The following is a 57307-nucleotide window of genomic DNA, read 5'->3' as shown; positions in this document are numbered from 1 at the left end:
CCCTGGGGTTCAGTTTCTTCGTGCAGGGCGTGACCTTCGCCCTCCTCGTGACGCGGATCCCCGCCATCCAGGACCGGTACGGGATATCCGACGGGCTGCTGCCCGCCTTCCTCGCCGCCGTGCCGATCCTCGCCGGGGCCTCCAGCGTCGCCACCGAGCACCTCGTGAAGCGGGTCGGGGCGGCCACCGTACTGCGGTGGGCGCAGCCGCTCGTCCTGCTCGCCCTGCTGGGTGTCGGTGCCGGTACGCAGATGTGGCACGCGGCGCTGGCACTGGGGGCGTTCGGGCTGTCCGTCGGGGCGCTCGACGCCTCGATGAACATGCTCGGGGTGAGCCTGCAGCGGGCGTACGGGCGTAGCATCATGCTCGGCTTCCACGCCGCGTACAGCCTGGGCGGGATCGTCGGCGCGTCCGCGGCGTGGGCCGGGGCGCACTGGCACCTGTCGCTGTTCACCTCGTACCTGCCGGCCGTGGTCGTGCTGCTGCCGCTCGCGTTCTACGGGTCCCGGTCCTACGTCGACCGGCAGGACGCCGAGGACCGGGCCGCCGCCGAGAAGGGGCTCGGGGCCGGGGGGTTCCGGCTGCTGCTGCCGCTGTGCCTGGTGATGGCGTGCGCGTACATCGGGGATTCGACCGTCTCGAACTGGAGCGCCAAGTACCTCCAGGACGTGCTGGGGAGCTCGGAGCAGCTGGCGACGGTTCCGTACAACGTGTACATGGTGACCACGCTGATCGGGCGGGCCGTCGGGGACCTGGGCGTGCGGCGCTTCGGGGCGGTGGCCGTCGTGCGGATCGGGACGGTGGTCGCGGCCGGCGGGTTCGCGGTGGTGGCGGCCGCGCCCGGGGCGTGGACGGGGATGCTCGGGTTCACTCTGCTGGGGATCGGGCTGTGCGTGATCGTGCCGCAGACCTTCGCGGCGGCGGGCCGGCTCTTCCCGGGTGCTTCCGACACCGCCATCGCGCGGCTGAACATCTTCAACTACGTGGGCTTCCTGATCGGATCGCCGCTCGTCGGCGGGATCGGGGACGCCTGGAGCTATCGGGGCGCGATGCTCGTGCCGATGGTGCTGGTCCTCGTGACACTCTTCCAAGCCCGCTCGTTCGGCGCGGAGGGCGCCCGATACGGTGTCGGGCATGAGCGGCGAGCCGGTGACCGGGCTGTTGATGTGGGACGAGGCGGTAACGAGGTATGACTTCGGACCGAGCCATCCGATGGACCCGGTGCGCCTGGCGCTGACCATGGGCCTGGTGCGCGCCTTCGGGCTGGACCGGGAGATGGAGGTGCGGGCGGCCCGCGCGGCCGGTGACTCGACGCTGCGGCTGGTCCACCGGGAGGACTACGTGGCCGCGGTGCGCGAGGTGTCCGCGGATCCGGGGGCGGCCGACGGATCGTACGGGCTGGGGACGATGGACGATCCGGCCTTCCACGGGATGCACGAGGCCTCGGCGCTGATCGCCGGGCAGTCGGTGGCGGCGGCGGAGGCGGTCTGGCACGGGGAGGCCGAGCACGCGGTGAACTTCGCGGGCGGGCTGCACCACGCGATGCCGGGCGGGGCGGCCGGGTTCTGCGTCTACAACGACGCGGCGCTGGCGATCGCGAGGCTGCTGGAGCTGGGGGCCGAGCGGGTCGCGTACGTGGATGTGGACGTGCACCACGGGGACGGGGTCCAGACGGTGTTCTGGGACGACCCGCGCGTGCTGACGATCTCGCTGCACGAGCATCCGCGCACGCTGTTCCCGCAGACCGGCTGGCCGGAGGAGACGGGCGGCCCCGCCGCGGAGGGTTCCGCGGTGAACGTGGCGCTGCCCGCCGGGACCGGGGACGAGGGGTGGCTGCGGGCCTTCCACGCCACGGTGCCGGAGTTGCTGGAGGAGTTCCGGCCGCAGGTGCTGGTGACCCAGCACGGGGCGGACACGCACTTCGAGGATCCGCTGGCGCATCTGGCGGTGTCGCTGGACGCACAGCGGTCGGTGCAGGAGGCCTGTCACCGGCTCGCGCACGAGTACGCGGGCGGCAGGTGGCTGGCCCTGGGCGGCGGCGGGTACGCGGTCGTGGACGTCGTGCCGCGGTCGTGGACGCATCTCGTGGGGATCGCGGCGCACCGTCCGGTCGATCCGCAGGCGGCGGTGCCGCAGGCGTGGCGGGACGAGGTGTACGCGCGGACGCGGCAGCCGGGGCCGGCCCGGATGACGGACGGGCGGACGGTGGCGTGGCGGGACTGGGAGGCGGGCTACGATCCGGCCGACCGGATCGATCAGGCCGTTCTGGCGACGCGGCGCGCGGTGTTCCCGTTGCGCGGTCTGCTCACCTGAGGCCTGCGCGGGGCGAAGCATCGTTACGCCAACGGTGGGGCTGTTCCCGGGAATTGATGATCGGCCCGGTGGTGTGCGGCAGCATCGGAGGGTGTTGAGCACCGGCGCGCTGCGTGCGCATCTGCTGGCCGCCCGGTTGGCCGGGCCCGTCGCCACGTCGCGGGAGGAGAGTCTGCGCAGCTACCGGTTGTTCGCGGCCCGGGATCCGCGGGTGCTGCTGGGGCTGGTTCCGGAGTGGGGCTGGGGCGAGGGTGACCTGCTGAGGCTGATGGCGGGCAAGTGCGGGGTCTCGGCGGATCCGGCGCACGTCAGAGGGCCGGACGTGATCGATCCGGAGCTGACGCTGGCGGGTCTGGAGGCGTTCGCGGAGCGGCTGCGGGAGGCGGCCGGGGCGCGGTCGCCCGTGTTGTTCGGGACGGGTCATCCGCACCGTCTCCTGGGGTTCTACGCCAGTTTGGCTCGGGCCCTGTCGGCGGTGGGATGTGTTGTGCTCACTCCGGCGCAGGGGGCCCGTGTCGACATGGCGACCCGGTTCGGCGTACGCAGGCACAGCATCGATTACGTACGGGGAGTCGCGTTGGTGCGGGAACCCGGCGCGCGGCCGCCGGGGAGTGCCACCGGCGTGCACACCCATTCACCTCTGCCGGTTCGGATCGCGCTGGGGGCTCTCGCGGAGGCCGGCGGGCCCTTGCCGGAATTGGTGGTGGGGGACCACGGGTGGGTCTGCGGCGCAGGTCAGCTGGGTGTGGAGGCGATCGGGCTGGCGGATACGGACGACCCGGCGCTGTTCGTCGGCGAGGCGGAGGGGCGGGTGGCGGTGGCCGTTCCGCTTGATGACGCGGTGCACGCGGACTACTACAGACCGCTGATTCGCTATGTACTCGATCGGGCGAGACTGCCGGGTGCGCAGGAGTGGCCGTAGCTCCTCTTCCCCACTCGTATCACACGCCCCTACTCTGGGGAGTGAGCGTGCGACGACGAGGAGTAACCGGAGGGGAAGCCGGTGCCCGTCATGCGCGGAAGGTCAAGGTGTGGCATGGCTGCTGGCGAGAGGCCTCTCAGCGAGGTCGTGTTCCTGACCGTGGCAGAGGTTGCCTCGGTGATGCGAGTGTCGAAGATGACCGTGTACCGCTTGGTGCATAACGGTCATCTGCCCGCAATCCGGGTGGGCCGGTCCTTCCGGGTCCCCGAAAACGCGGTTCACGAGTACCTCCGAGAGTCCTATGTGGGGGTGGAGTCGGCCTGAGATTGACCTGCGGTGTCCCTCGGATTACGGGCTCGGAGCTTGGGCGGGTAGGCTAGGCCGACGTAGGTCGTGTGGGCCCAGACGCCCCGCACCGATCTCCGCTAGCGCGGAGATGTTCCGAGAAGTGAGCGAGGGTAGTCGTGGGCTCTGTTATCAAGAAGCGGCGCAAGCGGATGGCTAAGAAGAAGCACCGCAAGCTGCTCAAGCGCACCCGCGTCCAGCGCCGTAACAAGAAGTAAACGGCAGCTGTACGTGTTCTCCGCAGCCCCTCCACCAGACTTTGGTGGAGGGGCTGCGGTGTAGCCGGGGGACGACGAGGAAGGCGCGGAGCTCGTGGGGAAGGTCGTGCTCGTTACCGGGGCTGCCCGGCAGCTGGGGGGCCGCTTCGTGCGGCGCATCCAGCGTGATCCCGAGGTTGCTCGGGTCATCGCGGTCGACGCGGTGGCGCCGCCGCACCGGCTCGGATCGGCGGAGTTCATCCGTACGGACATCAGGCAGTCGTCCATCGCCCGGGTGCTCGCCGAGCACGCCGTGGACACGGTGGTCCATCTCGCCGTGACCGGCGGCGGCGCGGGCGCGGGCGGCACGGGCAGTGCCGTCAAGGAAACCAACGTCATCGGCACGATGCAGCTGCTCGGGGCCTGCCAGAAGTCGCCGACGGTACGGCGGCTCGTGGTGAAGTCCAGTACCGGCGTGTACGGGGGCGCCTCGCGGGATCCGGCCGTTTTCACGGAGACCACGCAGCCCAAGTCGCTGCCGGCGGGAGGCTTCGCCAAGGACGCCGTCGAGGTCGAGTCGTATGTACGGGGCTTCGCGCGCAGGCGGCCGGACGTGGCGGTGTGCGTGCTGCGCTTCGCGAACATCCTGGGGCCGTACGCGGACTCCGCGCTCGCCGAGTACTTCTCGATGCCGGTGATGCCGACGGTGCTGGGGTACGACCCGCGGCTCCAGTTCGTGCACGAGGACGATGTCCTGGACGTGCTGCGGCTGGCGGCGGGGGAGCCCGGGCGCGGGACGCTGAACAGCGGGACCTTCAACATCGCGGGGGACGGGGTGCTGCTCCTGTCGCAGTGCGCGCGCCGGCTGGGGCGGCCGACGGTGCCGCTGCTGCTGCCCGCGGTGACGTGGGTGGGGTCGGCGCTGCGGGCGGTGGGCGTCACCGATTTCTCGCCGGAGCAGATCAGACTGCTGACGCACGGGCGGGTCGTGGAGACTTCGCAGATGCGGGAGGTGCTGGGATTCAAGCCCATGTACACGACCGTGGAGACGTTCGCCGATTTCGCGCGCAGTCGCGGGAAGGGGCTGCTGCCGCCGGAGCAGGCGGGGCAGGTCGTGGACCGGGTTGCCGCCGCGCTGAAGGTGGACAGCTCGAACGTCGGGGTTGCCGGAGCCGAAGAGGGAGCGCAGCGATAGTGGCGGATGCCAAGGTCATTCCGTTCGACGAGGACCGGCCGCGCCGGCGGGTCGCCGGGAGCCGCAGGGTACGGGCGGTGCCCGCTCCGGATCCGGTGGCGGAGGCCGTGGAGGCGGCCGTGGCGGAGCCCGCCGCGGTGGAGTCCGGCGGGGCGGCCTGGGACCGGCGGATCGCCGGCGGGCTGGCGTTCCTGCGGCGCCGGGTCACTGGGGACTACGAGGTCGACGAGTTCGGCTACGACAAGGAGCTGACGGACCAGGTCCTGATGTCCTTGATGCGGCCGCTGTTCGACAAGTACTTCCGGGTCGAGGTCAAGGGCATCGAGAACATCCCGGCCGAGGGCGGTGCGCTGATCGTGGCGAACCACTCGGGGACGCTGCCGCTGGACGGGCTGATGATGCAGGTGGCGGTCCACGACCACCACCCGGCGCAGCGGCACCTGCGGCTGCTGGCGGCGGACCTGGTGTTCATGCTGCCGGTGGTGAACGAGCTGGCGCGCAAGGCCGGGCACACGCTGGCGTGCTCGGAGGACGCGCAGCGGCTGCTGGAAGCCGGCGAGCTGGTCGGGGTGATGCCGGAGGGCTTCAAGGGGATAGGGAAGCCGTTCGGAGACCGGTACAAGCTCCAGCGGTTCGGGCGCGGCGGGTTCGTGTCGACGGCGCTGCGCGCGGGAACGCCGATCGTGCCCTGCTCGATCGTGGGGGCGGAGGAGATCTACCCGATGGTCGGCAACGCGAAGACCGTGGCGAGGCTGTTGGGGATCCCGTACTTCCCGATCACGCCGACGTTCCCTTGGCTGGGGCCGCTGGGGGCGGTGCCGCTGCCGACGAAGTGGACGATCCAGTTCGGCGAGCCGATCGCGACGGACGGGTACCCGCCGGAGGCGGCGGAGGACCCGATGCTGATGTTCAACCTGACGGACGAGGTCCGCGAGCAGATCCAGCACACGCTGTACAAGCTGCTGGTCCAGCGGCGGTCCGTGTTCTTCTGACGGAACGGGCGGTCCATGGTCGGGCGGGCCGGGCCCGGGCCCGGGCCTCGACGGACGGAGTCCGGCGCAGCCGGGCGAAGCCTGTGAGGCCCCTGGGGCCGAGCAGTGCGAGGTCGGCGTCGTGGAGGGGCTCCAGCACACGCTGTACAAGCTGCTGGTCCAGCGGCGGTCCGTGTTCTTCCGACTTTTGCGATACGGCGCAGGCCCTCACCCCGGTCGGGGTGAGGGCCTGCGCCGTGTGCGGTGTTACTCGGTGTCCTCCGCCTGGATGCCCAGGCCCGGGAGGAGGCCCGGGAGCAGGGGCGGGAGGGTGATCTCCGGTGCCACGCGCTCCGGGGAGGACGAGGCCGCCGGGGTGTTCTGGCCCGTGGGCGGGTGGAGGAGGTCCCCCGTGCCGCCCAGGAGGCCGCCTGGGGCGGGTGAGGGCTTGCCGCCGGCGGTCGCCGGCGGGGTCGGGCTGGCCGAGGGCGAGCCCGCCGCCGGTGCGCTCTGGTGCTGCCCGGCCGGAGTGCTCGGTTTGGCCGGGGCGCCCGTGCCGCCGCGGGTCTGCTCCGGGGGCTTCGGGAGCATGCTCTGCAGCGGCGCCACGTCATCGTCTATGGCCTGGAAGACCGACTCGACTTCCCCGCCCACGTCGTTGAGCTGCGCGGGGAGCTTCTCCCGGAGCCGGCCCCACGCGTCGCGGTGGGAGCGGGAGAAGGACGACAGGGTCTGGATCGGGCCGAGCGAGCCGTCCCGTTCGTAGGCCGCCTGGAGCAGTCGGTGGCCTTCGGCCGCGTCGTGCTTCATGCCGTCCAGAGCCCGGCGGATCGCGCCGAGCGATTCGTGGTCCAGTGCGCCCGACCGGCCGCGCTCCATCAGCCTGCGGGCTTCCGACAGGCGGTTGGAGGCCTGGTCGAGGTAGAGCTCGCCCCGGTCCGCGTCCTCGTCGGCCATCCCGAGCTTCAGGTCCTCCATACCCCGTTTGACGGGGTAGAGGGAGTCACCGGGCAGGGCGTCCGTGCTGGCAGCGGCCACGCCGCTGAAGGCCCCCGCGGCCACACCCACGGTGAGGCCGCCCGCTGCGATGCCCTTGGACCAGCGGGAGCGGGGCCGCAATTTCCGGAGCGAGGTCGCCCGGTGGGCGCCACGGCCTGTCCGCTGTTCGGGCATCCGAGGGTCCGAGGCGGCACGGCCCCCGGCCCTCTCTTCCATCACCATGGCCTCCATGGCAGCCACGAGCTGGGCTCGTTGCACCACTTTGACCTCGGGTTCCAGCACCGGGCGCGGCATACGTTCGCCGAGCGCACTCGCCAGGGTCAACAACCGGTCGTGGTCGGCAGGTTCGGCAGGTGCCTCGGACTGCTCGGCCGCCGGGTCCGGTTCCGAAAGGTCGGATGGGGTCCGATCCTCCAGGGCCTGGGCGAAGGCGTTCGCCCGCCGGTGCGGAGTCACGTTCGCGATCACTGGCGGCACCTCCTCTCGTCATGACGATCGACTCCCCAAGGTGTCCGGAAGGTTGCCTTCCTTGAGCACATCCACACTTTCGAGTGAGCGGCTTCGGGCAGGGCGTGTCCACAGGGAGCCTGCATTCCGCACAACGAGCGGCGCGGCACTTGGGTTACGGACGAAGGATGATCGGACCACAGCGTCATCGAGGGGTCACCGGTTGTGTGGATTGTCAGGAGGGTCGGAAGGTGTGGGGGATCCGGGCGGTGCGCGGGTGTGGCGGTGCGCGGCGCGGAGGTCAGCGGGCGTCGTCCGGCAGCAGGCGGGCCAGGGTGCGAACCGCCCGGTACTGGAGCGTCTTGATCGCGCCCTCGTTCTTCCCCATCACCCGGGCGGTCTCGGCGACCGACAGGCCTTGGAGGAACCGCAGGGTCACGCACTCCTGCTGCTGGGGATTGAGCTTGCGCACGGCTTCCAGCAGGGCGGCGTTGGAGAGGGACTCCAGGACGGAGTCCTCGGGGGATCGTTCCACCTCGTTCGCGTCCAGCATCTCGCCCGTGGTCACTTCCAGGCGGAAGCGACTGGACTTGAAGTGGTCCGCGACCAGGTTGCGGGCGATCGTCACGAGCCAGGCGCCGAAGTCGCGGCCCTGCCAGGTGAAGGTGGAGATGCGGCGCAGCGCGCGCAGGAAGGTCTCACTGGTGAGGTCCTCCGCGGTCGCCTTGCCGCCGACGCGGTAGTAGATGTAGCGGTACACCGTGTCGCTGTACTGGTCGTACAGCCGGCCGAAGGCCTCGGCCTCGCCGGCCTGGGCGCGTTCGACCAGGTCCATCATGCGGGCCTGGTCGCTGTCCGCGGTGGGGCGGCGGGCGGCGGGCGCGCTCGTTCCGCTTGCGGCGGCGCCGGCACCTCCTCCCGCGCGACCGCGTCTGCCCACCGTCGCTCCGCCGTCGGTCAGGGCATAGCAGGGACCGGCCGGGCCGAGGCCGGCAGGGACCGCGGCGGCGAAGGCGGGGACGGCGTACGCGGTGGGGACGAAGCCACGCAGGTGGTCTAGGACCGTTGCGCGCAGCGTAGCCAGGCCCGAGGCGTCAACCCCGACAGGTGGGTACACGGGACTCCCAGAGGCAGAGCTTCCATCACGTGCAGTGCGGGACCGTTCACCCGTCGTGGCGACAGATGGCCGGTGGCATGCGTTTGAGGAGAATAACGCTTCGTACAGGCAGCGCTACACCCAGTTGCTCAAATCACCGATTCCGACACTTCTGTTGCGTGTCGAAGGCATATTCAGTCGCAATTGGTGATCGCTTCTTGATCGGTTGGGCGCGCGGAATGGACGCTTCCACGCTGGCTCGCGACCGAGTCGGGCATGCGGGAGTGCCGCGCCGGGCGCGGGGGTAGAGGTGGGGGAATGCCTGCCGCGCAGCGATCCCGAGGCACACGAGAAGCCGCCCGGCGGACGTCCGGACGGCTTCGGTGCAGGCGGCGGCCGGGTGGCGGGCCCGCGAGGGCGTGCCGCGGGCTACTTGCGGCGGCGGTGCAGGGCGATCGCGGCGGCCGCGCCGCCCGCGATCGCGCCGACCCCGGCGGCCGCCGGGACGCCGACCTTCACGGCCTTGCGGCCGGTCCGATAGTCGCGCAGCCGCCAGTCGTGTGCCCGGGCATGCTTGCGCAGTTTTGTGTCGGGATTGATCGCGTACGGATGTCCGACCAGTGACAGCATCGGAATGTCGTTGTGCGAATCGGAGTACGCGGCGCAGCGTTCGAGGTCGAGTCCCTCGGCGGCGGCCAGGGCGCGGACCGCCTCGGCCTTCGCGGGCCCGTGCAGCGGCTCGCCGACGAGCCGGCCGGTGTAGATGCCGTCGACGGACTCCGCGACCGTGCCGAGGGCCCCGGTCAGGCCGAGGCGGCGGGCGATGATCGTGGCGGTCTCCACGGGCGCGGCCGTGACGAGCCACACCTTCTGGCCGGCGTCGAGGTGGGCCTGGGCCAGGGCGCGGGTGCCCGGCCAGATCCGCTCCGCCATGTACTCGTCGTAGATCTCCTCGCCGATCGCCATGAGTTCGGAGACCTTGTGGCCCTTGACGATGGAGAGGGCGCTGTCGCGGGCGTCCTGCATGTGTTCGGGGTCCTCGACCCCGGCGAGCCGGAACCAGGCCTGCTGCCACGCGAAACGGGCGAGTTCGCGGCGGTGGAAGAACTCGCGCTTGTAGAGGCCGCGGCCGAAGTGGAAGATCGCGGCGCCCTGCATGACGGTGTTGTCGAGGTCGAAGAAGGCGGCGGCGAGGTCGTCGCCGGCGACGGGGAACTCGGGCTCGGCCGGTTCCGCTTCCTCGGCGGCCTCCGCTGCCGCGGCCTCGGCGGCTTCCTCGGAGTCGGCCGGTGGTCCGGCGTCCGCGTCGATGACGTCGAGGGTCTGCGCGGTCTTGCGGGCGGCCTCGGCCGAGGCCTCGCCTGCCAGCACGCTCCGCGCGGTTGCGGAGCGCCTACGGGGGGTGAGCCATCCCAGAGCGGCCATGACGCGAGCATAGCCATTGTGTTCGGGAGTTCCCGAACCCGCGGGATGCCGGGGGCGTGAACTCTTCGGTGCCGTGGTGTTACACGGCGGCGCGGGAGAATGGGGGGCATGAGCCCTTTGCTGCGCCGTAAGGAAAAGAAGCGTCCCGGCGAGCGGTTGGTCACGCTCGTCGGGAAGCCGGGGTGCCATCTGTGCGACGACGCCCAGGAGGTGGTCGAGAAGGTCTGCGCGGAAGTCGGAGCGCAGTGGGAGAAGAAGGACATCTCGCACGACGAGGAGCTCTACCGGCTGTACTGGGAGCAGATCCCGGTGGTGCTGGTGGACGGCGAACAGCACACCTTCTGGAGGGTGAACCCGGACCGGCTGCGCCGCGCATTGGAGGGCTGAGCCTCCGGCCGGTTACCATCATGGGCGATTTATGGGGTCTCGGGGGCGTATCGATGAGGAGTGTGTACCGTTTTGCCCCCCTCGGGATTTGAACGGGTTCGGCGTGTTGTGGGTTCCCGCCCCGCGCACCCGGGTCGCGTGACCCCGGTCACTTTGCTCGGACAAAGCGGACACAATCTTTGTGCACGCGTTCACAAAGACATAGCCTGCATTCGACGGGGCGGTCTTGGGACAAGTGACCGCCTGCAGCCCCGCTCATCCCGCAGGAGCATCGTGGCAACTGGCCGAACTCACCGACCGGCGACCCGCAGCCGAGGTATTCCCGAGGCCACTGTCGCCCGGCTTCCGCTGTACTTGCGCGCACTCACCGCGCTCTCCGAGCGATCGGTGCCCACGGTGTCCTCCGAGGAGCTCGCGGCGGCGGCCGGAGTCAACTCCGCCAAGCTCCGCAAGGACTTCTCCTACCTGGGCTCGTACGGGACGCGCGGCGTCGGCTACGACGTCGAGTACCTCGTCTACCAGATCTCCCGCGAACTGGGCCTGACCCAGGACTGGCCGGTCGTGATCGTCGGCATCGGCAACCTCGGCGCGGCCCTGGCCAACTACGGCGGCTTCTCCGCGCGCGGCTTCCGCGTCGCGGCGCTGATCGACGCCGACCCCGCCATGGCCGGCAAGCCGGTCGCGGGCATGCCGGTGCAGCACACCGACGACCTCGAGAAGATCATCGAGGAGAACGGTGTCTCCATCGGCGTCATCGCGACCCCGGCGGGCGCGGCCCAGCAGGTGAGCGAGCGGCTGATCGCCGCCGGTGTCACCTCCATCCTGAACTTCGCGCCGACCGTGCTGTCGGTGCCGGACGGCGTGGACGTGCGCAAGGTCGACCTGTCGATCGAGCTGCAGATCCTGGCCTTCCACGAGCAGCGCAAGGCGGGCGAGGAGGCGGCGGCCAGCGCCGGTGCCTCCGCCGCTGCCGCCTCCGTACCCGGCGACGAGGGCGTCGCCGGGGTCCCGGGCGCCGGTTCCGGTGCGGCCCCCGCCGCGGCCGTCGAGCCGCCGGCCGGGCGGGCCGCCGCCGTCGCACGCAAGAACGGCCCCGAGGGCGACGTTCCGGCGGTGATGCCGGCATGAGTCTGCTCGTCGTAGGGCTGAGTCACCGCAGCGCGCCGGTGAGCGTGCTGGAGCGTGCCTCGCTGTCCGCCGATGCCAAGGTCAAGCTGCTGCACGACACGCTCGCCGCGGAGCCGGCGACGGAGGCGGCGGTGCTCGCCACCTGCAACCGGATCGAGCTGTACGCGGACGTCGACAAGTTCCACGCCGGTGTCGCCGAGCTGTCGACGCTGCTCGCGCAGCACAGCGGGGTGGCGCTCGAGGAGCTCACTCCGTACCTGTACGTGCACTACGAGGACCGGGCGGTGCACCACCTGTTCTCGGTGGCGTGCGGGCTGGACTCGATGGTGGTCGGCGAGGGCCAGATCCTCGGGCAGATCAAGGACACGCTGGCGCTGGGGCAGGAGCTGCACACCGCCGGGCGCCTGATCAACGACCTCTTCCAGCAGGCGCTGCGGGTCGGCAAGCGGGCGCACTCCGAGACCGGGATCGACCGGGCCGGGCAGTCGCTGGTGACGTTCGGGCTGGAGCAGCTGGCCGTACACCTGTCGGTGGACGTGTGGGCCAAGGGCAAGCGGGCGCTGGTGATCGGTGCCGGGTCGATGTCCTCGCTGGCGGCGGCGACGCTGGCGCGGGTGGGCGTCGCCGAGGTCGTGGTGGCGAACCGGACCGCCGAGCGGGCGGAGCGGTTGGTCGAGATTCTGGTTGCCTCAGGCACTGGGGTGGTGGCCAGGGCCGTTCCGATGGCCTCGGTGGTCGACGAGCTGACACGTGTTGACGTGGTCGTCTCGTGTACCGGTGCCACCGGCCTGGTGCTGACCGGCGAGGACGTGGCCGCGGCCGTGGCGGTGGGCCCCGCGGGGCTCGTCCCCTCCCCGGCCCTTCCCGGCTCCCGGGGCTCCGCCCCGGACTCGGCGCCTCAAACCCCGGCGGGGCTGGACGCGGACGTCGTGGCGCGGCTCGCCGCCGCCGCGGCGGCCGGGGTGCGGCTCGCCGACGGCGGGGTCGCCCGGACCATCGTGCCCGGGGCCGGCGAGCGGGACGGGTGTCCCGTCGAGGTGCTCGCCGGGGACGGCCGGGCCGCGCTCACCGGGGTCGACGCCAACTCCCTCGAACTGCACGGCACATGGGCCGACCAGGGCGAGGCCGCCGCGCAGCGCCAGCCCCGCAGGGGCGCCCGCAGCCAGGTCGACGTGGCGCCCGTACGGCTGGCCCTGCTGGACCTGGCCATGCCGCGCGACATCGACGCCGCCGTGCACCGGATCCCGGGCGTGCGGCTCGTCGACATCGAGTCGCTCGCCGAGGCTTCGGCCGACGCGCCGATGGCCGCCGACGTGGACGCCGTACGCGGCATAGTCGCCGAAGAGGTGGCCGCCTTCGGCGCCGCGCAGCGGGCCGCGCACATCACGCCGACCGTCGTCGCCCTGCGGGCGATGGCCGCCGAGGTCGTGGCCATGGAAGTGGCGCGGCTCGACGGACGGCTCCCGGACTTGGACGAACGCCAGCGGGCCGAGGTCACCCAGACCGTGCGCCGCGTCGTCGACAAGCTCCTCCACGCGCCGACGGTGCGCGTCAAGCAGCTCGCCAGCGAGCCCGGGGGCGCCGGGTACGCGGAAGCGCTGCGCGAACTCTTCGATCTCGACCCGCAGACGGTGGCCTCCGTCAGCCGGGCGGATGCGGCAGACAAGAACGACGACTCAGGACGGGCATCATGAATCCACGTCTCGACCAGCCTCTCCGGCTGGGCACGCGGCGCAGCAAGCTGGCCATGTCCCAGTCCGGCCATGTCGCCGACGCGGTGCGGGCGATCACCGGCCGGCCCGTCGAGCTCGTGGAGATCACGACGTACGGTGACGTGTCCCGTGAGCACCTCGCGCAGATCGGCGGCACCGGCGTGTTCGTCACGGCGCTGCGCGACGCGCTGCTGCGCGGTGAGGTCGACTTCGCCGTCCACTCGCTGAAGGACCTGCCGACCGCGCAGCCCGAGGAGCTCGTGATCGCGGCGATGCCGCTGCGCGAGGACCCGCGCGACGCGCTCGTCGCCCGTGACGGGCTGACCTTCGAGCAGCTGCCCGACGGCGCCCGCATCGGTACCGGTTCGCCGCGCCGCACGGCGCAGCTGAACCACTACGCGCGCGCCCTCGGCAAGCGCATCGAGACGGTCGCCATCCGCGGGAACGTGGACACGCGGATCGGGTTCGTGCGCGACGGCGAGCTGGATGCCGTCGTCCTCGCCGCCGCCGGGCTGAACCGGATCGGCCGCGGTGCCGAGGCGACCGACCTGCTGTCCGTGGACAGCGTGCTGCCGGCTCCGGGCCAGGGTGCCCTGGCCGTGGAGTGCCTCGCGTCCGACGCGGAGCTCATCGCTTCGCTCGCCGAGCTCGACGACCCGCACACCCGGGCCGCCGTGACCGCCGAGCGTTCCCTGCTCGCCGCCCTGGAGGCCGGCTGCAGCGCGCCCGTGGGCGCGCTCGCCGATCTTCTGGCCGACGGCCAGGTTGTCAATGAAATGCGCCTGCGCGGCGTCGTCGGAACCCTCGACGGCTCGACGCTCGTGCAGCTGTCCACCACCGGTCCCGTGCCCCAGTCGTACGACGAGGCCATGGCGCTCGGCCGCGAACTCGCGGACGAGATGCTGGCCAAGGGCGCGGCCGGTCTGATGGGGGAGCGATCGCTTTGAACCCCTCACGTCCGACCACCTCCGCTTTTCCGGTCGCCGCCGCGCACGGGCACGTCACCTTCCTCGGTGCCGGCCCCGGTGACCCGGGTCTGCTGACGCTCCGCGCCGTCGAGGCGCTCGCGGCCGCGGATGTACTGATCGCGGAGCCCGAGGTGCTCGAGGTCGTACGCGCGCATGCGCGCGCGGGAGTGGACACGCCGCAGCTGACGATTGCTGACGAAGTGTCAACAGCCGCCGGTGTCCCGGTGATCCGAGATGCCGCCAATCTTGTCATGGAGGCCGCGCGCTCCGGCAGGCGGGTCGTCCGTGCCGTCACCGGCGACCCCGGGCTCGACGGCAACGCGGCCGAGGAGATGCTCGCCTGCGCGACCGGCGGCATCCCCTTCGAGGTGGTGCCCGGTGTCGCGACCGCGGTCGGTGTGCCCGCGTACGCGGGGGTGCCGCTGCGCGGGGGCCAGGGTGCCGACGTGCGGTTCGTGGACGCGCGCAGCGCCTCCGCGCGCTGCTGGAGCGAGGTGGGCGCCAGCGACGGCGTCCTCGTCGTCTCGGCGACGCTGGAGACCGTCTCGAGTGCGGCCGCCGAGCTGGTGTCCGCGGGGCGCAAGCCCGACACCCCGCTCACGGTGACCGTCGCCGGTACGACGACGCGCCAGCGGACCTGGAACGCCACGCTCGGGACCATCGCCCAGGTGTTCAAGCAGGGCAAGGTGCTCCCGTCGCCCGAGGGCGCCCGGCCCGTCATAGCCGTGGTCGGTGAGCACGGCGCCGCCGCGCGCCGCGAGGAGCTGGCCTGGTTCGAGTCGAAGCCGCTGTTCGGCTGGCGGGTCCTCGTGCCGCGCACGAAGGAGCAGGCCGCTTCGCTCTCCGACCAGCTGCGTTCCTACGGTGCGGTGCCGCACGAGGTACCGACCATCGCCGTCGAGCCGCCGCGCACCCCGCAGCAGATGGAGCGGGCCGTGAAGGGGCTCGTCACCGGACGCTACGAGTGGATCGCCTTCACCAGCGTGAACGCGGTGAAGGCCGTGCGGGAGAAGTTCGAGGAGTACGGGCTCGACGCCCGGGCCTTCGCGGGCATCAAGGTCGCCGCCGTGGGCGAGCAGACCGCCGCCGCGCTGGTCGAGTTCGGCGTCAAGCCGGACCTGGTGCCGAGCGGCGAGCAGTCCGCGGCCGGGCTGCTGGAGGACTGGCCGCCGTACGACCCGGTCTTCGACCCGATCGACCGCGTCTTCCTGCCGCGGGCCGACATCGCGACCGAGACGCTGGTCGCGGGCCTGATAGAGCTCGGGTGGGAGGTCGACGACGTCACCGCCTACCGGACCGTGCGCGCGTCGCCGCCGCCGGCGGACACCCGCGAGGCGATCAAGGGCGGCGGCTTCGACGCCGTTCTCTTCACGTCGTCTAGCACGGTGCGCAATCTGGTGGGCATCGCCGGGAAGCCGCACAACGTCACCGTCATCGCCTGCATCGGGCCGGCCACGGCCAAGACGGCCGAGGAGCACGGCCTGCGGGTCGACGTCCTGTCGCCGGAGCCGAGCGTCGGCAAGCTGGCGGAGGCCCTGGCCGAGTACGGCGCGGCGCGCCGCGAGGCCGCCAAGGAGGCCGGCGAGTCGGTGTCCCGGCCGAGCGAGCGCAGGCCGGGGGCGCGGCGCCGCCGCACCACCTGACCGCGGGAAGAAGTCGATCAGGGCCCGGACGCGCCGCGTCCGGGCCCTGACCCGTGCCGGGGAGCCCGGCGGGTACGGCCTACGCTGGATCCCGACTGTTCTCGAAGCTCGAAGAGGCGACTGAGTATGAGCGCGTACGGATCCTTCCCCGGCTCGCGGCCCCGCCGGCTGCGCACCACCCCGGCGATGCGGCGGATGGTCGCGGAGAACCGGCTGCACCCCTCGGACCTGATCCTCCCGGCCTTCGTGCGGGAGGGCATCAGCGAGCCCCTGGCCATCTCGGCGATGCCGGGCGTGGTCCAGCACACCCGCGACACGCTGCGCAAGGCCGCGGTGGAGGCGGTGGAGGCGGGGGTCGCGGGGATCATGCTCTTCGGGGTCCCGGCCGACGAGAACAAGGACGCCCTGGGCACGGCGGGCACCGAGCCGGACGGGATCCTGCAGCTCGCGATCCGCGACGTGAGGGCGGAGGTCGGCGACGACCTCGTCATCATGTCCGACCTGTGCCTGGACGAGTACACCGACCACGGGCACTGCGGGGTCCTGGACGAGCACGGGCGCGTCGACAACGACGCCACGCTGGAGCGGTACGCGGAGATGGCGCAGGTCCAGGCCGACGCGGGCGTCCACGTGGTGGGCCCGAGCGGGATGATGGACGGCCAGGTCGGCGTGATCCGCGACGCGCTCGACGAGACGGGGCACGAGGACGTCTCGATCCTCGCGTACACGGCGAAGTACACCTCCGCCTTCTACGGTCCCTTCCGCGAGGCCGTCGCCTCCTCGCTGCAGGGCGACCGCAAGACGTACCAGCAGGACCCGGCGAACGCGCGGGAGTCGCTGCGGGAGCTGGCGCTCGACCTGGAGGAGGGGGCGGACATGGTGATGGTCAAGCCGGCCGGCCCGTACCTGGACGTCCTGTACCGGGTCGCGCAGGCGGTGGACGTACCCGTCGCCGCGTACCAGATCAGCGGCGAGTTCGCGATGATCGAGGCGGCGGCGGAGAAGGGCTGGATCGAGCGTGACCGGGCCATCCTGGAGACCCTGCTGGGCATCAAGCGGGCGGGTGCGGACACGATCCTGACGTACTGGGCGACCGAGGTCGCGGGCTGGCTGCGCGAGGCGCGCTGAGGACCGGGACCGGGGCCGGGGCGCGACCCCGGTCCCGGTCCGGGACCCGGCTTCGACCACTGCTCTAGCCGCGGCGGTTCACCGACGCGAGGAGGGCCTGGGCCGAGGCGAGGCCGGCGGCGTCGCGCCCGTTTCCGGTGAGGCTGTACGTGATCTCGGCGAGCAGGAGCGAGAGCCGGCCGTCGTTCACCCGGGCCAGCGGTTCGGAGCCCTCCCACACGGCGTCCCGCACGGCGTGCTCGGTGATGCAGCCGACCGGATGTGCGGCGGTCAGCAGCCGGTTGGCGATGCTGCGTTCGAGGTCGGTGGGGGCCCAGTCGCCCGTGTCGAGGTCCTTGGCGAGTTCGAGGGTGCGCTCACGGAGGGTGGCCGGCGTCATGAGGTGCTCCTTGTGGGGTGGGCGGCTGCTCGGACGGGGTCGATGCGGATCGCCCTGCCGGGGGCGGGGAGGTCCCGGAGGATCAGCGAGTGGGCCCGGATCCGGTTGCCGGAGGCGATGGTGACCGGGCCGAGCACGGAGGCGCCGACGCCGATGAGGACGTCGTCGCCGATGACGGGGTGGCGGCGCAGGCCCGGCTCGCCCGCCCGGGACCAGCCGCGCGATCCGAGGGTCACCCCGTGGTAGAGCGTCACGTCGTCTCCGACGCGGGCCGTTTCGCCGATGACCACGCCGAAGCCGTGGTCGATGAAGGCCCGCCGGCCGATCCGCGCACCGGCGTGGATCTCCATGCCGGAGAGCAGCCGGCCCGCGAGGGTGAGCAGTCCGGCGCTGAAGCGGTGGTCGCGCAGGTGGAGGCGGTGCGCGATCCGGTGGAGGGCCAGCCCGTGCCAGGGCGCGTGGAGCAGGGCGTCGCGGCGGCGCGGGCGGGAGGGGTCGCGGGCGACGACGGTGTCGAGGTCTTCGCGGATCTGCCGCAGGAGGGCGATCCGCTGCGGGGTTCCGCGCCCGGCGCCGATCACGGCCGGGCCGCCGCAGCGTGCTGGGAGTGCCTGGTGTGCCGCGAGGGTCGGGTGTGCCGGGTGTGCTGGGAGTGCTGGGAGTCGAGCCGGTTGATCCGGTACATGGTGCGCTGGAACAGGTCCTGCGCGGTCAGGGCCGGGTACCGGTCGGGCTCGCCGTCGGCCGAGCAGCCGCGGAGCGTGGAGAGCACCGTCCACGGGGTGGGGTGGCAGAACTGGACGATGGAGAGCCGGCCGCCGCTCTGCCCGGGGGCGGCGACGACCCGGTGCACGGCGGCCCGGGCCAGGCCGCCGGTGAGCCGTTCCAGGACCATGCCGACGTTGAGCACGGTGTACCCGTCGGGTGCCTCGACCGGGGTCCACTCCCCGTCGATGAGGACTTCGAGGCCGCCGGCGGTGGCCCGGGGCAGCGCGGTGATCAGGTCGAAGTCCTGGTGCTCGACCATCCAGACGTGGTCCGCGGACGGGGCCTGCTCCATCGGCGGGTACCAGGTGGCCCGGTTGACGACGGGGCCGTCCTCCAGCATCTCCTCGAAGTAGCCGGGGGCCGCGCCGAGCGCCCCGGCCAGCCGGCGGACCACGTCGAGCTGGAACCGGGCCGTGCGCAGGTGGAGTTCGCCCAGAGCGGCGCCGATCCCGGGGACCAGCTCGTCGGGGAAGTACGGCTGCGGGTAGCGCGCGGGGTAGCGCTCGCGCAGCGGGTGGGCGTCGGGCAGCGGGGCACCCCAGTGGAACTGCTCCTTCCAGTCGGGGGTGCGGCCCTTCTCGCCCTGCTCGACCAGGGGTGGGAGGTACCCGGACTGCCCGTTGGAGCCGGGCACCCGGCAGTCCGCCTTGACCTCGGCGGGCAGCTCGAAGAACGCGCTGAGCATGGCGTAGGCCTCGTCCAGCAGGGTTTCCGGCACCGTGTTGCGCACCAGGAAGAATCCGTCGCGCAGGGCGCTGCGGATGTGCCGGTCGTCGTTGCTGGCGTCGAGTGCGATCTCCTTGAGCATCGCGGGTCCCTCCTCTCTCTCCTCCCGCGCCGCTCAGACCGCGACGAAGGACAGGGTCAGGTACTTGAGCTGGTGGCCCTCGTACTCGAAGTGGCGGTCGATCTCCAGGCTGCCGGTGAAGCGGAAGCCGTTCGCCTCGTAGAGCTCGGTGACGAGCCGCTCGGTGAGCCACCAGTTCAGCCGCCCGTCCGCGAGGGGGTGCGGGGTGATCTCCCCGTCGGGGCTGAGGAACACGCTGACGACCCAGACCCCGCCGGGGCGCAGCATCTTGCGGCCGTGCTCCACCCAGGGGGCCCAGTCCTCGCGGCGCTGGTGGTGCAGGCAGCCGTTGTCGACGAGCAGGTCGAGGCCTTCGGCCCGGAAGGCGAGGAAGTCGCCCTGGTGGAAGCGGATCGAGCCCTGCGAGACCTCGGGGGTGTCCCATACGTCGAGCAGGTCGAGGCCGGTGACCTCGGCCTCCAGCCATTCGGCGAGGGAGGCCGTCTGCAGGCCGCGGCCGCAGCCGATGTCCAGGACCCGGGCCGGGCCGGAGCCCGGCTGGTGTTCGTCGGTGGGGGCGGCCGCGATCGCGAAGTGCGTGACGCGGTCGTTGGTGGTCGTCCCCGACCAGGAGTCGCGGTTGTTCTTGTACCACTGCTTGAACGAGTTGCGGACGACCTCGCGGTAGCCGCAGTAGTTCCGTTCCGCGTGCTCCGCGTCCGCGGCGCTGTGGCCGGGGACGGTCAGGACTGCGGATGTCTCATGTTCCTGCGGCATGCTCCCACTCCTCGATTGTTCCGCGGCTTGCGACGACCGCGACTGCGTTGCGCCCTCGCGGGCCTTGGTCGACTTCCGCAGAGGCGCCGAGCCAGGCGCCCGCGCCGCTGGCGGAGACGGCGATGCCGTGTTCCCCGCGCAGGTGGCGCATGGCCTGGAGGGCTTGCGGATAGGCGACGGCGGTGAAACTGAAGAAGTCCTGCGGGAACGCGGCGAGCAGGGGCTGGCGCAGGCCGTGGCCCAGCCCGCCCGTGCCGTTCATCCGGCGGGCTCCGGTGGGGGCGCGTTCGTCGCCGTAGACGGCCTCGGCGGGGAAGACCGCCAGGGGGCGGCAGTCGGGCCAGGCGCTGCGCAGGGCCATGGCGGTGCCGGCGAGGCTGCCGCCGGTACCGACGGCCGCGGCCACGGCGGCCGGTTCGACTCCGTAGCCGGAGAGCTGGCCGATGATCTCCGCGCCGGTGTGTTCGCGGTGCAGGGCGGCGCCCGCGGCCGCGCAGTGCTGGAGCAGCAGGTGCCGGTCCTCGCGTTCGGCCACGCGGACCGCCTCGTCCATCGCGCCGAGGAAGCCGGTGCCCTCGCGGGCCGTCGTGACCTGTGCGCCGTGCCGGCGGAGCTGGTCCAGCAGTCGTTCGGGGACCCCGTACGGGGCCACCAGGTGCAGGTCCAGGCCCAGTTGTGCGCACAGTTCGGCCAGGGCCACGGCGAGGCTGCCGCCCGAGTACTCGGCGAGCCGTACCCGGGGGGTGCCCGCCGCGGCCACGGCCGCGCACAACAGGGCGTACGCGGTGCGGGACTTGACGGACCCGGAGGTGTTGGCGGCCTCCGTCTTGAGCCAGACGGTGCCCCGTCCCGCCCGGCTGGGCACGGCGACGAGCGGGGTGGCCCCGATGCCCGGGCGCAGCGCGGCGAGCCGCGGCAGCAGCCGGTGGGCCTCGGCCTCCAGCGGTGCGAAGGCCCGGGTGAGGTCGGCCAGGGCGGGGGCCCGGCCGGCCAGGGCGCGGCGGATGTCGGAGAAGCCGGGGTCGGCGGGTTCGGGGACGCCGGGTTGCGGCCCCGCGAGCGCGGGCTCCGGCCCGGGGCGGACGGCGGTCGTCATGAGGGCCGCTCGCCGGTGGCGAGGCGGAACCCGACGGGGTACAGGGGCCCGGGGAAGGCGCCGTGGCGGCGCCGGGTGCGGGTCAGGTCGCCGAAGCGGGAGAAGGAGCCGCCGCGGGCGATCCGGTAGCTGCCCATCGTCTGTACCAGGTGGTCGGCGACGTAGGGGCCGTCCGGGTAGGGGGCGTACTCGTCGGCGGTGAACTCCTCGACGTTGCCGCCCATGTCGTGGACGCCGTACGGGGAGCGGCCGGCCGGGAACGCGCCGACGGGCGTGGTGGTGTGCACGCCGGACTCGCGGGTGTTGGCCGCCTCCGGGTCGAAGCCGCCGGGCCAGGGGTAGGGCAGGCCCTCGGGTCCCTTGGCGGCGTGCTCCCACTCGGCTTCGGTGGGCAGCCGCCAGGCGTGTCCGGTGCGCTCGGTGAGCCATGCGGCGTAGGCGTCGGCGTGCTCGGGGCGGATCCCGGCCACCGGGTGGTTGGAGCGGTCCCACGGGTAGGCGCCCAGGTACCAGGTGGTGGGGCGCTCCTCCAGGCCGGTGTCGGCCAGGAAGGCGCGGTACTCCCCGTTGGTCACGGGGTACGTGGCGATCCAGAAGTCGGCGATCTCCACGGTGTGCTCGGGGCACTCCTTGAGGATCCAGGACTCCTCCACGCCGACGTGCGCCCAGGCGTTGGTGACGTATCCGGCCTCGTTCCCGGGGAGGCCGATGCGGATGCGGCCGCCGGGCACGTGGCGGGTGCCGGGGCCCGCCCCGGTGGTGGGGGAGGGGATGCGGGGATCGCCGAGCAGGCCGAGGACCTGGCCGGCGGCGAGGCGTTCGGCGGTCGGCAGGTCCGGGTCCTCGACGGCGGCGGCGAGCTCCTCGGGGGTGGTGCCGGGCAGTCGGGCGGGGTGCAGCCTGCCGGGGTCGGCGAGGCCGGCGTTCTCCTTGAAGTGCGGGGAGTCGGCCAGGTCTTCGAGTGAGAGCGTCATGCCGCGGCCTCCTGGAGCAGGGCGATGGTGTGGCCGGCGAGTTCGGCCTTGGCGGACAGGTAGCGGGAGTTCTCCGCGGTGACGTACACGCCGGTGGGGATCACTTCGGTGATCTCGATGCCGTGGGCGCGCAGGTCCCGGACTTTGTCGGGGTTGTTCGTGAGCAGGCGGATCCTGGTCAGGCCGAGGGCGAGGAGCATCGCGGCGGCCGCCGCGTAGTCGCGTTCGTCGTCGCCTCGGCCGATCATGCGGTTCGCGGCGAAGGTGTCGTGGTCCTGCGCCTGGAGGACGTAGGTGTCGAGCTTGTTGTAGAGCCCGATGCCGCGGCCTTCCTGGCGCAGGTAGAGCACGGCTCCGCCCTGGTCGGCGATGCGCTGGAGGGCCTCGTCGAGCTGGGGGCCGCAGTCGCAGCGGGCCGAGCCGAGGACGTCGCCGGTCAGGCATTCGCTGTGCAGGCGTACCAGCGGCGGCGCGGTGTCGCCGGGGGCGGCGGGGACGAGGACCGCGAAGTGCTCGCCGGGGTCGGGCAGGTGGTGGAAGGTGATGAGGTCGGCGCTGCGGTCGCGGACGCGTGAGAGCGTGACGGGCACGCGGGCCCGGACCGCCGCCGGGACCGTTCCGGGGACCGCGGTGTGGGCGGCTTCCGCGACGGCTTCCGGTGTCTCGGCCGAGGTCGTCATGCGGCCACCCGCTTCCGGTCGGCGCTCTGCGCGATGTCGTCGATGTGCAGGGTGTGCTGGATGTGGGCGCCGTACTCGTCGACGGCGACGAAGACGATCCGGCCGTCCCACCCGGCCACGGCGACGCGTCCGTCGGCGAGCTGGAACATGCAGGACAGGCCCTGGGCGAAGCCGGCGAGGACGCGGCCGGAGGCGAGGGTGCCCGCCGAGTCGGCCCAGTCGACCTGCCAGCAGTAGAGGTTGAAGTCGTAGGAGCCGGCCAGGACGGTGGGCTTGGCGGGGTCGCCCAGCAGCGAGACGCACTTGACCGACTCGTCGGAGCCGAGCAGCGTCTGCGGGGCGCCGGCGCCCCAGCCGCTGTCCGCGGTACGGGTGATCCGGCCGACCTTGACGGTGTGGTCGCGGGAGGCGCTGGCGACGACGGAGCCGCCGGGGCCGTGGAGGCCGGCGACGGCGTTGACGAGGTTGCCGTGCTCCCACAGCTTGGTGCGCCCGTGCACGGCGCCCGCCTCGATGGTGCGGTCGGTGGCGGCGGACAGGAAGCCGCCGTCCGGGATGGGGGCCAGGGACTTCACCGATCCGCCGTGTGCCTCGACGCGCTCTTCGAGCCGGAGCGTGGCCGGGTCCAGGACGAGGAACTCGCCGTTGTAGGTGCCCGCGATCAGCCGGCCCCCGTCGAGGGTGAGGGAGGGGATCGGGGCGCCGAGGCGCTCGCTGGAGGTGCGGGTGCCGTCGTGGCGGATGACGTGGCCGGAGTAGGTGCCCGCGTAGATCGTGTCGCCGTCGGTGGCGAGGGACAGGATCGGGCCGTCGGTGAGCTCGATCGGGGTGGCCCGCCGCTGGGCGCCGTTCTCGATGCGGACGGCGAACACGGTGCCGGAGTCCCCGCCGATGAGCAGTTCGTCGCCGCGCGCGGCCAGGGCGTTGGGGCCGTGGGTGGCGCGCTCGGGGCCGGACAGCTCGGCGGCGGTGGCCATGTCGTACAGGTGCGGGGCGTTGCGGAAGGAGCCCGCGGCGACCAGGCCCTGGGCGGCGGCGACGGAGCGCGGCCACACGCGGAGGTCGGCGACGGTGTGCCGGCGCTCGCCGGACCGGTCGAACCAGTGCAGGGAGCCGTCGTAGGCGCCGACGACGAACGCGGAGTCGTCCTCGGCCCAGTCGACGGCGCGGGCGGCGGAAGTGGACACCTCGACGGTCAGTACGTGTTCCAGCTCGCGGGTCAGCAGGTCGACGCGGCCGTCGTCGCGGGCCACGGCGAGGAGGTCGCCGGCCCGGGACCAGGCGCAGCCCTCGATGGAGGAGTCGTAGTGGCGCTTGCGTGCCGGGCCGGCGCCGGAGCCGGGGTCGCTGACGGAGACCAGGCCGTCCTCGCCGACCGTGGCGGCCAGGCCCTCGACGCTGACGGAGACCATCATGCAGTGCGCCTCGTGCGAGCCGACCTCGGTGAGGAAGGTGCCGTCGAGTACGGACCACAGGGTGGCGCGGCCGTCCTCGGAGACGCAGATCAGGCGCTCGCCGTCGGGCAGCCAGGCGACCGAGTTGATGTCGTCGGTGTGCCGGGCCAGGACGTTGACCAGCGTGGCCGGACCCTCCGCGGGGACGCGCCAGATGCCGACCGTCTTGTCGGCGGAGGCCGTCGCGAGAAGGGTCGGGTCGGCGGGGTTCCAGGCCGAGGAGTTGACGAGGCGGCGGTGGCGCAGCGTCGCGGTCTCGGTGGGGCGGGCCGGGTCGGCGGTGCTCCAGACGATCACGGTTCCGTCGTAGGACGAGGTCGCGAGGCGGGAACCGTCCGGGCTGAAGGCCACGTGGGTGATCGGGGCCGAATGTCCGGTCCCCGATTTCGGGATGGAGATGGTGCGCACGCTGTCTCTGTCCTTTGCTTCGGTGTCCGGGAAAGGCCGATTTACGAGGTGGGTGTCCAGTTTCCTGTATGCACGCTAATGGCCGCCCGGAAAGGCTGCGAAGCATTGTCCGGCAATGTGGGAAGTCATCCGACATGATGGATTCGAATTCTTTTGTTTGACATGTTGTTGCAGGTCAGGGTGGGTGTGGTCGGGGCCGGGTCGGGATGGAAACGGGAACCGGGCGGGAATGAAACGGGAAGAGGTGATGGAGTGAGCGGGATTATTCGGCTGCCGCTTGCCCTCTAGTCCTCGCCCCTTGATGCTTCGATGAGAAGAGGACTCAAGGGGCTGAGCTCATGCATGTTGTTCTGTTGGAGACGGCATACGTCAGAGGCTTTGACGTCGTGGCCGACATGGCCGACGACGGGATCGAGGTCACCTTCGTCACCGAGCGCCTGGACGCCTACCGCGCCAATGCCGGGTTCGAGCTGCTCGAACGCGCGGCGCGGGTGGTGGAGGTGCCGGACCTGGCCGGCGGCCGCGACCTGGCCGCCCGGCTGCGGGGACGGCTCGGCCCCAACCCGGTCGACGGCGTGATCTGCCGTGACGAGAACCTCCTGCACGGCGCGGCGCTGTTCGCCCGGGATCTGGGCCTGCCCCACGAGTCACCGGAGGCGGCGCGGCTGCTCGGCGACAAGTCGGCCGTACGGGAGCGGCTCGGGAAGGCCGGGATCGGCAGCCTGCGCTGGCGCCGGGCGGTCACCGGGGAGGAAGGGCTGGCGGCGGTCGACGAGATCGGGCTGCCGTGCGTCATCAAGCCGACGTCCGGCCGGTACTCGGTCGGGGTCACCGTGGCGTGGACCCGGGAGCAGGCCGTCGCCGGGCTGGCCGAGGTGCTGGGGGTCGCGCAGGACGGGAGTGCGAGAGAGGACGCGGACGGGGACGGCGCCGGGGACGGTGGCGAGCGGCCCGCCGCGCTCGTCGAGGAGTACGCCGTCGGACGCCACGTCAGCGCCGAACTGCTCGTCCAGGACGGGCGCGTGGTCTTCTACGGCTTCGCCGAGCGCGTCCCGTCGGCGCCCGGCACCACGGCCGAGCTGGGCGGGCACTTCCCGGCCCGCTTCCCGGGCATGGGCGCCGCACGGCGGTTCGTCCTGGACACGGTCGAGGCGCTGGGCGTCCGGGCGAGCGCGCTCCACGTGGAGCTGTTCCTCACGGCGACCGGCCCGGAGCTGATCGAGGTCAACGGCCGGATCGCCGGGCACGTGGTGACCCGCCAGATGTCGCTGGCCCTGGACCGGTCGGTCGCCCGGGACCTGGTCGCGCTCGCCACCGGGGCCCCGGTCGAGGACGCGGCCCCGCCGGTGACCACCGTGGCCCTGCGCGCCCTGTGGAGCCCGGTCGAGGGGATCGTGCGCGGCACGGTTCCCGGGCCGCGGGAACTGCCGGCCGGGGTGGTCGACTGCGAGGTGACCGTCGGGCCCGGCGACCGGGTGCCGGCGCTGGGCACCAACCACGACCGGTTCGGGTACCTGATGGTGCGCGGCGCCGATGCGGCGACGGCCGGCCGGATCGCCGCGGAAGCCGCGGCCCAGGTGCGGGAGTCGCTGCGCATCGAGGCGGTCACCGCCGCGCGGCCGGAGGGCGGGCACGAGCGGCCGGAGCCCGGTGCCGCGGGCGGTGAGCACGTGGTGCTGCTGCTGGACGCGGGTGATCCGGTCGAGCGGATCGTGGCCGCGGCCGGCGCGGTGACCGCGCGGCTGACCGTACTGCGGCGTGACGAGCTCACCTTCGACGCGGTGCGCACGCGGTTCCTGGCGGCGCACGAGCGCCGGCCGGTGGCCGCGGTCCTGTCCTGGTCGGGGGCGTACGAACGCGAGGCGCGGGAACTGCGCGCGCTGGCATCCGGAGCCGCCCGCCCCGGTGCGGCCGGGAGCGAGGAGCTCGGTGAGCTCGACGGGCTGCTGGAGGAGCTCGCCTTCGTCAGCGACCCCGTGCACACCGTGCTGGCCGTCGTGGCCGCCGGAGGGCGGGTGGACGTGCTCGCCGCGATCGACGAGAGCGGCGACCAGGCCGCCGAGGACGGCAGCACCGAGCGGCGCCTGGTCGCGGGCCCGGTGCCCGCGCGGCTGGCGGCGCGTACCGGGGAGGCCGTGCGCGACGCCGGGATCGAGGGACCCGCCCGCATCGTGTTCGGGGCCCGCAACACGCGTCCGCTGGTCCTGCCCGGATTCGACCGGCAGGTCCTCGACCTCTACGACGCCGCCCACCGGCGCAGCCTGGTGACGGCCGTCGCCGAGAGCGCCCTGGGCCGGCCGGTGCGCGCCGCCCTGCCCGACGCCGGGCGGGTGGCCGTTCAGCGCCACGTCCTGTCCGGACCGGGCCGCTTCCGCGTGGTCGCCGCGACCGACGCCGAGGAGCTGTACGACTGGCCCGAGCTGGCGTCCGTACGGACCCCGCTCGATCGCGCGGGCGTCCACAGCGGGCCGGTCGTGCGCCTGGAGTACACCGTGGCCGCGCCGGACGCGGTCCGTGCCGAGCAGGCGGTGGCCCGGATCGAGCGCTCACTGCTGTGGAAGACCGAGCCGGCCGACCGTACGCACGTCCTGCTGCTGGACCGGATCGGCCCCCGGGTGTGGACCCGCGACGACGGCTCGCCGCTGCTGGACCCGGACCGCTTCCGGGTCAGCGTGCTGAGCTCGGCGGCGGGCAACACCACCGGCAGCGCCGCGGACTTCGCGGCCCGGACCGACGTGTTCGATCCGGACGGGGTACGGGCCCTCGCGGGCGCGGTGCACGCGCTGTACCCGGTGGACCGGATCGCCACCGTCTCCGAGCGGCTGCTGGAGCCGGCCGCGGAGCTGCGCGCCAGGCTGGGCGCGCCGGGCAGCGACCCGGCCACCGCGCGCAAGTTCGTGGACAAGGCGGTGATGAAGCGCATCGCCCGGCGGGCGGGCATCCGTACCGCCGAGGGGCACCTGATCCACACCCCGGAGGACGTCACCGACCTGTTCGCCCGGCACGGCCGGGTCGTGGTCAAGCCGCGGGACGGTTCGGGCTCGTACGGGGTGTCGGTGCTCACCCACGCCCGGCAGGTCGAGCGGTGGGTGCGCGAGGAGTTCACCCCCGGCAGCCACCTGTGCGAGGGGTTCGTGGCGGGCGACATGTGCCACATCGACGCCGTCGTCTACGAGGGCGAGGTGATCTGGGACGTCTCCCGGTACGTGAGCGACACCCTGGCCGTCTCCCGGGTGGAGCCGCTGTCCTCGATCACGGTCGCCGACCCCGCGGTGCGCGCGGCGGCCCGCGAGCTGCTGGGCCAGGTCGTCGACGCCTGGCGGGTGACCGCCGGGGTGCTGCACCTGGAGGCCTTCCTGGACGAGTCCGGGTCCTTCACCTTCTGCGAGGTGGCAGGACGCCCGGGCGGCGCCGGCATCCGCGAGGCCTTCCTCGCCACCACCGGCGTCGACCTCTTCCACGCCAAGATCCTCACCGACGTGGGGCTGGACCCGAGGGTCGGCCGGGTCGCGCCGGTGGGCGCGTACGCGGGCTGGACCGTGCACTTCACGGTCGGCGGGATGCTGCTGGACTTCGACGACTCGGCGGTGGCGCAGGACGCCTACTACCGGAACGTGCCGTACCGGATCGGCGACGTGGTCCCCCCGCAGCCGTTCTCGGGGACGGGCGCGAGCACGCACGTCTTCGTCCACGACTCGCACGAGGAGGTACGGCGGCTGGTCGAGAGCGCCGAGCACGACGTGCGCCTGGTGATCGGACTGGAGCCCGGGCCGGGGTCCGCGGGGGCCGGGCGGTGATACTCGGCATCCTCGGCAGCGCCTCCGCGGACTCGGTCTCGCGCCGGGTCCTGGAGGTGGCCGCCCAGCGGATCAGGGCGGCCGGGGCGGCGTACGAACTCCTCGACCTGAGCCTGGAGTTCCCCGGCCGGCACCGGATCGAGGACTACGACGACCCGCCTCCGCGGAGCCAGACGGCGGCGATCCGCGCCCGCATCGCCGGGTCGAGCGGCGTCGTCCTCGCCACGCCCGTCTACCACGGCTCCTACAGCGGGCTGCTCAAGAACGCCCTGGACCACCTCACCGGCGACGCACTGGCCCACCGGCCCGCGGGGCTGATCGCCGCGGGCGGCGGGCCGCGGGGCGCGGGCACCGCCTGCGACCAGATGCGGGCGGTGGTCCGGGCGCTCGGCGGCTGGGCCGTGCCCACCCATGTGGCCTCCGCACGCGGGGACTTCACGCCGGGGACCCCGCTGGAGGAGCTGCACATACGGATGGACCGGATGGTGGGCGAGCTGCTCTCGTTCCGCTCCGCCCGCCGTGTGCCGGCCCCCCTCGTCAGCCACTGACGACGTCGGCCCGCGAACTCCGGCCCCGGACCTCCGCCCCTTCCCGATCCCCGCCCCCCCCCGGATCCGATCCCGAATCCAGCGAAGCGAAGCCCGTCACCTGAAAGGACGCGCCATGACCCCCCGCTCCGCCCGCCCGTCCGCCGGCCCCGAGGACCAGCCGCACGTGCTGCTGATCTCGGGCATCGGCGGCCACCCGCCCGCCGCGGCGCTCGACTCCCTCTCCCGCATCGGCCCCGCGGTGTCCGTCGTCCACATCGCGGCCTGGGGCGATCCCGAACCGGTCCGCGCCGACTGGGCCGCCCGCGGCCTGCGGGGAGAGTTCCTGACCGCGGCCGACCTCGACGACGCGGTGGCCGTGGGCCTCGCCCTCCACGAGCGGTACCCGCTGTCGGGGGTCGTCACCTACTCGGAGCTGCTGCTGCGCCCGCAGGCGGAGCTCGCCGAACGCCTCGGTCTGCCGGGCAACGCCCCCGAGGCGGTGGGCATCGCCCAGTCCAAGTCCCGGCAGCGGCAGGTCTTCGCCGAACACGGGGTGCCCTCACCTCGGTTCGCGCAGATCCGCGCTGAGGGGGACCTGGCGGGGGCGGCCCGGGACATCGGCCTGCCGGCCGTCTTCAAACCCTCGCTCGGCGCCGGCAGCCAGAGCGTGCGGCTGGTCCGCACGTACGAGGAGCTCCTGGCGGCCTACCGCGACGGCCGGGCCACCGTCTCGGCCTTCCTGCAGAGCGAGGACGTCTTCCTGCTGGAGGAGCGCCTCGAACTGGAGGCGGACGGAGACAGCGGCTGGGCCGCGTACTGCAGCGTCGAATCGCTGCTCGCGGCCGGGGAGCGGCACCACCTTGCCGTCTCCGACCGCATCGAGCTGCGCCACGGCTACGCCGAGGAGGGTGCGTCGATGCCGTCGAGGCTCGACCCCGCCGTCCAGGCGGCCGCCGTCGACTGCGCGGACCAAGCGATCCGGGCCATTGGGCTGACCACCGGGGCCGTGCACACGGAGATCGCGCTGACCCCGATGGGGCCGCGCGTCATCGAGGTCAACGCCCGGGCGGGCGGCCCGATGCCGGTCATGTTCGAGGTCGGCGCCGGATACGACTACGCCGAGCAGATCGGCCGCAGCGCACTGGGCCTCGCGCCGGACGCCGTGCCGGAGTTCGGGCGGACGGCGCTGATGAGGATGGTGCCCATCCCGGCGGGGGAATGGCTGGTGACCGCGCAGACCCCGGTACCGGAGCTGATGGAGGCCTTCCCCGAACTGGTCTACGTACGGCCGCGGTTCGGTCCGGGCCAGTCGGCGAGCCGGGACCGGACCCTGCACCTGGCGACGTTCATGCTCGGCGCGCCCTCGCCCGCCGCGGCCCTGGAGCTCGCCGACCGCGTCGAGCGGGCCCTCGGCATCGAACTCGCCGAGGCCGCCGCGCGGCCCGAGCCCGTCCTGGCCCGGGCCACGTAGCCGTGGACGCAGACGCCCACCCCCGCCCGACTCCGCAATCCCGCCTACTCATGACGTGGGGATCGCTCCGATGAAGAAACGCATCTACGCCACTGGACTCTCCGACGCCGTCGGACTCGGGATGTACCTGTCCCTGTCCGTCCTCTTCTTCCACAAGGCCGTGGACCTGCCCAACACCGAGATCGGGCTGGTCCTCGGCATCGCCGGCATCACCTCCCTGCTGGGCGCCATGCCCATCGCGCGGGCCGCCGAGCGCTTCGGCACCCGTACCGTGCTGACCGTCCTTTTCCTGGTCCGCGCCGCCGCCTTCCTGGCGCTGGCCGCGTCCTCCTCCTTCATCGCCGCCCTGCTCGCCTCGGCGGTCGCCGGGGTGCTGAGCCGGGGCATCAGCCCGCTGATCGAGTCGGGCCTGATCGCCCGGGCGAGCAACGAGGAGGCGGTCGGGGCGCTCGCCCGGCTCCGGTCGCTGCGCAACGCCGGAATGGCGGCGGGAGCGCTGCCCTCCGGGGCGGCCATCGCGATCGACGAGGCCTGGGCCTACCGGGCGGTGATGGTGCTCTCCGCCGTCCTGTTCATCGGCTGCGCCGCCGTCTGCCGGACCTTCGGTGACGGCGCAGGCCCGGCCGGGGCGGCGCAGGGCGGGCCCTCACGCGGCAGCGTCCTGCGCGACCGGGCCTTCCTGCGCATCACCGCCCTCTACGGGGCCCTGACCATGTCGGCGCTCATCCTGGGACTCGGCGTCCCGCTGTGGGTGGTCCAGCAGACGCAGGCCCCCGCCTGGACCGTGACCCTGGTCCAGGTCCTCAACACCGCCGTCGTCGTCCTGCTCCAGGTCCGGATCAGCAAGGGGTCCGAGGACTTCCGCACCGCACGCAGGATGATGCGGCGCGGCGGGCTGCTGTCGGCTCTGGCAGCGGGGATCGTACCGCTGACGACGCTCGGCGGGACGGGCACGAACCTGGCTCTGGTGGTCGCAGCCGCCCTGCTCTTCTCCCTCGGGGAGCTGTACATCGTGTCCGGCACCACCGGCGCCGCCCTGCTGCACATCCCCGAGGGCCGCAAGACCGGCTACCTCGCCGCCTTCAACCTCGGGTTCGCCGTCACCACCGTGGTCGGACCCCCCCCTCATCACCACCTCCGTCGGCTTGGGCGGCTGGGCCTGGCTGGGCTGGGCCGTCTACTTCACCACCGCCGGCCTGGTCGCGATGCGGATCCCGCAGCCGGCCCCGGTCGCCGGGAAGGCGCCGCAGACCGCGGGAGCCGCCGCGTGACGCGGGCCGAGGGAGCATGGGAGCGGGCCCCGAACATCCCTCTCTGCGCGGCTTACCGTCATCCTCGGACGACACGCCTCAGCCCAGCTGCCGCGGCGGCCGGTTCGCCGACGGACTGCCGGAGGAAGCCTCGGCCCGATTGCGGCCAGCGGCGTGGTCGGCGCCGATCGAGACGCTGTGGGCGGCCGAGGCGAGCGTGAGGTGGCGGTGCCAGCCCTTGAAGGAGCGGCCGGCGAAATCGCGCAGCCCGGCCCGCTCGCCGGTGGTGGCGCTGTCGAACGCCGTCCGCCGGCTGAGCTTGGCCAGTCGCATCAGCCCGTCGAGCGAGGTGGTGGTGAGATCCGTGAGCCACAACTCGCTCGGCGGGCCGTTGCGGTTGGTCCACTCACCCATCAGGAGCCACTGCTGCGGACCGGCGGGCGAGCGGCGCGGCTGCGGCAGCTCGACGCGTATGCCCGCGACCAGGGTGCTTCGGACGACGGGCGTCCCCGAGGAGGGGTCCAGCCATTCGACGGGCCGGCGCAGTCCGCGTACGTGCTGGAGCATGTCGGACACCGGTATGGGGCCGGCACCGTACCCGGGCATCGCCGTGTCGGCGACCCGCAGCTGGTCCATGGCCCGCATCCGGGCCATGACGGGAACTCCCGCGGAGTGGAAGCGGCTCAGCACGGCACTGCTGACGAAGTCACGGGAGGGCAGCACCACCGGGCGGCGCTCCACCCCGCCCCAGGCGAGGACTTCGAGGGCGGAAGCCGTGGCGCATTCGCCCGGAGACTCCTCGTCGACCCAGTCCGGGATGTCGGCCCGGCGGCGCTTCTCCTCGTCCTGCAGCCAGGACGGGGAGAGGTACAGGCGCCAGTTGACCGGGGCGCTCATCGCCTCCGCGGCCATCCACAGGCCGAAGGAGTGCTGGCCGTGTACGGAGTGCCCCAGTTCAGGGACGAACCGGCGGTCTATGCCGGCCGACTGCTCGCCGGCCTTCTGGATCGGCATGGACTGGACGACCCAGGCCTTGGGCTGGACCGTCTGCTCCGCGTACCGGGCGAGCGCGGCGCGCATCGGGGCCCAGTTCCAGGTGGATTCGCTGATGAAGTGGTGCAGCGATTGCTCGGTGCCCGCTCCGCCGACGACTCCGGCCATGTTGCGGATGGATTTGCGCCCTTCGGCGTAGAGCAGTCCGCGCAGGTACTGCTCGCCCCGGGCGCGCTGGTCGCTGCGGCGCAGCGACATGAACAGTTGGGGTGCGAGCTCCGAGATCATCGCTTCGACGATCTGCGCTCTGTGGTCCGCCGTCGTGGTCGGCGGTATGGCGGGTGGTGAGTGGGGGTCCTGTGCCGGAGGTATGGCTACAGGTGCTTGGTAGGCGCTGTGCGCGGCGGCAGGCCGGGTGCCGGAATGGTTCGCCGCGCGCCGCACGGTCCGCCGGCTGGCGCCGAGGCCGAAAGTCTTCATCGCTGCTCCTGAGTCCGAGTCAGGACGCAACTGTCCGAGGTGCCGTTCCCGCTTCGTTCCCTCTTCGCTACCGCTTCCCCCCGTAAGCTCTTAGGATCCTGTTGAAGGCTCTTCAACAGGGGGCATTGAGGGGGATGGGCAAGGAGGCCATGGCTAATTCGGTGGAAAGCCAGGTGCGTTTCAATATTCTCGGACCGCTTGAAGGGTGGACGGCAGGGCACCGGTTAAAGCTCGGCGGGCAAATTCACGAACGAGTTCTTGCCACTCTGCTGCTCGAACCGGGAAATATTGTCCCGGTTGTCCGTCTTGTGGAGGCGGTGTGGGATGAGGAACCGCCGGTAACCGCTTCGCACCAGGTACGCAAGGCCGTCGCCGACCTGCGGCGCAGGATCCCGGGGGGCGGGAAGCTGATCGTCACGGACGGTCCGGGCTACCGGGTTCAGGTGACGCGCGATCAGCTCGACCTGCTCCTCTTCAACGGGCACATCCGCGAGGCCCGGCACGCCGCCTCCGGGGATCGCCCCGAGGCCGCGGCGGACGAACTGCGTGCCGCCCTGGCCCTGTGGCGCGGCCCCGTGATGTCGGGCGCCGGCGGCTCGGTGGTCGAGGCCGCGGGCGCCGTACTGGAGGAGCGCCGGCTGGGGGCGGCCGAGCAGCTCTTCGAACTGCGCCTGGCACTGGGCGAGGCCGGGGAGCTCATCGGCGACCTGCGCACCCTCATCGCGCAGCACCCGCTGCGGGAGTCGCTGCGCGGGCACCTGATCCTGGCGCTGTACCGCTCCGGGCGGCAGGCGGAGGCGCTCGCCGAGTACGCCAAGGTGCGCGAACTGCTCGTCGAGGAACTCGGCATAGACCCCAGCGCGCAGCTCACCAAGATGTACGAGGACATCCTGCGCGCCTCCCCCGATCTGGACGGCCCGGCCCGGCCGGTCGCCGTGGCCGCCCCGACCGCCTCCGGGTCCCCGGAGTCGGGGGCTCCGGGCGCCCGGCGGTCCGCGCCCTCCGGTGCCGGGAGCCACCGCTTCCCGACCCTCGCCTCACTGCACGGTGCTCCCTGCACCCTGCCGCCAGGCATCCCCGACTTCACCGGCCGCGAGCGCGAGCTGGCCGAGGTCCTGGATGCGTGCCGTCAGGACGCGGGGGAGGGGCACCGCGTCGTCGCGATCGACGGCATGGGCGGCTGCGGCAAGACCTCGCTGGCGGTGCGGACCGCCTACCAGCTGGCCGAGGAGTACCCGGACGGCCAGCTCTACGCCGACCTGCGCGGCTTCACCCCCGGTGAGAAGCCGCAGCGGCCGGCCGCCACACTCGCCGGTCTGCTGCGCACCCTCGGGGTGGCCGCCGACAGCATCCCCGACGACGAGGCGGGCCTGATCGGCCTGTGGCGGGCCACCCTGGCGGGCCGCCGCCTGCTGTTCCTGTTCGACAACGCCCTGGACGCCGGCCAGGTGCTGCCCCTGCTCCCGTCCTCGACCGAGTGCCTGGTGCTGGTCACCAGCCGGGCCAGGCTGCTCGATCTGGACGGCGCGGACTGGATCTCGCTGGGGGTGATGGAGCCGGAGGAGAGCAGGACGATGCTCACCGAGCTCCTCGGCGACGACCGGGTGGCCAGGGAGCCGGAGGCCGCCGCCGAACTCGCCGATCTGTGCGGCCACCTGCCGCTGGCCCTGCGGCTGGCGGTGGCCCGGCTGCGCAACCGTCCGCGCTGGACCGTCCGCTACCTGGTCGAAAGGCTGGAGGACGAGACCCGCCGGCTGGACGAGCTGAGCGCGGGCGAGCGCAGCGTGGCCGCCACGCTCAGCCTGTCGTACAAGGCGTTGGAGGAGGAGCTCCAGGCCGCCTTCTGCCTGCTGGGCCTGCACCCCGGCGCGGAGGTCGACGTCTACTCGGCCGCGGCCCTGCTGAGGACCGGGGTCCGGGACGCGGAGGACATGCTGGAGGACCTCCTCGACATGCACCTGCTGGTGCAGAACGACCCGGGGATGTACGCCTTCCACGACCTGGTGCGCACGTACGCGCTCTCGCTCGGCGAGGGCAGGAGCGGGCGCGAGGCCCGGGAGGCCGACGGCCGGCTGCTCGGCTACTACACGTCGGCGACCGAGGCCGCGTGCACCCTGCTGTTCCCCACCCGCCGCAGCATGGACGTGGACGCGCCCGACATCGCGTACGCGCTGCCGCCGATGCGCCGCGAGGACCGCACCCTGGAGTGGTTCGACCGGGAGGTCGCGGGCATCCAGACCCTCCTGGCCCGGGGCGGCCACGAGGGGAGCCCGCAGCTGGTGTTCGCCCTGGCCCGCAACGCGTCCTTCCACCTGAACCTCCGCGGACGGTTCGCGGAGTTCGAATCGGTGAGCCGGGCGGGCCTGACCGCCACCCGCGGCATGGGCGATCCCCTGCTCATCTGCCAGACACTCAACAACCTCGGGGTGGCGCGCTGGAGGCTCGGCCGCTTCACCGAGGCGGTGGAGGCCGGAGAGGAAGCGCTCGACTGGGCGCGGAAGGCCGGGGGCCCGGACGACCAGGCGGTCTCCCTCGGGCTGCTCGGGCTCGCGCACTACGCGCTGGGAAATCTGGCGAGCTCGTACGACTACACGACGGAGGCGGTACGGGCGTTCCAGAAGGGCGACGGCGCCGGTCTGGTGCAGCAACAGGTGGAGGACCTCAACACGCTCGGCACCGTGTGCCTGGCGCTCGGCCGTCACGACGAGGCGGCCGATGCCGTGCGCAGGGTGATCGAGATCTGCCGGGCCTATCCCTCTCCGGGGGTGGAGGTCACCGCGTGGACGAGCCTGGCCCTGTCCCAGATAGGGAAGGGCGACTTCGAGGCCGCCCACGACAGCGTGACGCGGTCGTGGGCGCTGAGCGCCACCGCCATGGAGGAGAACATGGTCCTCGCGCTCGCCGTCTCCTCCGACGTGAGCGACCGGCTCGGCGACGTCCGCCGGGCGCAGGAGCACGAGGAGCGGGCCCTGGAGCTGATCAGCCCCAGGACCTCGACGCAGCGGCGCTCCCGGGTGGACAACCTCCTGGCGCTCAAGCACGGCCGCAACGGCCGCGACGAAGAGGCCCTGCGTCTGCACGAGCGGGCGCTCGAGGTGGCGGAGGTCATGGGATACCGCGTCGAGATGGCGCACGCGCTGGACGGGATGGCGGCCTCGGCCGACCGGCTCGGCCGGCCGGCCGCGGCCGAGTACCGAGAGCGCGCCGACATGCTCTTCAAGGCCATGGGGGTGCCGCCGGAGGGGCGTCGCACCGTCTGACCGCAGTTCGGGCGCGCGCCGCGGCTGCGCACGCCCGAACGGAAAACGCAGTGGGCCCCGTCCGGTGTCGGACGGGGCCCACTGCGTGCGCGGGGGCGGGTCAGATGCCCTTCGGGGGTACCGGGGGGTTGGTCGGGGCGACGCCCGGCCCCTTGTCCTCGGCCAGCACGGAGTGCCCCCCCTTCGTGCCGTTGGCCTGGTGGTCCTGCTCGACCGCTGCACCCAGGCCGAGGGTGAGCGTGAGGGCGAAGATACCGACCAGGCCAGCGAGCTTGCCGCGCATTTCGTACCCCTTGTTTGTTGTGAAATCCCGTGTCGCTTTCGACGTGACAGAGATTCGCAACGGGGCTTCCTGCTCCAGTCCCTCTCCGTTCCCGCTTGAGCGGGAGGTGGTAAGGGAACGGAACGGGAACGGCCAGTCTAACGAGAAAACCGGGGGGCTATCCGGTATTTGGTTGGCCGGATATCGACGTTCGGATATCGGTGGATTGTCGATCAGGAAAAGGAGAGTCGGAGTTCCGTTTCGAGTCGTCCCAGATCCCGCGCATGGCCGTGAGCCGCTATATGACCGTCCGGCCGGATCAGGTAGTACCCCGCGGAGCGGCATCCGGCCTGTGCGGCGGCGTCGCGGCGCCGTACCGTCACTTGTCGCAACAGTGGCCATTGCGCCACGATGTGGCCCAATTCCTCCTCCCAGGCCCTGTTCCCGTCCGGGACGACCACCAGATTCCAGCCGTGCGGGTCCGCGGCCGGTCCGGAGATCCCGTACGCGAGTGCCAGGTGGCGCGGGAAGACCGCTCCGACCTCCAGTACGCCGGGCAGCGAGCGGCGCACGCGGCAGCCCGTCCAGCCCGAGGGCTGCTGGGTGTCGCGGGTCGGCGGGTACGAGAGCCGGCGGCCCGCCATCACGGGGGCGTAGAACTCCGAGACGATCCCGGTCCGGTCGAGGAGCCGGAACGCCGCGTCGCGCGCCGCCACCGAGGCCTTGGACTTGAACAGCCAGGCCCTGGTCTGGAAGTCGGTGTCGCGCACGAGCTGCCGGGTGACCTCCGCCCGCTCCTCGCCGTAGGAGTCGAGCAGCGAGGAGGGGGACTCGCCCCGGATCACCGAGGCCAGCTTCCAGGCGAGGTTGTGGGCGTCCTGGAGGCCGTTGTTCATGCCCTGCCCGCCTGCCGGGCTGTGGACGTGGGCGGCGTCGCCCGCGAGGAAGACCCGGCCGCGCTGGAACTCGCTCGCCCGCCGGGCGTGAACCCGGAACACGGCCTTCCAAACCGCCTCCTTGATCCGTACGCCGCGGGGCCCGCGCTCGTCGATGACGGCCTGCATCATCGGGACGTCGACCTCGCCGCCGCCCTGGGGCATCACCGACAGGAACCGGTAGATCCCGCCCGGGATGGGCACGATCACCAGTGCACCGTTCGCGGACTGGTAGAAGTGGCACTCGTCCGGAGGTAGATACCCATCGATGCGGGCATCGATGAGCGCGAACGCCATCTCGTACGTCGATCCTTCGAATCCGACGCCGAGTTGGCCCCGGACGGCGCTGCCGGCGCCGTCCGCGCCGACGACGAACGGCACCCGCAGCCGCTGCAGCCCCTCGGGGGTCTCCAGCACCGCCGTCACGCCGTCGGTGGCCTCGATCCGGCCGGAGTAGTCCAGACCGTCCAGGGCCAGCAGCCGCACCCCGCGCTCGATCTTGCCGCCGAGTGCCTGCAGCCGCTCGGTGAGCAGCCGCTCGGTGACGTGCTGGGGCAGGGTGCGGCACGCCAGGTCGTCCGAGAACCCGAAGGAGGCCAGCGGGCGCCGTTCGGAGAAGTAGCTCAGCGTGTTGATCCGTACGGACTCCTCGTCGACCACGCCGCCCAGACCGGTGTCCTCGAGGATGTCGAGGGCGCGCGGCCAGACGGACAGGGCCTTGGGGGTCAGCATGGGTTCGACGGCACGGTCGATCACGCGGACCCTGATGCCGCGCCGCAGCAGTTCGACGGCGGTCAGCAGTCCGGTGGGGCCGGCCCCGACCACCAGGACGTCCAGGTCGGACGCCCCGGCGGCGGAAACCGCTTCGCCCTCTCTCGTGGGCCGGCTCTCGCCGGCTATCAGGTCAGCCATGGCCTCTGGGACTCTCTCAGTCGGTGCGGACGCCGGTGGTGACGGAGTTCTCCGGCTCGGTGGGCAGGCGGTCGAGGCTGATGCCGAAGTGCGTCTTGTACGCGGCGATGACCTCGGCGTCGTCCTGGAGGACGGTCTTCGAGCGCTGGTCGCCGTCGACGACGTTCAGGTGGCGGCCCTTGAGGGTCACCAGACCGTTCTCGGTGCGGATGGAGCAGAACAGGGCCTGCATGAAGGAGGAGTCGGGCGCCGTGCGGTACCACCACAGCGACGGGGCGTAGTCCTCGATGCGGACCGGGGTCTCGACCACCTGGTACAGCGGGCGGCCGCCGAGCCACAGGTCCACGGTGCCGGGCTTGTCCTCGACGTCCTTGAGCTGGTACTCGCCGTGCGGGTCGCTCTGGACCTCGCGGCTGTTCCAGTCGAGCGGGAAACGGCTGTTGCGGCCGAAGCCGGTGTCGACGAGGTACGCGTTCTCGCCGATGGTCACCTTGAGGGCGAGGTGGCCGAGGAACGGGCCCACGCCCTCCGGCCGGTGCACGCGGCCCGGCAGGATGTCGACCTCGTAGCCCAGGGCCTCCAGCACGAAGCCGAGCGCCGGGTTGACCTCGTAGCAGCCGCCGCCGCGGCTGTCGATCGCCACCTTGTCGACGGACCGCTTGTCCATGTGGATCTCGCGGCCTTCGAGGTGGTAGTCGAGGTTCTCGAACGGGACGGACAGCACAGCGCGTTCGGCCAGGTGGCGCAGTCCGGCGAGGTCGGGCTGCGCGGGGCGGCTCGCGCCGATCCGGGTGAGGTAGGCGTCGACCCGGGCGTCGTCGATCGGGGTTGCGTCCAGCATGGAATCTCCTTGAAGGGTGTCGCCCCCGGGGGCAGGCGAGGGCGGGGAGGGAGGGGCCCGCGGGAGGTGGGCTACCAGCGGATGAGCGACAGACCCAGGGCCATGCCGCCGCCGAAGCCCGCGAGCAGGACCAGGTCGCCTTCGGCCAGCCGGCCGGAGCGGGCCGCGAGGTCGAGGGTGATCGGGACGGAGGCGGAGCCGGTGTTCCCGTACCTCTCGTAGGTCGTCCAGGTGCGTTCGGTACCCACGCCGATTTCCTCGGAGAGGTTTTCCAGCATGCGTCCGTTGGCCTGGTGCGGAACGAAATGCGAGATGTCCGCAGGGGTGAGGCCGCGTTCCGAAAGGAACGCGTCGATGGCGGGCGGGACATTCTCGGCGACGAAATCGCGGACGCCCCGGCCGTTCATGGTGAAGTACTGGAGTCCCTCGGCGAGGGTTTCGGCGGTTGCCGGAATACGGCTGCCGCCGCCGGGGACCTCGATGAGATGACGGTCGGCCGCATAACTGGCCAGCCGGTTCGCCAGGACGCCGCGTCCTTCGCCGGCGACCGGGCCGAGTACGACGGCGCCGGCGCCGTCACCGAACAGGATGGTGGTGCGCCGGTCCTCGCGATTGAGGATCCGGGAGTACACGTCGGCGCCGATGACCAGGGCGTAGCCCTCGCCGGTGGCGGACGCGAGCATGCCCTGCGCCGTGGCCAGCGCGAACAGGAAGCCCGTGCAGACGCCGTTGACGTCGAAGGCGGCGGTGCCCTCGTCGGCGCCGAGCTCGTCGGCGACCACGGCCGCCGTCGGCGGCTGGGGCTGGTCCGGGGTGGAGGTCGCCACCACGATGAACGACAGCTGCCGGGCGCGGATTCCGGCGCTCTCCAGTGCCGCCCGCCCCGCGATCACCGCGAGATCGGATGTTGCTTCATCGGGCTTCGCCCAACGCCGCTCACGTATGCCCGTCTTGCCGAGTATCCATTCGTGATCGACTCCGGCCGGCGCTCCGACTTCTTCGTTGGAAACGACATGAGCCGGTACGTACGACCCCGTACCGAGCACGCCCACCGAAAAAGCATTGCGCGCACCGTGATTTCCCGTCGTGATCATTTCTACGACTCCTCAACACTGCGTGAAACTTATGGTTCCGTCCCCGGGAAAAGCCGACAACGGCATCCGTGGGACCTTGTCAGGTACGGGGTCGCGGGGCGGTCCGGTCAGGCCGGACCGCCCCGCGCCGCGTCAGGCGGCGAGCATCCGCGCGGTCAGCGAGGCCAGCAGGTCCCCGGTGATGCGCGGACCGTTCTGTGTCAGCACCGACTCGGCGTGGAACTGCATCGACGCGAAGTGCGGGCCGCGCAGCGCGTGCACCTCCCCGGTCTGCGGATCGTGGCTGATGTCCACGAGCCCGACACCGGGGATCACGGCCGAGTCGACCAGGGAACGGGCGGCGAAGGTGTTGTAGAAACCGACCCGTTCGGGCCTGCCGAAGAAGTCGATCTCCTTCTGGACGCCCTGGTTGGGTTCGTCGCGGCGGACCAGGTCGAAGCCGAGCGCCGTGGACAGCACCTGGTGGCTGAGGCAGACGGCCAGGAAGGGCCGCCGCTCGTCCAGCAGGTTCCGTACCGCCGCGCGCAGATGGGCGATCTTGGGGTGGGAGCCGTCCCGGGGGTCGCCCGGGCCGGGGCCCATCACCACCAGGTCGTGCCCGTCGAAGGAGTACGACTCGTCGTACCGGCGGATCGTCACGTCCAGCCCGATCGAGTCCAGTTGGCGGGCGATCATCGCCGTGAACGTGTCCTCGGCGTCGATCACCAGGACGCTCCGGCCGGCCAGCGCCGGATCGACGGCCTCCCGGTCCTGGTCCTCCTTGAGCCAGTAGCCGGCGATCGTGCGGTTGCGGTCCTCCAGCGCCGCGCGGACGGTGGGATGGCTGGCGAACCGGGTCTTGCCGGACCCCGATTCGAGGGCCGCGAGCAGCCCGGCCGCCTTGGCCGCGGTCTCGGCCACCTCCGACCAGGGGTCGGAGTGGCGCACCAGGGTGGCGCCGACCCCGATGCGGACCTCGCCGCCGGCGCCGATGTCGGCCGTGCGGATCAGGATCGAGGAGTCCAGCGCGTCCCCGCCCTGCTCGTCGCGGCCGATCAGGGCCAGCACGCCGCTGTAGTAGCCGCGGCCCTGGGGCTCGTACTTGGCGATCACCTGGGCCGCGCTCTCCAGCGGGCTGCCGGTGACGGTCGGGGCGAACAGGGTCTCGCGCAGGATCTCCTCCGGGGGCCGCGTGCTGCGGCCCTCGATGAAGTACTCGGTGTGGGCGAGGCGGGCCATCTCCTTGAGGTACGGGCCGTCCACGCGGGCACCGCCCTCGCAGATCCGGGCCATCATCTTCAGTTCCTCGTCCACCACCATGTAGAGCTCGTCGACCTCCTTGGTGTCGGCGAGGAAGTCCATCACCTCCGGCAGCGAGGGCCCGGCCGCCGGATAGCGGTATGTGCCGCTGATCGGGTTCATGACCGCGGTGCCCTGGCGCAGGCTGACGTGCCGCTCGGGACTGGCGCCGACGAGGGTGCGCTCGCCGGTGTGCACGACGAAGGTCCAGTACGCGCCCGACTCCCTTTCCAGCAGCCGCCGGAAGAGGGTCAGCGCGTGCCCGGTGGAGTACGCGCGGATCCCGGTGGTCCAGGACCGCTTGAGGACGAAGTTGGCGCCCGCGCCCTCGCCGATCTCGTCGGAGATCACCCGGCGCACGGTGTCCGCGTACTCCTCGTCGGAGACGTCGAACGATCCTCCGTCGAGTTCGATCGGCAGGTCGGGGATCCGGGCGAGCGCCTCGACCAGCGAGATCTGCTCCTGCCCGGTGACGGTCATCGCGACCAGCGGGGTGTCCTCCGCGGGGGCGGCGAAGCCCCGCTCGGAGATCTGCCGGTACGGGATCAGCGCGAGCACCTCGTGCCGGGAGCCGTCGCCGGCCGCCGCGGCCGCCGCGGCCGCGGTGTCCGCGGCACCCGGCGCACGCAGCTGCGCCAGCGAGTCCACGGTGGCGCTCTCGCCGACGATGACGTCGAGGATCCCCGGGCCGGTGGCTTCCGGGCGGTAGAGGAGGGCGAAGGGGGGCGGATTGGGGCCCAGGACGCGGGCCAGCAGGGGCGAGGTCATCCTGCGATCTCCTTGGCGGTGGTGACGACCGCGCAGCGCTTGGACGCGTAGTCGATGGCCAGCCGGTGCTCCAGCTCGCTGAAGTCGCCGATGGCGTCCGCGACCAGGAAGGTCTGGATGTCGTGGCTGAAGGACTCGATGGCCGTGGTCAGCACGCCGACGTGCGCGTAGACACCGCAGATGACGAGCTGGTCCCGGCCGGCGGCGCGCATGCGCTCCAGCAGGTCGGTGTTGAAGAAGGCGCTGTAGCGCCACTTGGTGCAGACCCAGTCCTCGGGGTCGGGTGCGAGCGCGGGGACGACCTCGCGGTCTTCGGGCGTCGTACGCATCCCCGGGCCCCAGATGTCCGCGAGCAGCCCGCGCTGCTCGGGGGTCATGCCGCCCGGCTGGGCGGTGTAGGCGACGGGGGCGCCGTGGGCCTTGAAGTGCTCCCGCAGCAGCGCGGCGTTGCCGGTCAGCTCGGCGCGCAGCGCCTGGGGGAAGGGCGCGAGGAAGTAGCGCTGCATGTCGTGGACGAGCAGTACGGCCCGGTCAGGGTCGAAGGTCCACTGCGGTATGGACGGGGGAATGTCTCCCGCGGTCGGGAGGGGATAGGGCTCGATGGTCGGTATGCCGGCCATGACTGTCCTCTCGGATGTCTGATCCTCAAAGCGGGTGCGCAGGGTGGATGGGCGGATGGAGCGGGTGGAGCAGGTCGGGGGGTGTGGGCGGGGCGGGCTCACGCGCCGAGCGTGGCGCCGCCGTCCACGGTGAGGACGTGCAGGGTGATGTGCGCCGCGCGGTCCGAGAGCAGGAAGAGCACGGATTCGGCGATGTCGGTGGTGCGGGCGAGCTTGCTCAGCGGGATGCCGACCTTGAAGGACTCGGGGCTGCCCGCGATGGTCCTCGCGGGGCCCTGCTCGTCCTCCCACATGGAGGCGAGCATCGCCGTGTCGGTGGACCCGGGGGCGACGACGTTGCAGCGGATGTTGTGCTTGGCCACTTCGAGGCCGAGCGTCTTGGTGAGCATGGTCGCGGCGGCCTTCGACGCGCCGTACGCGGCCATGGCGGTACGCGGGGTGCCGGCCGCGTTCGAGGCGACGGTGACGATGGCCCCGCGGTTGCGGGGGACCATCCGGTTGACCGCGGCGCGGGACAGCCGGAAGACGCCGCTGACGTTGACCTCGAAGGTCTGCAGCCAGTCCTCGTCGCTGAAGTCCCGTACCTCGCCCAGGCGCAGGATTCCCGCCGTGTTGACGAGGAAGTCCAGCGGCCCGAGTTCGGATTCGACGGCGTCCACGACCGACTCGACCTGTTCGGTGACGGTGACGTCGGCCGGGTGGGCGTGGACGTCCAGCCCGTCGGCGGCCAGCTTCTCCACCGACTCGCGCAGCCTCTCGGCGTCGCGGTCGACGGCGGCCACCGTCGCGCCCTCCTCGGCGAGCAGGCGGGCTACGGCCAGACCGATGCCTCCCGCGGCTCCTGTGACGAGGGCGACCTTGTTCTCCATGTCCAATCTCCCTGCTGGTTCAGGCTCGCCATTGCGTCACCACGGCGTAGGCCTGGTTCGGGTTGAGGCGGGGGTCGCACAGGCTCGTGTACTTCTCTCCGACCGTGTGCAGCTGGTCCTCACCGGTCGCGCACTCGGTGACGTCGTCCGGGGTGGTCTCCAGGTGCAGACCGCCCGCGACCCCGCCGCCCTGGGCCACGGCGGCCTGGAAGCCCTGGATCTCCTTGACGACGGTGTCGACCAGGCGGGTCTTGTGACCGCCGGGGGCGGAGAAGGTGTTGCCGTGCATGGGGTCGGTCAGCCAGATCACCGGGTGTCCGGCCTGCCGCACCGCGTCGACGAGCGCGGGCAGGCGCTCGGCGACCAGGTCGGCGCCCATGCGGGCGATCAGGGTGAGGCGGCCGGGCTCGCGCCACGGGTCGAGGCGCCGGCAGAGCTCGATGAGCTCCTCCGGCTCCATCGAGGGGCCCACCTTGCAGGCGACGGGGTTGACGACCCCGGCCAGCATGTCCACGTGGGGGCCGTCGATCTGGCGGGTGCGCTCGCCGATCCACGGGAAGTGGGTCGAGGTCAGCAGCGGGCTGCCCTCCTCGTCCCAGCGCATCATGGGCAGTTCGTAGTCCAGGAGCAGTGCCTCGTGGCTGGTCCACACCGGCGGGCAGATGCCGGAGCGGCGGGCCGGGTCGGTCCAGCCGAGGTGGGCCATGGCCTGCGCGGCGGAGCGGTAGCCGGAGAGCAGGCGGAACGGGTCGGGAAGGCGGTCGGCCAGGCCGGCCTCGGGGCCGTTGACCATGTGCCCGCGGTACACGGGCAGTTCGACCCCGTCCACGACCTCGGTCGGGCGCGAGCGCGGCTTGGCGAACTGGCCGGCGAGCCGGCCGATCCGGACCACCGGCTTGTGCGTGATCATCTTCAACGTGCCGGCGAGCATGTCGAGGAGGGCGGACTTGCGCGCGATGTAGCCGGCGTCGCACTCCGACGGGTCTTCGGCGCAGTCGCCCGCCTGGACCACGAAGGCCTCGCCCGAGGCCACCCGGGCGAGGTGGGAGCGCAGGCGGCGGACGTCTCCGGCATTGACCAAAGCGGGACGCTGGGAAAGATCGTCCTTCACCTTGGCCAGTTCGGGGAAATCGGCCCAGTCGGGCTGTTGGAGGGCGGACGCTTTTCTGACGGTGAGTGAAGCTGTAACCACAGGAAACTCCCAGGAAATGGGCCCAAGTCTGGCGTATGGGCAGAACTGAGGGGTGGCGGATTATCGATGCTGCTGGGTAATTGGAGTGGGCCCCACCTGTCGACGGGAACTCCGTCAAGTGCCGCGGCCGTACCTGACGAAGCCGTCCGTGATCGGTTAACTCACACCTGACTAAAAAGCGGCGCGGGCTTTCCCGGGACGGCCGTTGCGAACAGAATCCGGACCATGCATGCCGCCTATATCGAACAGCTGGGTCCCGCGGAGCTCATCCGCTTCGGTGAGCTGCCCGCTCCGCAGCCGGGGCCGTCCGACGTGCTCGTCGAGGTCGACGTAGTCTCCGTCAACCACGTCGACACCTTCGTCCGCTCGGGTGCCTGGCGCACCCCGCTCGACTTCCCCTTCGTGATCGGCCGGGACCTCGTGGGGACCGTGCGCTCCGCCGGTCCCGCGGTCGCCCACCGCTTCGCACCGGGGGACCGGGTCTGGTGCAACAGCCTCGGGCACGACGGCCGCCAGGGCGCCGCAGCCGAGCTGGCAGTCGTCCCGGCCGAGCGGCTCTACCCGCTGCCCGAGGGGGTGGACCCGGTCGACGCGGTCGCCCTCGCGCACCCGGCCGTCACGGCCTACCTCGCCCTCTTCGACCAGGGCCAGGTCACCGCCGGCGACACCGTCCTGGTGCTCGGGGCCGCGGGCAACGTGGGCAGTGCGCTGGTCACGATGGCCGCGCACGCCGGAGCCCGGGTCATCGCGACGTCCTCGCCGCGCGACTTCGACTACGTACGGGAGCTCGGCGCGGCCGAGGTCATCGACTACAACGACCCCGACGTGCCGGGCCGGGTCCGCGAGCTCGCCCCGGGCGGGGTGGACATCCACATCGACACCTCGGCCCGCAACGACCTGGAGACCGCGGTGGACCTGCTCGCGAGCCGCGGGCGGATCGTGCTGCTCTCGGGGATGCGCACCCGTCCCGTGCTGCCCGTGGGCCCGCTCTACCTCAAGGACTGTTCGGTCCGCGGTTTCGCGATCTCGCACGCCACCGCCGGCCGGCTGGCCGCGGCGGCGGCCCACGTCAACAGGCTGACGGCGGCCGGGCTGCTGCGGCCGCGCGGCACCGAGGTGCTGCCGCTGTCGGAAGCGGCCGAGGCGCACCGCCTGCTGGACGAGGGCAAGGTGACGGGAAAGCTGGTGCTGCGCGCCCGTTCCTGACGGACAAAGCTGCGGAAAAACACTGTCGGCGGCGCCGTGGAACCATTATCGCGGCGCCGGTCCGGCATGTCCTCATTTTCCTTGTGCAATACACGGGTAAAAGACCTGATGGACCCGCGATAAGAGCCTTGAGCGGCGAATGCGCGCGCAGCAGTATTTCGGCCATGACGAACTCCATCATCGATTCGACCCCGCTTTTCGAGGTCCGCGCGGACATTCCCGTCGCGGCCACCGCGCAGGAGATCTACGACGTCGTCAGCGACCTGACCCGGAGCGCCGAGTGGAGCCCGGAATGCCAGGGCGGCGAGTGGATTTCCGGTGAGCCCTCCAGCGTCGGCGCGATTTTCCGCGGCGAGAACCTGCGCGCCGAGGACGTCGTCGGCTGGGCCCCGCTGGTCCGCGGCACCTGGTACACCGAGGCCCGCATCACGGCGGCCGAGCCCGGCCGCACCTTCCGCTGGGTGATGCTGACCCACGCCCAGGAGGACCAGGAGTCCATCTGGGGCTTCGACATCGAGCCGGCCCAGCAGGGCTCGGTCCTCGTCCACCACTTCCGCATGGGCAAGGCGACGGCCGGCATCCACAAGATCGTCGCCGATCTCGACGAGGTCCAGCGCAAGCAGTTCATCACCGACTGGACCGAGAAGCTCGAAGGTGACCTCGACGCCACCCTCGCGCGCATCCGCGACGTCGTCGAAGGCCGCTGAGCCTGCGTTGTCGCACCCGGACGCCGGCACCGGCCTCCCTCCCGGTGCCGGCCCACTCCCCGTACGCCACCGAAGACACTCTTGAGAGAACGAGGCCATGCTTCTCCAGCGCATAGGAAACAAGGGCATCCGGCTGGGTACGCTCTTCGACCGAGCGGCCGCCCGCACCCCCGCGGGCCTCGTGGTCATGGACCACGACCTGGACATCGCCCCGCAGCTCGGGCGCCGCCCCACCTTCACCGAACTCGCGGACCTGATCGACGACTTCGCCTCCCGCCTGTGGTCGGTCGGCGTACGGCCCAACCACCACGTCGTCGTGCACAAGTCCGACGGCTTCGACATCTCGCTGCTGGCCTGCGCGATCGCCCGCATCGGCGCGATCCCGGCCCTGCTGTCCCCGAAGCTGGACGGCGAGACGGTCGCGACGCTCGTCCGCCGCATCGACCACCCCTTCCTGATCACCGACCAGGAAAAGCTCGACAACAACCTGCCGGCCGAGATCTTCGACATCACGGCCCAGGTACTGCTGACCAAGGGTTCCTTCGGCAAGGCCGTCGAACTGGCCTCGCTCGCCGGTGCCACCCGCGTCCCGGCCATCCCGATGCCGCCGGAGCACCCCACCCTGATCACGCACACCTCCGGCACCACCGGCACCCCGAAGCTCGCCGTCCACACCGGCCACACCTTCGAGGCCCGCTACCGCCCGCAGGCGACCGTCTTCTCGGCCGTGCCCAAGCGCGAACCGGTCGCGGTCCACGTGTCGTTCGTCCACTCGCGGATGTTCACGGCCATGCCGATCTCGATCCTCCAGGGCCACACCCTGATCGTGCTCAAGGAGGACGACCCGGAGACCGTCGGCGACATCTTCGCCCAGGTCCCGCCCGGGTTCATCGAGGCCCACCCCAACACGTTCCTGCGCTGGGAGGCGCTGGCCGAGGACCCCCGCGGCCCCCTCGCCAACGTCAAGTACTTCAGCTCGACCTTCGACGCGATCCACCCGCGCACGGTCAGCATCCTGCTCAAGGCGAGCAAGCGGAAGAACGCGCTCTTCGCCCAGGCCTACGGCCAGAGCGAGGTCGGCCCCATCGCGGCCCGCACCTACACCCGCAAGGGCGGCTCCGACTTCGACGGCCGCTGCGTGGGATCCCCGTTCCCCGGCATGACCGGTGTCCGCGTCGTCAGCCGCGACGGCAACCCCGTCACCAAGACGAACCCCGGCTTCATCGAGATCAAGTCCGACGGCCGCATCATCACCTACCTCTCCGAGCACGAGCGCTGGGAGAAGCAGGTCCACGACGGCTGGTGGCGCATGGGCGACCTCGGCTACCGCACCAAGTGGGGCTGCCTGCACCTGCTCGACCGCGAGGTCGACGAGATCCCGGGCATCGGCTCGACCCTGGAGATCGAGGACAAGCTCTTCACCCGGCTGCACGAGCTGATCGAGGTCATCATCATCCCCGGCCCCGACGGCGTCCCGGTCCCCGTGGTCTGCACGCGCGACGACAAGCCGCTCGACCTGATCGCGTGGAAGTCCGCGGTCATCGGCCTGCCGAAGCTCGCCGCCCCGGTCCAGTGGCGCCTCGAAGACGTCCCGCAGACCGCCACCACCAAGATCAAGCGCCTCGAACTCGCGCGCCTGGTCGCAGGCGGGTCGGAAGACGAGGCCGGCACGGACACCGAAGCCGAAGCCGCAACCGGAACCGAGGTCAAGGCCGACGCCGCCTGAGCGCCCGGTGAAGCCCGCAGCGCCACCGCGCCCGGCCCACCCCCGCACAGGCCCGGCTCCCACCCTGCATCCCTACCGCATCGGAGATATCGCATGAGCAGCTCGTCCGTTGAGATAGCCGTCGTCGGCGCAGGCCCCCGCGGCCTGTCCGTCGTCGAGCGCCTGGTCGCCAACGAGCGGGAGAACCCCGTTCACGACTCGGTCGCCATCCACGTCGTGGACCCGGCCGCGCCCGGAGCCGGCCAGGTCTGGCGCTCCGGCCAGTCCCGCCACCTGCTGATGAACACCGTCGCTTGCCAGATCACCGTCTACACCGACGACAGCTGCAAGATCGACGGTCCGATCGAGCCCGGTCCGACCCTGTTCGAGTGGGCCAAGTCCCTCTCCGTACTCGGTCAGTTCGGCGACTACGACGAGGGCACCCTCGCCGAGGCCGCGGCCATGGGCCCGGACACCTACCCCACCCGCGCCTTCTACGGGAACTACCTCAGCGAGTGCTTCCAGCGCGTCATCGTCGGCGCCCCCAAGCACGTCACCGTCCACGTCCACCGCTCGCGCGCCGTGGCCATCGCCGACACCCTCGGCATCTCGGGCGGCCCGCAGGGCGTCCGGCTCCAGGACGGCACCCGCCTCAACGACCTCGACGCGATCATCCTGGCCCAGGGTCACGTCCCGGCCCGGCTGACCCCGCGCGAGGCGCGCACCGCATCCCTGGCGCGCATCCACTACCTGACCTACCTGACGCCGGGCAACCCCGCCGACAAGGACCTCGCGGCGATCAAGCCCGGCCAGACGGTGCTCGTCCGCGGCCTGGGGCTGAACTTCTTCGACTACATGGCGCTGTTCAGCCACGGCCGCGGCGGCTCCTTCGTCCGCGACGAGGACGGCAAGCTCACCTACCAGCCGTCGGGGCAGGAGCCCCGGCTCTACGCCTTCTCCCGGCGCGGCATCCCGTACCACGCCCGCGGCGACAACGAGAAGGGCGCGTACGGCCGCTACTTCCCCAAGCTGCTGACCCCGGACTACGTGCGCGCCCTGCGCGAGCGGGCCGCCTCCGGCGGCCGGGTCACCTTCAAGGACGACCTCTGGCCCTTCATCTCCCTGGAGGTCGAGAGCGTCTACTACGGCGCCCTGCTCGCCGCCAACGGCCGGCCGGAGGAGCGCGAGGCGTTCGCCGAGCGCTACCTGGAGACCGAGGACGCGGAGGGCCGCTCCTGGCTGCTCGCCGAGTACGACATCCCCGAGGAGCAGCACTGGAGCTGGGAGAAGCTCTCCGTCCCGTACGGCGACACGCAGTTCGCCGACCGCGACGCCTTCCAGGCCTGGCTGGTGGAGTACCTCGCGGCCGACGTCGTAGCCGCCCGCCAGGGCAACCTGAGCGGCCCGGTCAAGTCGGCCCTGGACGTCCTGCGCGACCTGCGCAACGAGGTCCGGCTCGCCGTGGACCACGGCGGCCTCGACGGGGACTCGCACCGCGACGACCTGGAGGGCTGGTACACCCCGCTCAACGGCTTCCTCTCCATCGGCCCGCCGGCCACCCGCATCGAGGAGATGATCGCCCTCATCGAGGCCGGCATCCTGACGATCACGGGCCCCGGCACCCAGGTCCGCATCGACACCGACGCCCAGACGTACGTGGCCGCGTCCACCTCGGTGCCCGGCCCGCAGATCAAGGCGCAGGTGCTCATCGAGTCCCGGCTGCCCGAGCCCGACCTGCGGCGCACCTCCGACCCGCTGCTCCAGCACCTGCTGGACACCGACCAGGCCAAGCCGTACGTCATATCGGGCGAGCAGGGCGGCTACCAGACCGGCGGCCTCGCGGTCACCGAGCGCCCGTACCGGCTCATCGACGCCCGCGGCACCGCCCACGCGCGCCGCTTCGCCTACGGGGTGCCGACCGAGTCCGTCCACTGGGTCACGGCGGCCGGCATCCGGCCCGGCGTGGACTCGGTGACGCTCGGCGACTCCGACGCCATCGCCCGCGCCGTACTGGCCCTGCCGCCGGTCGCGAGCCTGCCGGCCGGGATCCGCGCGGTGGCCGACCAGCCGGCCGACGACACGCTGCCCGGCGTGATCGTATGACCGACGAGGGCCTTCTCGTGGACGCAGGCCTGCTGTCTCCGGTGCGGGCCGGCACCGCGGTCGAGGCGGCCGTCGGCGACCGGGCATGGCTGCAGGCCATGCTCGACGCCGAGGCCGCCCTGGCCCGGGCCCAGGCGAGCCTCGGCACCCTCCCGGGGGAAGCCGCGGCCGTCATCACCGAAGCCGCCCGGGCCGAGCGGTTCGACCTGAGGGCCCTCGCGCTCGCCTCGCGGGAGACCGCGAACCCGGTGGTGGGCCTGGTCCAGGCCCTCACCGCGGTGGTCCGCGGCATCGATCCGAAAGCCGCGGACTTCGTCCACCGGGGTTCCACCAGCCAGGACATCTTCGACACCGGCGCCATGCTGGTGGCCACCAGGGCCCTGCGCCTGGTCCGGGCGGACCTCGCCCGGACCGCGCAGGCCCTGGCGGGCCTCGCCCGCACCCACCGCGACACCCTGATGCCGGGCCGCACCCTGGCCCTGCACGCCGTCCCCACCACCTTCGGACTCAAGGCCGCGGGCTGGCGGGCCCTCGTCCTCGACGCCGACGCCCGCCTCGCCCGAGTCCTCGACGAGGGCCTGCCGGTCTCGCTCGGCGGGGCCGCCGGCACCCTCGCCGGCTACCTCGAATACGCCGACATCGACCGCCCCGACGTGGCGGCCGACACCGCCCACCCCTACCTCGACCGGCTCGTCGACGCCTTCGCCGCCGAGACCGGACTCGCCCGCCCGGTGCTGCCCTGGCACGCGCTGCGCACCCCGCTCGCCGATCTCGCCGCCGCGCTGGCCTTCACCGCCGGCGCCCTCGGCAAGATCGCGGTCGACGTGCAGGCGCTGACCCGGACCGAGGTGGGCGAGGTCGCCGAACCCACCGTCGCCGGCCGCGGCAGCTCCTCCGCCATGCCGCACAAGCGCAATCCGGTGCTCGCCACGCTGATCCGCGCGGCGGCCCTCCAGGTCCCGGTGATCGCCGCCGGGCTCACCCAGTGCCTGGTCACCGAGGACGAGCGCGCCGCCGGCGTCTGGCACGCCGAATGGCAACTGCTGCGCGAGTGCCTGCGCCTGACCGGCGGCGCCGCCCACACCGCGGTCGAACTCGCCGAAGGCCTGGAAGTCCGGGCCGGCCGGATGCGGGAGAACCTCGACCTCACCGGCGGCCAGGTGGTCTCCGAGCGCATAGCGGCCCGCCTCGCCCCGCGCCTGGGCAAGGCCGCCGCGAAGCAGCTGCTGACCGAGGCCTCGGCCGCCGCCGCCGAGAGCGGGCGCCCCCTGGGCGCCGTGCTCACCGGGATGTCCGGGGCCGGGCACGGACTCGACGCGCAGTACATCGCGCAGCTGTGCGACCCGGCCGGGTACAGCGGCGCCGCCGGCGCACTCGTCGACCGCGCGCTGGCCGACGTACCGCAGTCGCCGCCCCGCGGACCAACCGCCTGACAGACAAGGGAGAAACCAGGTCATGAGTGCCGAGAGAACAGCCACGCGATCAGCCAAGGGGCGCTGGATCGAGGACTGGGACGCCGAGGACGAGCAGTACTGGGAGCGGGGCGGCAAGCGCATCGCCCTGCGCAACCTCTACCTGTCGGTGGTCTCCGAGCACGTCGGCTTCTCCATCTGGAGCATGTGGTCGGTCCTGGTGCTGTTCATGACGCCCGGGATCGGCCTCGGCTTCGCGCCCGACGAGAAGTTCCTCCTGGTCGTCACCCCCACGCTCGTCGGCGCCCTCCTGCGCCCGTCGTACAGCTACGCCGTCACCCGCTTCGGCGGCCGCAACTGGACCGTCTTCGCCTCGGCGATCCTGCTGGTGCCGGCCACGCTCACCGTGATCTTCATCCAGCGCCCCGGCACCCCGCTGTGGGTGTTCCTGATGATCAGCGCCCTCGGCGGGGTCGGCGGCGGCAATTTCGCCTCCTCGATGACCAACATCACCGGCTTCTTCCCGCGCCGCCACCAGGGCTGGGCCCTCGGCCTCAACGCGGGCGGCGGCAACCTCGGCGTCGCCGCCGTCCAGCTGCTGGGCCTGCTCGTCATCTCCACCGCGGGCGACACCCACCCGGCGTACATCGCCGCCTTCTACCTGCCGCTCATCGCGCTCGTCTCCCTCGTCTGCGCGTTCAAGATGGACAACATCGCGACCGTACGGACCGACCCGGGCGCCCAGCGCGAGGCCCTCGCCCAGCGCGACACCTGGCTCATCTCCCTCCTCTACATCGGCACCTTCGGCTCGTTCATCGGCTACGGATTCGCCTTCGGGCTGGTCCTGCAGACCCAGTTCGGCTCCACGCCGCTGCAGGCGGCCTCGTACACCTTCCTCGGCCCGCTGCTCGGCTCCTTCTCCCGCCCCTTCGGCGGCTGGCTCGCCGACCGCTTCGGCGGCGCCCGCATCACCCTCATCACTTTCGCCGGCATGGGCGCCGGCACCGTTGTGCTGCTCCTCGCCTCCGCACGCGACTCCCTGACGATCTTCATCGCCGGATTCACCGCCCTGTTCGTCCTCAGCGGCATCGGCAACGGCTCCACCTACAAGCTGATCCCCGCGGCCTTCACCCGCCAGGCCGAGGCCCGCATCGTCCGGGGCGAGGACGCCACCCGTGCCTTCGCCACCGCCCGCCGCCTGTCGGGCGCCGCCATCGGCATCTCCGGCGCGATCGGCGCGCTCGGCGGAGTCGCCATCAACCTCGCCTTCCGCGGCGCCTACAGCGGCGGCGCGAGCAACGGCACCCCCGCCTTCCTGTCCTTCCTCGGCTACTACGCGGTCTGCGCCGCCGTCGTCTGGGCGGTGTACGTACGCCGCGAGCGGGCCGGCTCCCCGGCCGCGCAGCAGCAGCAGCGGCAGCAGACGGCGGCAGCCGCCACCCGCCCGGAGAACGTCCATGTCTGACCGGATACGTCCCGGCGCCGCCCGCGACGGCGACGCCGGGACCGTACGGACCCACTGCCCGTACTGCGCCCTGCAATGCGGCACCCTGCTGAGCCGGGACGAACCGGCGGGCGGGGCCGAGGTCCAGCCCGACCCGGACTTCCCCGTCAACAGCGGCGGCCTGTGCCAGAAGGGCTGGACGGCCCCCGCCCTGCTCACCACCCCCGACCGGATCCGGACCCCGATGGTCCGCGACGCCGGCGGGACCCTGCGCCCCACCGACTGGGACACCGCCCTCGACACGGTGGCCGCCGGCCTCGCCCGGATCCGCGCCGAGCACGGCCCCGACGCCGTCGGCGTGTTCGGCGGCGGCGGTCTCACCAACGAGAAGGCGTACCTCCTCGGGAAGTTCGCCCGCCTCGCCCTCGGCACCAGCCAGATCGACTACAACGGCCGGTTCTGCATGTCCTCGGCGGCCGCCGCCGGGAACGCCGCCTTCGGCCTGGACCGCGGACTGCCCTTCCCCGTCACCGACCTCGCGGCCGCCGACGTGATCCTGCTCGCCGGGGCCAACCCCGCCGAGACGATGCCCCCGCTGATGCGCCACCTCAGCGCGGCCCGGCTGATCGTCATCGACCCGCGCCGCACCCCCACCGCCGCCCGCGCGGCCCTGCACCTCCAGCCGCGTCCCGGCACCGACCTCGCCCTCGCCCTCGGCCTGATGCACATCCTCGTCGTCGACGGCCACACCGACCGTGCCTACGTCGACCGGCGCACCGCCGGCTTCGAAGCCGCGTGGAAGCGCGCCGCCTCCTGGTGGCCCGAGCGCGTCGAGAAGGTCACCGGCGTACCCGTCAGCGACCAGCGCGAGGCCGTACGGATGCTCGCCGCCGCCGGCCGGGCGTACGTCCTCACCGGCCGCGGCGCCGAACAGCACAGCAAGGGCACCGACACCGTCGCCGCCTTCATCAACATCGCGCTCGCCCTGGGCCTGCCCGGCCGCGAAGGCGGCGGCTACGGCTGCCTCACCGGCCAGGGCAACGGCCAGGGGGGCCGCGAGCACGGCCAGAAGGCCGACCAGCTGCCCGGCTACCGGATGATCACCGACCCGGCGGCCCGCGCCCACGTGGCGGGCGTCTGGGGCGTCGACCCCGAGGTCATCCCCGGCCCCGGCCGCAGCGCGTACGAACTCCTCAGCGCCCTCGGCACCGACACCGGCCCGCGCGCCCTGCTCGTCTTCGGCGCGAACCCGGTGGTCTCCGCCCCGCGCGCCGACCGCGTCGCCGAACGCCTGTCCTCCTTGGACCTGCTCGTCGTCGCCGACTTCGTGCCCTCCGAGACCGCCCGCATGGCCGACGTGGTGCTGCCCGTCACCCAGTGGGCCGAGGAGGAAGGCACCATGACCAACCTCGAAGGCCGCATCCTGCGCCGCCGCCGGCTGCTCGACCCGCCGCCCGGCGCCCGCTCCGACCTGGCCGTCCTGCACGGCCTCGCCACCCGGCTGGGCGACCTCCCCGAGCGCTACCCGACCGAACCGCGGCTCGTCTTCGAGGAGTTGGGCCGCGCCTCCCGGGGCGGCCCGGCCGACTACTCGGGGATCGGCTACGACCGCCTCGACGCGGGCGAGACCCTGCACTGGCCCTGCCCGCGCACCGCCGACGGCGAGCCCGCCCACCCAGGCACCCCGCGGCTGTTCCTCGACCGGTTCGCCCACGCCGACGGCCGGGCCCGATTCGCCGAGGTGGAGCACCGCCCGCCCGCCGAGGAGGCGCACGCCGAGCACCCGCTGTACGCCACCACCGGCCGCGTCCTGGCCCAGTACCAGTCCGGGGCGCAGACCCGCCGGGTGCCGCAGCTGGCCGCGGCCGCCCCCGAGGTGCACGTCGAGGTGCATCCCGACACGGCCGCCCGGGCCGGCCTGACCGAGGGCGGCCACGCCCGGGTCAGCTCGGCGCGCGGCACCACGCTGGCCCGGGTCCGCCTGGACCCCACCCTGCGCGCCGACACCGTCTTCCTGCCGTTCCACTTCCCGGGCGCCGGGCGGGCCAACCTGCTCACCAACGACGCCCTCGACCCGCGCAGCCGCATGCCCGAGTTCAAGGTGTGCGCGGTCCGGATCGAACCGGCGGAGCTCGAATTCCCCGAGACGGACGCCGGGAACGACGGCATCGGGGAGGACGGCTTCGAGGACGAAGGCTTCGAGGACGACGGCGCCGACATCGTGCTCGCCTCCGCATCCGGCCGGGGCACCGGCCCCGCACCCCTCCAGGACGCCCGCCCATGACCACGCACTCCACCGCGCCGATCCTCGTCATCGGCAACGGTCCTGCCGCCCACCAGATCCTCGACCGGCTGCGCCACTTCGGCTGCGAGGACCCCGTCACCGTCCTCGGGGCCGAGGACACCCCCGCCTACCACCGGGCCCTGCTCACCTCCGCCCTCGACGGCAGCCTGCCGGTCGAGGCCATGGAACTGCCCCCGCCGCCCGGCGACACCACGATCCGGACCGGCGTCTGCGCCGTCCGGATCGACCGGGTCCGCCGCCGCGTGCACACCGCGGACGGGGACGTCTTCCCGTACGCCCGGCTGATCCTGGCCACCGGTGCCACCCCGCTCCTGCCCGACCTTCCCGGCCTGCGCACCCCCGACGGGAGCCCGGCCGCCGGGGTCGCCGTCCTGCGCACCCTCGCCGACTGCGCCCGGCTCACCGACCCGGCCGTGGTGGCCGCCCGGACGCCCGTGACCATCCTGGGCGCCGGATCCCTCGGTGTCGAAGCCGCGTTCGCGCTGGCCCTCAAGAACCGTCCCGTCACCCTGGTCCACCCCCGCCCCTGGCCGATGGACCACCTCCTCGACGCGGCCGCGGGGGCCCTCGTACGCGACCGGCTCACCGCCGTCGGCGTCGAGCTCGTCGCCGGCAGCCCCGCCACCGCGTACACCCCCGCCACCTCGGACGCCCCCGGCACCCTCACCCTCGCCGACGGCAGCGCCGTGCCCGCCGACACCCTGCTGCTGTGCACCGGAGTCCTGCCCGAGACCGGGCTGGCCCGCACCGCCGGGCTCGCCGTGCGCACCGGCATCCTCGTCGACGACTGCTTGCGCACCGACGACCCGCTGATCCACGCCCTCGGCGACTGCGCCGAACACCGCGGCAGCCGCGGCGGATCCCTGGCCTCCGGCTGGGCCCAGGCCGAGGCCCTGGCCCGCCACCTCGCCTCCGGCGCCCGCGGCGTCGCCCCCGCCCGCCGCGTCCTGCGACCCCGGATCGCGGGCCCCGGCCTCGTGGTCCTCGGCATGCCGGGCGCCGCCCCCTCCGACGAGACGATCACCCTCAACGACCCGGCGAACGGCCGCTACGCCCGCCTGGAGCTGACCGGCGAACACATCACCGCCGCGGTCCTCCTCGGCTTCGACCGGGCCATCGCCACCACGACCGAGCTGTACGTCCACGACGCGCCCGTCCCGCGCGACCGGCTCAGCCTGCTCCTGGGCCGCGCTCCCCGCCTGGCCAAGGCCGGCTCCGCCGAGATCACGGCCGAGACCGTCATCTGCCTGTGCAACAACGTCACCCATCACGACCTCAACCAGGCCTGGCACGCCGGGGCGCGAGAGCTCAACGAGCTCGCGGACGCCACCCGAGCGACCACCGGCTGCGGTGGCTGCGCCCGTCAGGTGGAGTCCATCTGCACCGCCCTGGCCTCCACCAGCGCTGCCGCGACCGGCAGTTGAACCGGCGCGGAGGCCCTCACCCCGCAAAGGACACCGAGTATGACCACCCGCACCCTCGTCGTCATCGGCCACGGAATGACCGGCCACCGCCTCGTCGAGGAGCTCCGCTCCCGCGACCGGCACGGAACCTGGCGGGTGGTGGTCCTCGGAGAGGACAGACACCCCGCCTACGACCGGGTCAGGCTCTCGTCCGCCCTCGACGACAAGACCCCGGCCGAGCTGAGCCTGGTGAAGCCGGCCCTGTTCGACG

The 57307-nt window shown here is 72.4% G+C and carries 46 protein-coding genes and 1 pseudogene (2 of these 47 running past the window's edge); 27 read left to right on the top strand and 20 right to left on the bottom strand.

Going from position 1 to position 57307, the window contains the following annotated elements:
• The 7 genes from ACFXGI_RS24815 to ACFXGI_RS24785 all read left to right on the top strand — a co-directional run.
• On the top strand, positions 1-1193 hold the 3' portion of the coding sequence (locus ACFXGI_RS24815; RefSeq protein WP_384710539.1) for an MFS transporter. It extends 37 nt beyond the left edge of the window; 1193 of the gene's 1230 nt are visible here — the last part of the coding sequence; its start codon lies off the left edge, out of view; it ends in the stop codon at positions 1191-1193.
• Positions 1165-2313, top strand: a complete 1149-nt coding sequence (locus tag ACFXGI_RS24810; RefSeq protein ID WP_384710557.1) for an acetoin utilization protein AcuC — start codon at positions 1165-1167, stop codon at positions 2311-2313. The genes ACFXGI_RS24815 and ACFXGI_RS24810 overlap by 29 nt, the downstream gene beginning before the upstream one ends.
• A 91-nt stretch (positions 2314-2404) precedes the next feature.
• Positions 2405-3235: a phosphatase gene (locus ACFXGI_RS24805; RefSeq protein WP_384710536.1), complete on the top strand. Its 831-nt coding sequence runs from the start codon at positions 2405-2407 to the stop codon at positions 3233-3235.
• 114 nt (positions 3236-3349) lie between these two features.
• Complete coding sequence (locus ACFXGI_RS24800; RefSeq protein ID WP_158708561.1) at positions 3350-3559, top strand: helix-turn-helix domain-containing protein; 210 nt, start codon at positions 3350-3352, stop codon at positions 3557-3559.
• A 140-nt stretch (positions 3560-3699) separates the two neighbouring features.
• On the top strand, positions 3700-3798 hold the full coding sequence (locus tag ACFXGI_RS24795) for a 30S ribosomal protein bS22 (RefSeq protein ID WP_003948845.1): 99 nt from the start codon (positions 3700-3702) through the stop codon (positions 3796-3798).
• Positions 3799-3892: 94 nt separating this feature from the next.
• Entirely contained in the window at positions 3893-4972 is a 1080-nt protein-coding gene (locus tag ACFXGI_RS24790; protein ID WP_384710533.1) for an NAD-dependent epimerase/dehydratase family protein, read from the top strand.
• On the top strand, positions 4972-5964 hold the full coding sequence (locus ACFXGI_RS24785; RefSeq protein ID WP_030869695.1) for a lysophospholipid acyltransferase family protein: 993 nt from the start codon (positions 4972-4974) through the stop codon (positions 5962-5964). Before ACFXGI_RS24790 ends, ACFXGI_RS24785 begins: the two co-directional genes overlap by 1 nt.
• A 246-nt stretch (positions 5965-6210) precedes the next feature.
• On the opposite strand, the gene ACFXGI_RS24780 is transcribed toward ACFXGI_RS24785, so the two are convergent.
• The 3 genes from ACFXGI_RS24780 to ACFXGI_RS24770 form a co-directional block, all read right to left on the bottom strand.
• A complete protein-coding gene (locus tag ACFXGI_RS24780) occupies positions 6211-7410 on the bottom strand; it encodes a DUF5667 domain-containing protein (RefSeq protein WP_384710530.1) in 1200 nt (399 codons plus the stop codon).
• 280 nt (positions 7411-7690) lie between these two features.
• Positions 7691-8506 (bottom strand): ECF subfamily RNA polymerase sigma factor, BldN family, encoded by an 816-nt coding sequence (locus ACFXGI_RS24775; protein ID WP_384710527.1) that lies wholly within the window; start codon positions 8504-8506, stop codon positions 7691-7693.
• Between the two features lie 408 nt (positions 8507-8914).
• Positions 8915-9910 carry an HAD family hydrolase gene (locus ACFXGI_RS24770; protein WP_384710524.1) on the bottom strand — a complete coding sequence of 332 codons (996 nt, stop codon included), beginning with the start codon at positions 9908-9910 and terminating at the stop codon, positions 8915-8917.
• A 99-nt stretch (positions 9911-10009) separates the two neighbouring features.
• Here ACFXGI_RS24770 and ACFXGI_RS24765 point away from each other — a divergent pair, with 99 nt between their 5' ends.
• From ACFXGI_RS24765 to hemB, 6 genes are all read left to right on the top strand, one after another.
• On the top strand, positions 10010-10297 hold the full coding sequence (locus ACFXGI_RS24765; protein ID WP_384710521.1) for a glutaredoxin family protein: 288 nt from the start codon (positions 10010-10012) through the stop codon (positions 10295-10297).
• Positions 10298-10570: 273 nt separating this feature from the next.
• Positions 10571-11425, top strand: a complete 855-nt coding sequence (locus tag ACFXGI_RS24760) for a redox-sensing transcriptional repressor Rex (protein ID WP_384710518.1) — start codon at positions 10571-10573, stop codon at positions 11423-11425.
• Positions 11422-13119 (top strand): glutamyl-tRNA reductase, encoded by a 1698-nt coding sequence (locus ACFXGI_RS24755; protein WP_384710515.1) that lies wholly within the window; start codon positions 11422-11424, stop codon positions 13117-13119. Before ACFXGI_RS24760 ends, ACFXGI_RS24755 begins: the two co-directional genes overlap by 4 nt.
• Complete coding sequence (gene hemC / locus ACFXGI_RS24750) at positions 13116-14084, top strand: hydroxymethylbilane synthase (RefSeq protein WP_384710512.1); 969 nt, start codon at positions 13116-13118, stop codon at positions 14082-14084. Before ACFXGI_RS24755 ends, hemC begins: the two co-directional genes overlap by 4 nt.
• Entirely contained in the window at positions 14081-15748 is a 1668-nt protein-coding gene (locus tag ACFXGI_RS24745) for a uroporphyrinogen-III synthase (RefSeq protein WP_384710509.1), read from the top strand. The genes hemC and ACFXGI_RS24745 overlap by 4 nt, the downstream gene beginning before the upstream one ends.
• 126 nt (positions 15749-15874) lie before the next feature.
• The gene (gene hemB / locus ACFXGI_RS24740) at positions 15875-16876 is read left to right on the top strand and encodes a porphobilinogen synthase (RefSeq protein ID WP_384710506.1); all 1002 of its coding nucleotides are present in this window, start codon (positions 15875-15877) and stop codon (positions 16874-16876) included.
• 64 nt (positions 16877-16940) lie between these two features.
• Here hemB and ACFXGI_RS24735 read toward each other — a convergent pair whose 3' ends face one another.
• From ACFXGI_RS24735 to ACFXGI_RS24700, 8 genes are read right to left on the bottom strand one after another with little or no spacing between them, the layout of a single operon-like run.
• A complete protein-coding gene (locus ACFXGI_RS24735) occupies positions 16941-17255 on the bottom strand; it encodes a hypothetical protein (RefSeq protein WP_351778950.1) in 315 nt (104 codons plus the stop codon).
• The gene (locus ACFXGI_RS24730; RefSeq protein ID WP_384710503.1) at positions 17252-17836 is read right to left on the bottom strand and encodes a serine O-acetyltransferase; all 585 of its coding nucleotides are present in this window, start codon (positions 17834-17836) and stop codon (positions 17252-17254) included. Before ACFXGI_RS24730 ends, ACFXGI_RS24735 begins: the two co-directional genes overlap by 4 nt.
• A complete protein-coding gene (locus tag ACFXGI_RS24725; RefSeq protein ID WP_384710500.1) occupies positions 17833-18831 on the bottom strand; it encodes an isopenicillin N synthase family dioxygenase in 999 nt (332 codons plus the stop codon). The genes ACFXGI_RS24730 and ACFXGI_RS24725 overlap by 4 nt, the downstream gene beginning before the upstream one ends.
• A gap of 33 nt (positions 18832-18864) precedes the next feature.
• A complete protein-coding gene (locus ACFXGI_RS24720; RefSeq protein ID WP_384710497.1) occupies positions 18865-19587 on the bottom strand; it encodes a class I SAM-dependent methyltransferase in 723 nt (240 codons plus the stop codon).
• Positions 19571-20683, bottom strand: a complete 1113-nt coding sequence (locus tag ACFXGI_RS24715) for a pyridoxal-phosphate dependent enzyme (RefSeq protein ID WP_384710494.1) — start codon at positions 20681-20683, stop codon at positions 19571-19573. The genes ACFXGI_RS24720 and ACFXGI_RS24715 overlap by 17 nt, the downstream gene beginning before the upstream one ends.
• Complete coding sequence (locus tag ACFXGI_RS24710) at positions 20680-21657, bottom strand: formylglycine-generating enzyme family protein (protein ID WP_384710491.1); 978 nt, start codon at positions 21655-21657, stop codon at positions 20680-20682. The genes ACFXGI_RS24715 and ACFXGI_RS24710 overlap by 4 nt, the downstream gene beginning before the upstream one ends.
• On the bottom strand, positions 21654-22337 hold the full coding sequence (ribA, locus tag ACFXGI_RS24705; protein ID WP_384710488.1) for a GTP cyclohydrolase II RibA: 684 nt from the start codon (positions 22335-22337) through the stop codon (positions 21654-21656). The genes ACFXGI_RS24710 and ribA overlap by 4 nt, the downstream gene beginning before the upstream one ends.
• Complete coding sequence (locus ACFXGI_RS24700; protein WP_384710485.1) at positions 22334-24199, bottom strand: WD40 repeat domain-containing protein; 1866 nt, start codon at positions 24197-24199, stop codon at positions 22334-22336. Before ACFXGI_RS24700 ends, ribA begins: the two co-directional genes overlap by 4 nt.
• A 338-nt stretch (positions 24200-24537) precedes the next feature.
• On the opposite strand from ACFXGI_RS24700, the gene ACFXGI_RS24695 reads away from it, so the two are divergent.
• The 4 genes and pseudogenes from ACFXGI_RS24695 to ACFXGI_RS24680 form a co-directional block, all read left to right on the top strand.
• Positions 24538-27996 carry an ATP-grasp domain-containing protein gene (locus tag ACFXGI_RS24695; protein WP_384710482.1) on the top strand — a complete coding sequence of 1153 codons (3459 nt, stop codon included), beginning with the start codon at positions 24538-24540 and terminating at the stop codon, positions 27994-27996.
• The gene (locus ACFXGI_RS24690; RefSeq protein ID WP_384710479.1) at positions 27993-28544 is read left to right on the top strand and encodes an NADPH-dependent FMN reductase; all 552 of its coding nucleotides are present in this window, start codon (positions 27993-27995) and stop codon (positions 28542-28544) included. Before ACFXGI_RS24695 ends, ACFXGI_RS24690 begins: the two co-directional genes overlap by 4 nt.
• A gap of 115 nt (positions 28545-28659) precedes the next feature.
• A complete protein-coding gene (locus ACFXGI_RS24685) occupies positions 28660-29997 on the top strand; it encodes an acetyl-CoA carboxylase biotin carboxylase subunit family protein (RefSeq protein WP_384710476.1) in 1338 nt (445 codons plus the stop codon).
• Between the two features lie 70 nt (positions 29998-30067).
• Positions 30068-31105, top strand: a pseudogene (locus tag ACFXGI_RS24680) (MFS transporter); the annotation flags it as partial.
• Between the two features lie 241 nt (positions 31106-31346).
• Here the strand turns inward: ACFXGI_RS24680 and ACFXGI_RS24675 are convergent.
• Positions 31347-32528: an IS701 family transposase gene (locus tag ACFXGI_RS24675; protein WP_384710473.1), complete on the bottom strand. Its 1182-nt coding sequence runs from the start codon at positions 32526-32528 to the stop codon at positions 31347-31349.
• A 635-nt stretch (positions 32529-33163) separates the two neighbouring features.
• On the opposite strand from ACFXGI_RS24675, the gene ACFXGI_RS24670 reads away from it, so the two are divergent.
• Positions 33164-35980 carry a BTAD domain-containing putative transcriptional regulator gene (locus ACFXGI_RS24670; protein WP_384710470.1) on the top strand — a complete coding sequence of 939 codons (2817 nt, stop codon included), beginning with the start codon at positions 33164-33166 and terminating at the stop codon, positions 35978-35980.
• A gap of 100 nt (positions 35981-36080) precedes the next feature.
• On the opposite strand, the gene ACFXGI_RS24665 is transcribed toward ACFXGI_RS24670, so the two are convergent.
• The 8 genes from ACFXGI_RS24665 to ACFXGI_RS24630 form a co-directional block, all read right to left on the bottom strand.
• Entirely contained in the window at positions 36081-36263 is a 183-nt protein-coding gene (locus ACFXGI_RS24665) for a hypothetical protein (RefSeq protein ID WP_384710467.1), read from the bottom strand.
• 212 nt (positions 36264-36475) lie between these two features.
• A complete protein-coding gene (locus ACFXGI_RS24660; protein WP_384710464.1) occupies positions 36476-38089 on the bottom strand; it encodes an FAD-dependent monooxygenase in 1614 nt (537 codons plus the stop codon).
• A gap of 16 nt (positions 38090-38105) precedes the next feature.
• Positions 38106-38930, bottom strand: a complete 825-nt coding sequence (locus tag ACFXGI_RS24655; RefSeq protein ID WP_327133086.1) for an arylamine N-acetyltransferase — start codon at positions 38928-38930, stop codon at positions 38106-38108.
• Positions 38931-39001: 71 nt separating this feature from the next.
• A complete protein-coding gene (locus ACFXGI_RS24650; protein ID WP_384710460.1) occupies positions 39002-40024 on the bottom strand; it encodes a 3-oxoacyl-ACP synthase III family protein in 1023 nt (340 codons plus the stop codon).
• A gap of 132 nt (positions 40025-40156) precedes the next feature.
• Positions 40157-42070, bottom strand: coding sequence for an anthranilate synthase family protein (locus ACFXGI_RS24645; RefSeq protein WP_384710457.1), 1914 nt, complete (start codon positions 42068-42070; stop codon positions 40157-40159).
• Positions 42067-42690: an isochorismatase family protein gene (locus tag ACFXGI_RS24640; protein WP_384710454.1), complete on the bottom strand. Its 624-nt coding sequence runs from the start codon at positions 42688-42690 to the stop codon at positions 42067-42069. Before ACFXGI_RS24640 ends, ACFXGI_RS24645 begins: the two co-directional genes overlap by 4 nt.
• 98 nt (positions 42691-42788) lie before the next feature.
• Positions 42789-43559, bottom strand: coding sequence for a 2,3-dihydro-2,3-dihydroxybenzoate dehydrogenase (locus ACFXGI_RS24635; RefSeq protein ID WP_384710451.1), 771 nt, complete (start codon positions 43557-43559; stop codon positions 42789-42791).
• Between the two features lie 19 nt (positions 43560-43578).
• Positions 43579-44751 carry a 3-deoxy-7-phosphoheptulonate synthase gene (locus tag ACFXGI_RS24630; protein ID WP_384710448.1) on the bottom strand — a complete coding sequence of 391 codons (1173 nt, stop codon included), beginning with the start codon at positions 44749-44751 and terminating at the stop codon, positions 43579-43581.
• 225 nt (positions 44752-44976) lie between these two features.
• Here ACFXGI_RS24630 and ACFXGI_RS24625 point away from each other — a divergent pair, with 225 nt between their 5' ends.
• The 9 genes from ACFXGI_RS24625 to ACFXGI_RS24585 form a co-directional block, all read left to right on the top strand.
• Positions 44977-45957: an NADPH:quinone reductase gene (locus ACFXGI_RS24625; RefSeq protein ID WP_384710445.1), complete on the top strand. Its 981-nt coding sequence runs from the start codon at positions 44977-44979 to the stop codon at positions 45955-45957.
• Between the two features lie 164 nt (positions 45958-46121).
• Positions 46122-46664: an SRPBCC family protein gene (locus tag ACFXGI_RS24620; RefSeq protein WP_053691880.1), complete on the top strand. Its 543-nt coding sequence runs from the start codon at positions 46122-46124 to the stop codon at positions 46662-46664.
• 97 nt (positions 46665-46761) lie between these two features.
• On the top strand, positions 46762-48390 hold the full coding sequence (locus tag ACFXGI_RS24615; RefSeq protein WP_384710441.1) for a class I adenylate-forming enzyme family protein: 1629 nt from the start codon (positions 46762-46764) through the stop codon (positions 48388-48390).
• A 93-nt stretch (positions 48391-48483) separates the two neighbouring features.
• Positions 48484-50472: an FAD/NAD(P)-binding protein gene (locus ACFXGI_RS24610; RefSeq protein WP_384710438.1), complete on the top strand. Its 1989-nt coding sequence runs from the start codon at positions 48484-48486 to the stop codon at positions 50470-50472.
• Positions 50469-51905, top strand: a complete 1437-nt coding sequence (gene pcaB, locus ACFXGI_RS24605) for a 3-carboxy-cis,cis-muconate cycloisomerase (RefSeq protein ID WP_384710435.1) — start codon at positions 50469-50471, stop codon at positions 51903-51905. The genes ACFXGI_RS24610 and pcaB overlap by 4 nt, the downstream gene beginning before the upstream one ends.
• Before the next feature lie 22 nt (positions 51906-51927).
• Entirely contained in the window at positions 51928-53349 is a 1422-nt protein-coding gene (locus ACFXGI_RS24600) for an MFS transporter (protein ID WP_384710432.1), read from the top strand.
• Positions 53342-55612: a molybdopterin oxidoreductase family protein gene (locus ACFXGI_RS24595; protein ID WP_384710430.1), complete on the top strand. Its 2271-nt coding sequence runs from the start codon at positions 53342-53344 to the stop codon at positions 55610-55612. Before ACFXGI_RS24600 ends, ACFXGI_RS24595 begins: the two co-directional genes overlap by 8 nt.
• The gene (locus ACFXGI_RS24590; protein WP_384710427.1) at positions 55609-57057 is read left to right on the top strand and encodes an FAD-dependent oxidoreductase; all 1449 of its coding nucleotides are present in this window, start codon (positions 55609-55611) and stop codon (positions 57055-57057) included. The genes ACFXGI_RS24595 and ACFXGI_RS24590 overlap by 4 nt, the downstream gene beginning before the upstream one ends.
• A 39-nt stretch (positions 57058-57096) precedes the next feature.
• Positions 57097-57307 carry the beginning of an NAD(P)/FAD-dependent oxidoreductase gene (locus tag ACFXGI_RS24585; RefSeq protein ID WP_384710424.1) on the top strand. 1001 nt of this gene lie beyond the right edge of the window, so only the first 211 of its 1212 coding nucleotides appear in the window; its start codon is at positions 57097-57099; the stop codon falls past the right edge of the window.

This window comes from Streptomyces sp. NPDC059355, assembly GCF_042752335.1.
Lineage (GTDB): Bacteria > Actinomycetota > Actinomycetes > Streptomycetales > Streptomycetaceae > Streptomyces.
The sequence above is the reverse complement of the archived record's forward strand: the minus strand, read 5'-3'. Positions and strand labels throughout refer to the sequence as shown.

Excerpts from the sequence above, each read along its gene's own strand:
- ACFXGI_RS24810 (WP_384710557.1), top strand. The coding sequence starts at position 1,165 with ATGTGGGACGAGGCGGTAACGAGGTATGACTTCGGACCGAGCCATCCG.
- ACFXGI_RS24800 (WP_158708561.1), top strand. The coding sequence starts at position 3,350 with ATGGCTGCTGGCGAGAGGCCTCTCAGCGAGGTCGTGTTCCTGACCGTG.
- ACFXGI_RS24770 (WP_384710524.1), bottom strand. The coding sequence starts at position 9,910 with ATGGCCGCTCTGGGATGGCTCACCCCCCGTAGGCGCTCCGCAACCGCG.
- ACFXGI_RS24765 (WP_384710521.1), top strand. The coding sequence starts at position 10,010 with ATGGGGGGCATGAGCCCTTTGCTGCGCCGTAAGGAAAAGAAGCGTCCC.
- ACFXGI_RS24755 (WP_384710515.1), top strand. The coding sequence starts at position 11,422 with ATGAGTCTGCTCGTCGTAGGGCTGAGTCACCGCAGCGCGCCGGTGAGC.
- hemC (WP_384710512.1), top strand. The coding sequence starts at position 13,116 with ATGAATCCACGTCTCGACCAGCCTCTCCGGCTGGGCACGCGGCGCAGC.
- hemB (WP_384710506.1), top strand. The coding sequence starts at position 15,875 with ATGAGCGCGTACGGATCCTTCCCCGGCTCGCGGCCCCGCCGGCTGCGC.
- ACFXGI_RS24735 (WP_351778950.1), bottom strand. The coding sequence starts at position 17,255 with ATGACGCCGGCCACCCTCCGTGAGCGCACCCTCGAACTCGCCAAGGAC.
- ACFXGI_RS24725 (WP_384710500.1), bottom strand. The coding sequence starts at position 18,831 with ATGCTCAAGGAGATCGCACTCGACGCCAGCAACGACGACCGGCACATC.
- ACFXGI_RS24720 (WP_384710497.1), bottom strand. The coding sequence starts at position 19,587 with ATGCCGCAGGAACATGAGACATCCGCAGTCCTGACCGTCCCCGGCCAC.
- ACFXGI_RS24715 (WP_384710494.1), bottom strand. The coding sequence starts at position 20,683 with ATGACGACCGCCGTCCGCCCCGGGCCGGAGCCCGCGCTCGCGGGGCCG.
- ACFXGI_RS24710 (WP_384710491.1), bottom strand. The coding sequence starts at position 21,657 with ATGACGCTCTCACTCGAAGACCTGGCCGACTCCCCGCACTTCAAGGAG.
- ribA (WP_384710488.1), bottom strand. The coding sequence starts at position 22,337 with ATGACGACCTCGGCCGAGACACCGGAAGCCGTCGCGGAAGCCGCCCAC.
- ACFXGI_RS24695 (WP_384710482.1), top strand. The coding sequence starts at position 24,538 with ATGCATGTTGTTCTGTTGGAGACGGCATACGTCAGAGGCTTTGACGTC.
- ACFXGI_RS24685 (WP_384710476.1), top strand. The coding sequence starts at position 28,660 with ATGACCCCCCGCTCCGCCCGCCCGTCCGCCGGCCCCGAGGACCAGCCG.
- ACFXGI_RS24675 (WP_384710473.1), bottom strand. The coding sequence starts at position 32,528 with ATGATCTCGGAGCTCGCACCCCAACTGTTCATGTCGCTGCGCCGCAGC.
- ACFXGI_RS24665 (WP_384710467.1), bottom strand. The coding sequence starts at position 36,263 with ATGCGCGGCAAGCTCGCTGGCCTGGTCGGTATCTTCGCCCTCACGCTC.
- ACFXGI_RS24660 (WP_384710464.1), bottom strand. The coding sequence starts at position 38,089 with ATGGCTGACCTGATAGCCGGCGAGAGCCGGCCCACGAGAGAGGGCGAA.
- ACFXGI_RS24655 (WP_327133086.1), bottom strand. The coding sequence starts at position 38,930 with ATGCTGGACGCAACCCCGATCGACGACGCCCGGGTCGACGCCTACCTC.
- ACFXGI_RS24650 (WP_384710460.1), bottom strand. The coding sequence starts at position 40,024 with ATGATCACGACGGGAAATCACGGTGCGCGCAATGCTTTTTCGGTGGGC.
- ACFXGI_RS24645 (WP_384710457.1), bottom strand. The coding sequence starts at position 42,070 with ATGACCTCGCCCCTGCTGGCCCGCGTCCTGGGCCCCAATCCGCCCCCC.
- ACFXGI_RS24640 (WP_384710454.1), bottom strand. The coding sequence starts at position 42,690 with ATGGCCGGCATACCGACCATCGAGCCCTATCCCCTCCCGACCGCGGGA.
- ACFXGI_RS24635 (WP_384710451.1), bottom strand. The coding sequence starts at position 43,559 with ATGGAGAACAAGGTCGCCCTCGTCACAGGAGCCGCGGGAGGCATCGGT.
- ACFXGI_RS24625 (WP_384710445.1), top strand. The coding sequence starts at position 44,977 with ATGCATGCCGCCTATATCGAACAGCTGGGTCCCGCGGAGCTCATCCGC.
- ACFXGI_RS24620 (WP_053691880.1), top strand. The coding sequence starts at position 46,122 with ATGACGAACTCCATCATCGATTCGACCCCGCTTTTCGAGGTCCGCGCG.
- ACFXGI_RS24615 (WP_384710441.1), top strand. The coding sequence starts at position 46,762 with ATGCTTCTCCAGCGCATAGGAAACAAGGGCATCCGGCTGGGTACGCTC.
- ACFXGI_RS24610 (WP_384710438.1), top strand. The coding sequence starts at position 48,484 with ATGAGCAGCTCGTCCGTTGAGATAGCCGTCGTCGGCGCAGGCCCCCGC.
- pcaB (WP_384710435.1), top strand. The coding sequence starts at position 50,469 with ATGACCGACGAGGGCCTTCTCGTGGACGCAGGCCTGCTGTCTCCGGTG.
- ACFXGI_RS24600 (WP_384710432.1), top strand. The coding sequence starts at position 51,928 with ATGAGTGCCGAGAGAACAGCCACGCGATCAGCCAAGGGGCGCTGGATC.
- ACFXGI_RS24595 (WP_384710430.1), top strand. The coding sequence starts at position 53,342 with ATGTCTGACCGGATACGTCCCGGCGCCGCCCGCGACGGCGACGCCGGG.
- ACFXGI_RS24590 (WP_384710427.1), top strand. The coding sequence starts at position 55,609 with ATGACCACGCACTCCACCGCGCCGATCCTCGTCATCGGCAACGGTCCT.